Here is a 56,036-nt window from a genome sequence, read left to right on the forward strand (position 1 = left end):
CCGACCACAGCAATACGGGGAAGAAAAGCATGGGCGCGGGGAAAGGCCAGACGCGGCCGCTGCCGGTCATGCTGATCCACATGGCCAGCGCCACCAGCATGATCATGGCCAGTTCGATCAGACGTCGACGGTCAGGCCAGATGCCGGGCCGCGACAACGGCACCCAGCAGCACATGGCCAGTACGGTGCAGCCCCAGGCTTCGGCGGCCCAGCGCAGCACATCCGGCAAGGCTTCGCGGAACAACATCAGGCTGCCCAGCAAAAACACCGGCGGCGCCGCCAGATACACCGAGGTTTCCAGCAAGCGCCACAGTAGATAGGCAATGGAGGCGGGGTCGCCCTCCTCTCCCGCCAGCCGCATCAGCCGGACACCGGGCGCAACGGCGTACAAGGACAACACCAGACTGGCCAGCCAGGGCCAGGGCATCAGTTGAAAGGCGAGCGGAATAGCGGCAATCGGCCACCATGGCGCGAAACCGTCAAAGCCCCGGCGCAGCAGCCACCAGGCATAAACAGCGTGCGGGAGGAATCCCGCCAGCGGCATGTCGCCCGGCGCAAGCCTGGGCCACAACAAAAGACTACTGGCAAAGCAGGCAAACGCCAGCCAGGCCTCCAGCTTCCCCTTCTGTTTCACTCTCCCAGTTCCTTGTATGACCGCGACTTCCCCGGCTCCTTCTGGCGGGAGCATGGCGTGACGTAAATGGGGGAATTGCCGGGATGAAAGGCGTCGGACCCTGCGGGCCTCTTGTAAATGCAAGGCCCTGCCACCATTACGGTGCAAGGCCCGCTGGTATAATACCCGCAGAACCACGAATGTGAAAAAAATGTTGGAAAATCTCCCACGGATCGCCCCGGCCGGTCAAAAGACCCGCTGCGCCTACCTTCCCGACGGCCTGGATGCCGCCGTGCTCGCCCGTCTCGCCGGGCAGGACAGACCCCTGCTGATCGTCACGGCGGACGCGCAATCCGCCCAACGACTGAAGGCCGAGCTGCCGTGGTTCGCGCCAGGGCTGAAAGTCGCCCTGCTGCCGGACTGGGAAACCCTGCCCTATGACCACTTCTCACCGCACGGCGAACTGGTGAGCGAACGGCTGGCCACGCTATGGCAAATCCATCGCGGCGAATGCGATGTGATCATCGCCCCGGTCAGCACCGCCATGACGCGACTGGCGCCGGTGGGTTATTTGCTGGGGCGCACGTTCTTCCTCAAGGCCGGCCAGCGGCTGGATGTGGACCAGCTGCGCAGCGACATGGTTACCGCCGGCTACCAGCATGTGACGCAAGTCATGGGTCCGGGCGAATTCAGCATTCGTGGTGGCCTGGTGGACCTCTTCCCCATGGGCTCGGCGCTGCCCTACCGCATCGACCTGTTCGACGACGAAATCGAAACCCTGCGCACCTTCGACCCGGACACCCAGCGTACGCTGTATCCGGTGCCGGAAATCCGCCTGCTACCGGCGCGCGAATACCCGGCGGATGAAAGCGGCGTCACCGCTTTCCGCCAGCACTATCGCGAGCGCATGGAGGGCGATCCTTCCAAGAGCCGCATCTACAAGGATGTGTCGGCCAACCTCTTCCCCGCCGGCATCGAGTACTACCTGCCGCTGTTTTTCGACGACACCGCCACCCTGTTCGACTACCTGGGCGACAACACGCTGGTGGCGCTGCATCGCGATGTGCCCGGCGCGGTGGACACCTTCTGGAAAGACGTGCAATCGCGCTACGAGATGGCGCGCGGCGACAGCGAGCGCCCCGCCCTGCCGCCGGCCGATCTCTTCCTGCGTCCGGACGAGTTCATGGGCGGCGTCAAGCCGTTCTCGCGACTGGAGTTCAGCCACAACCCGGCCGAAGCCGAAGGCGCGCACACCCTGCCCGACCTGGCGGTGGAACGCCGCGCCGACAATCCGCTGTTCAAGCTGGCGGCCTATCTCAAGGGCGGCGGCCGGCGCGTGCTGATCACGGCGGAAAGCCTGGGCCGGCGCGAAACCATGTACCAGTTCCTCGCCGAAAACGGTATCAAGCCCAAACCGATCGACCACTGGAGCGAGTTTGCCGAAGGCGACGCACCGCTGGCGCTGACCGTGGCCCCGCTGTACAGCGGTTTTGCGCTGGAGCAGCCCGCCGTCAGCGTCATCACCGAATCAGAGCTTTACCAGCACGTGGCGCGCAGCCATGCCCGTCGCCGTCACGTGCGCGCCAGCTCGGACTCCATGCTGCGCGATCTGGCCGAGGTGAAGGCCGGCGACCCGGTGGTGCACGAACAGCACGGTATCGGCCGCTACGTGGGCCTGGTGTCGATGGATCTGGGAGAAGGCCAGACCGAGCTGATGCAACTGGAGTACGCCGACAACGCCACACTGTACGTGCCGGTCAGCCAGCTGCACCTGATTTCCCGCTACGCCGGCGGCGCCGCCGATCAGGCCCCGCTGCACAAGCTCGGCAATCCCGCTTGGGAGAAAGCCAAGAAACGCGCGGCGGAAAAAGCGCGCGACACCGCCGCGGAGCTGCTCAATCTCTACGCCCAGCGCGCTGCGCGCGAGGGGCACAGCTTCACCCTGTCGCATCATGATTACGCCGCCTTCGCCGCCGGTTTCGGCTTCGAAGAAACGCCGGACCAGGCCAGCGCCATCGAGGCGGTGATCCACGACATGTGTTCGGGCAAACCGATGGACCGCCTGGTGTGCGGCGACGTGGGTTTCGGCAAAACCGAAGTCGCGCTGCGCGCCGCCTTCGTCGCCGTCATGGGCGGCAAGCAAGTAGCCTTGCTGGTGCCCACCACGCTGTTGGCCGAGCAGCATTACCAGAACTTCGCCGACCGCTTCAGCGACTGGCCCATCCGCATCGCCGAGCTATCGCGCTTTCGCAGCGGCAAGGAAACCAAGGCCGCGCTGGCCGGGTTGGCCGAAGGCACGGTGGACATCGTCATCGGCACCCACAAGCTGGTGCAGCCTGATATCAGTTTCAAGAATCTGGGGCTGGTGATCATCGACGAAGAGCACCGCTTCGGCGTGCGTCAGAAAGAGCAGCTCAAGCGGCTGCGCGCCAATGTGGACGTGCTGACGCTGACCGCCACGCCGATTCCACGCACGCTGTCGATGGCGCTGGAAGGCCTGCGCGACTTCTCCGTCATCGCCACCGCGCCCAGCCGCCGGCTGGCGGTAAAAACCTTCATCAGCCCATTCAGCAACGGCGTGATCCGCGAAGCGGTGCTGCGCGAACTCAAGCGCGGCGGCCAGGTGTTCTTCCTGCACAACGAGGTGGACACCATCGAAAACATGCGCGAAAAGCTGACCGAGCTGCTGCCCGAAGCCCGCATCGGCGTGGCGCACGGTCAGTTGCGCGAGCGCGAGCTGGAACAGGTGATGCGCGACTTCATGCAGCAACGCTTCAACATCCTGCTGTGCTCCACCATCATCGAAACCGGCATCGACATCCCCAACGCCAACACCATTCTCATCAACCGCGCCGACAAGTTCGGTCTGGCACAATTGCACCAGCTGCGCGGCCGCGTGGGCCGCAGCCACCATCAGGCCTATGCCTATCTGCTGACGCCTGAAGGCATGACCAAGGACGCCGTCAAACGGCTGGAAGCCATCCAGATGTCGGAAGAACTGGGCTCGGGCTTCTACCTCGCCATGCACGATCTGGAAATCCGCGGCGCGGGCGAAGTGCTGGGCGAAGGGCAGTCGGGTGAGATGCAGGAAGTGGGCTTTACGCTGTTTACCGAAATGCTCAAGCAGGCGGTGCGCGATCTCAAGAAGGGCCGCCAGCCTGATCTGGACGCGCCGCTGGGCGTCACCACCGAAATCAATCTGCACAGCCCCGCCCTGCTGCCGGACGGCTACTGTCCGGACGTGCATGAACGGCTGGTGCTGTACAAGCGGCTGGCCACCTGCGAAAGCGAACAGGACATCGACGCCATTCACGAGGAGCTGATCGACCGCTTCGGCCTACCGCCGCAAAGCGTGAAAACGCTGATCGAAAGCCATCGTCTGCGTCTGATGGCCAAGCCTCTGGGCGTGCAGAAGCTGGACGCCAGCGAAGTGGCCATCCAGCTGCAGTTTGTGCCCAACCCGCCCATCGACCCGATGAAAATCATCCAGTTGATCCAGAGCAAGCGGCAGTACAAACTGGCCGGACAGGACAAACTGCGGGTAGAAACTCATATCGAAGAGGTGGGCCTGCGCGTGGTGCGGGTGAAGGAGCTGCTGAAAGAACTGGCCTGAACCCGCTCTTCGGCCAACCTTGCCGGCCCTGATCGCCGGCATGGCGCTGCGCCCCTTTTCAGGACTAGCATCAGAGTGAATCGCTGTCGCGCCGTAACCCACACGGCGCCGGCGGCCAGCGAGAGAAGCGAAAACCACAACAAGGAGCAACGCTATGACCCAGCCGCGCCAACCCCGCCTTGCCATCACCGACCCGGAAGACGACGACGACACCGCGCGCCAGCCCGCCTTCCGCCGCTACGAGTCCCAGGGCGTCATCCGCCAGATTTCCTTCTACCTGTCCGGCGAGATCGGCGACCCCATCAAGTACACCGATCTGCTGTACACCCTGCGCACCGCCAGTGAAACCGATCTGGTGTTCCTGCACCTGAATACTCCGGGTGGCAATTTCGACACCGGCCTGCAGATCATCAACAACATCGCCGCCAGCCCGGCTCACGTCATCACCATTCTGGAGGCCCGCGCCTACTCCATGGGCGCGCTGATCTTCCTCGCCGGCGACGAGCTGATTGTGCACGACACCTGCCAGCTGATGTTCCACAACTACTCATCGGCGCTGATTGGCAAGGGCAATGAGCAGGCGGCGCAAGTGATGGCCAGCCGCAAGTGGTTCGACAAGGTGATGCGCAACGTCTGCCGCCCCTTCCTCAGCGATCATGAACTGGAACGCATCAGCAAGGGCGAGGACATCTGGCTGGACACCGACGACATCCGCCGTCGCCTGAGCCATATCCAGAAAGGCCAGCCCGCGGTGGCGGAAAAAAAGAAAACCGACAAGCCGGCCAAAGAAGCCAAACCGCGCGTCAGCAAGACCAAACCAGCGGGCGAAGCCTGACAACAACGCAGGCATTCGCAAACCTGCCCAGTGCATTGCCCGCAAAACTGCATGCACAAAGGGGCTTGCCCAGGCACTCCCCCTCTGGCTGCTGACAACGCAATGGCCTGAAAGGGTGCGGGGCCCGGCAAGGCCGGGCCCTCAGACTACCCTGTTGATGTCGCAGCCATCCCGTTGGCCCCCATCCCATCCTCCTGCGCTTGCCCGGCCAGGGCGCCTGGCGCTGTCGCCGAACGCGAGGGGGCGTTAGCCAGTCATCTGAGGCATGTTTCTGCGCGTGTCAGTGCCCGCGCTCAATACTCGGCAACACTTGCGCGCCATCGGGCAACACGCCGGCAACAGCCGGGCGGCATGCTGGATATCCGCGGCCGCCTGGATCCCACAGCGGAATCGGTGCGTTCCCCGACAACCTTACGCATGGATGACCGTCCCATGTTGCGCCTGATCGCCCTGCTGCTGTTTTCCTGCTTCATCCTGCTGCCCGTCGCCGAGGCCGACCCCTTGCGCGCCCATGAAGATACCGAAGCCCGCCCAAGCGACAGCCTGTCGCAAGAGGAGGACCAGAGCGCCAGTAGCAGCTGGTTCCGCTACCCCGCCGCCTCGCAAGGACAACATGCCGAAGCGGCCGTGCTTATCGCCCTGCCGCCCGGCTATCAGGACGTGTCCTCCCGCCGCTTTCCGGTGCTGTACTGGCTGGGCCAGGACGCCCCGGCCGCCATGCGTCGCATGACCGCGGCCATGCGCGCGGGCGATATGCCGCCCGTCATTCTGGCCATGCCACGCCTGGAACCCGCCGCCAGCGCCGAGCAGACCGCGCAAACCATCGCGCAGGATTTGCTGCCCTGGGTGGACCGGCACTTCCGCACGCTGACCACCGCCGGACATCGCGCCGTGGAGGGCGTGGCCGAGGGCGGCCTGCCCGCGCTGACGCTGGCCGTGCGCCAGCCGGAATTGTTCGGCGCGCTCTCCGCCATTGCGCCCAGGCTGCCGTCAGCCGGCGAGTCGGCGGCGCTGTGGCAACAAATCGACCATCAGGCGGATGCGCTGTGGCGCGCCGAATCGCACATCCGGCTGGTGGCGGACGCCGGCAACCCAAGCGAGGCCCGCGCCGTCGCAGTGCTGGCCGACCACCTGCAAGCACAAGGCATCGCCAATCAAGCCCAAGCGCTGAATCTGGGCGCTGTCGGCTTTGAGCGGGCGCTGGAAAGCATGGGAGCGGACTACTTCGGCTTCTGGCGCGAGGCGCTGCGCGTCTGAGCGTGCGCCCGGCTCAACTCAGTCCACAATGAACAGCCGAGCGCCGGTGCGGGTGGCAGAGCGATGCGGCTCGGCGCCGTCTGCCACCTGATAGCTGACACCCGGCGTCAGCACAAAGCGACGGCCATCCGCCAGCTCGGTTTCCAGCTCACCCTCCAGACACAGCAGGATGTGGCCTTTTTCGCACCAGTGATCGGCGAGATAGCCCGGACTGTACTCCACCATGCGCACGCGGATATCGCCGAACTGGCATGTGCGCCATAGCGCCGCGCCGCTGACGCCAGGATGGCTGGTGGGTTCGATGTCAGCCCAGTTCGTCAGCCCGAAAGGCAGGTTGCTGATCTTCATGCGGCTTCTCCTTCGCCAAGTGGGTAAATCCTGATTGATGCCGGATTACCGACTTGCCGGCAAGACAGCGCGGCTTCGGCCAACAGGTAAAAAACAGCCCGGCCGAAGCCGGGCTCAGGCTGCTCACAAGTGATTCGGATGAGATGATGCAGGACCCGGCAAAGCCGGGCCTGTCGACTGGCTTGGCAGTGCCGCAGCCTTCATGTTCATTCCCAATCCCCCCGCCCTTGCCCTGCAAGGGAGCCTCGCTTTCTGAGCAGAAAGCGAGAAGGGGCTTGTCAATAATCCGAGCCCGGCCGAAGCCGGGCTGTCTGTTGCGTCACGCTGGCGTCAGGCTGCTCACACTGCCTTGAGCTTGCCTTTGCTCTTTGCAGGCGCGGCCTGTTCGATACTGGCTTCGCTGTCGCGCTCCCAGGCTTCCTTGTAGGCGCGGCCATAGTAGCTATCCAGCAGCAGTTGCTTGAGTTCGCTGATCAGCGGGTAGCGCGGATTGGCGCCGGTGCACTGGTCGTCGAAAGCGTCTTCGGCCAACTGGTCTACCTTGGCGAGGAAGTCCGCCTCGCTCACGCCGGCGGCCTGGATGGACATCGGGATGTCCAGCGTCTTTTTCAGCGCATCCACCCAGTCGATCAGCTTTTGCACGCGATCGTGGTCGCGCGCGGCCTCCAGCCCCAGATGGCGCGCGATTTCGGCATAGCGGGCCACGCCCTTGGGCCGATCGTACTGGCTAAAAGCGGTCTGCTTGGTCGGGATGTCGGCGGCGTTGTAGCGGATCACGTTGCTGATCAGGAGCGCATTGGCCAAACCGTGGGCCAGGCCGAATTCCGCACCCAGCTTGTGCGCCATGGAGTGGCACACGCCGAGGAAGGCATTGGCGAAGGCGATGCCGGCGATGGTGGCAGCATTGTGCACTTGCTCGCGGGCTTTCGGATCGCGCGCGCCGTTGGCATAGGCCGAGGGCAGGTAGTCCTTCAGCAGCTTGAGCGCTTGCAAGGCCTGCGGATCGGAATACTCGTTGGCCATCACCGATACATAGGCTTCCAGCGCATGAGTCACCGCGTCGATGCCGCCGAAAGCGGTCAAGGACTTGGGCATGTCCATGATCAGATTGGCGTCGACGATGGCCATGTGCGGGGTAAGTTCGTAATCGGCAATCGGGTATTTCACGCCGCTTACTTCATCGGTCACCACGGCAAACGGCGTCACTTCCGAACCGGTGCCCGAGGTGGTGGGCACGGCCACCATCATGGCTTTGCGACCCAGCTTGGGGAATTGGTAGATACGCTTGCGGATGTCCATGAAGCGCAGCGCCAGATCGGCGAAATGCACTTCCGGATGCTCGTACATCACCCACATGATCTTGGCCGCGTCCATCGGCGAGCCGCCGCCCAGCGCCATGATCACATCCGGCTGGAAGGCATGGGCCAGTGCCGCGCCCTTGCGTACCACGGCCAGCGTGGGGTCGGCCGGCACTTCGAAGAACACTTCCACTTCCAGCCCCATTTTCTTCAGCAGGCGGATCGGTTCGTCGACAAAACCGTGCTCGAACAGATACTGGCCGGTCACAATCAGGCAACGCTTCTTATCGGCCAGGTCTTCCAGCGCTACCGGCAGGCAGCCGCGACGGAAGTAAATGGATTTCGGCAGTTTGTGCCACAGCATGTTCTCTGCCCTCTTGGCCACGGTCTTCTTGTTGATCAAGTGTTTGGGGCCAACGTTTTCCGAGATGGAATTGCCGCCCCAGGAGCCACAACCCAGCGTCAGCGACGGGGCCAGGCTGAAGTTGTACAAGTCGCCGATGCCGCCATGCGAAGACGGGGTGTTGATCAGGATACGGGCGGTTTTCATGCGGTCGCCGAAGTAACGGATGCGATCGGCCTGCAGATCCTGATCGGTATACAGCGCCGAGGTGTGGCCGATGCCGCCCAGCGCCACCAGCGCTGCCGCCTTGTCGCAGGCGTCGACAAAATCAGCGGCGCGGTACATGGCCAGCGTCGGCGACAGCTTTTCGTGGGCGAAGGCTTCATCGTTGCTCAGATCGCTCACTTCGGCGATCAGCACCTTGGTGTCCGGCGGTACGGTCAGGCCGGCCATGGCGGCGATCTTCACCGCGCTCTGCCCCACGATGGCGGCATTGAGGTTGCCGTTGTTGAGGATCACCTGGCGCACGGCTTCGGCCTCCTTGGCATTGAGCATATAGCCGCCATGACGGGAGAAACGCTCGCGCATGGCGTCGTACACGCTGTCCACCACGATGACGGACTGCTCGGAAGCGCACACCACGCCGTTGTCGAAGGTCTTAGACATCAGGATGGAAGCCACCGCGCGCTTGATGTCGGCGGTTTCATCCACCACGGCGGGCGTGTTGCCGGCGCCCACGCCAATGGCGGGTTTGCCGGAAGAATAGGCAGCGCGCACCATGCCCGGGCCGCCGGTGGCCAGGATCAGGTTGACGTCCGGATGGTGCATCAAGGCATTGGACAGCTCAACGCTGGGCTCGTCGATCCAGCCGATGATGTCTTTGGGCGCACCGGCCGCCACAGCGGCGTCCAGCACCAGCCGGGCTGCTTCGCAGGTGGAGCGGCGCGCGCGCGGGTGCGGCGAAAAAATGACGGCGTTGCGGGTTTTCAGCGCGATAAGCGCCTTGAAGATGGCGGTGGAAGTAGGATTGGTGGTGGGCACGATGCCGCACAGGATACCTACCGGTTCGGCAATGGTGATGGTGCCAAAGCTGTCATCTTCGGACAGCACGCCGCAGGTCTTTTCATCTTTGTACTTGTTGTAGATGTATTCAGAGGCAAAGTGATTCTTGATCACCTTGTCTTCCATCACGCCCATGCCGGTTTCCTCCACCGCCATGCGGGCCAGCGGAATGCGGGCGTCGGCGGCGGCCAGCGCGGCATGGCGGAAGATGACGTCCACCTGCTCCTGGGTGAAAGTGGCGAATGCCGCTTGCGCTTTTTTGACGCGCGCCACCAGCTCGTTCAATTCAAGGATATTGGTAACCGACATGATGATTCTCCAAATGGGATGAAATCTTTTGATTCCAGCGCCGGCAAATCAATATTCAGGCCATTTGAATAAATCGCTTATTCAACTAAGCCAAACCGGCGATGAAAAGCCGTTTTTGTAATTAACCCGCTACAAAACCGGCTGCAACATTTAGGCAATGCACGACGAAAAGCCTTTGTTTTCCGTCTTTTTTTCATTTCCAGCCCAGATTACTCCAATATTCGATCCGTTGTTTTGCGCCATGCCAAGAGAGTGGCATTGATTCAAATAAAAAAGGCAGCAGCGCTGCCAGACCCTCCTCGCCCCCTGTAATGGCCTGCTTACACGCAGGCATGAAAAAGGCCGCCGGGGTTGCCCGCGGCGGCCAGGTCTATCGCACAGAACGATTGTCAGCGCATGAAAGCGTAATGGAAGTAATCGCCCTTCTGCATGATGCGTTTTATCGCCGCAGGTTGCGTCTCGCCATTGATGTTGGTCACCACCAGCTTGCCCTTGCCCCGCTTGAGATCGTTGTTTACATCGTAGTAAGCGCCGATCACCGCCAGACGCCCGGCTTCCACTTCGCCGGCGAAAGTGAGAATGGCGCCCTCTACCTGATTGTTGACGTTCAACAAGGCGCCATTGGCCTCGCCGATACCCTTCGGCAAACCCATGTTGGCCGAAGCGGCACTGCCGCTTTCATCCACCATGGCGTCCAGCACGGTACGGCAACCCGGCGCGCCGACAATCATCAGCACCGGCGTACGCAGCTTGCGCACACCATACTCGATGGTGCCCTCGGCCGGCTCGATCTGATTGCCGGCGGTGCGCACCCTGTAGAGTCCGTTCTTGAAATCCTTGAAGCCGCCTTCGGCATGCGGGCTGTCTGCGCAACTCACCACCGTAGCGCGCGCGGCGCCAGCTTCCTTGAGATCGCCGAAATAACCAGCGCCATGCGTGGCGAGATAACGCTGGCTGGCCTTGAGAATCACCGCCACCTGGGATTGCAGCTGAACCGTCTGGGCCGAGGCGGATTCGGCTGGCTTCTTATGCGCGCCGGCCGGCGCATGCGGTTTGGCATGCACCGCGCGCGGCTTGGCGGGGGCATTGTGCGCGACAACCTCGTGCGTCGGTTCGACGCGGGCCTTGGGCGGACGCAAACCATCGGGCGCGCGCACCTCGGGACTCAGCCCCACCGGCATCTTGATTTCCGGCGGCTTGCCTTGCTTCACCTCCGGCGCCATCGCCTCTGGCGGCTTAGGCTTTTGCTGGGCGGCCATGCTGGCTGCCAGCTTGCCGGGCAATTTGATGGCGGGCCCAGCCTTCTCGCCCGATGCCGCCGCCGGCTTGGCGGCGGGCGCTTCGGTAGCCGGCTTGGCCGCTGCCGGTTTATTGAGCGTGGCCTCCGCGGGGTGCTCCTCAGCCAGCGCCGCGCCCGCGAGCACGCTCATGCCTGCCAGCCACCCTAGTTTGCCGAACGCTTGCCTCATGCCCCCTCCTTGCCTCTTTACTGTTCTCGCGCCGCCATCCCGGCCATCCCTACGTCTTTTGCAGCTTGCAGCGACGTGGTGTCCTGTTGTCCGCGACGCATCTTCACGGTTTTGTCGGCGGCCCTCATCGGCCCGCCACTGATCCATATCGGCCAAAACGGCCAAAGCTGTAGGCCGGCTCAGGTTTTTCCACTGCGCCACTGCCCGGCCAGCACGCCGCCGAACACCAGTGCGCAAGCCAGCCATTGGCCCCCGTTTAGCCGTTCTCCCAGAAACAAACTGGCCAGCGCCACGGTAAACACGGGAATGAGATTGATATAGGCCGAAGCGCGCGCCACGGGAACCTTGCTTACCCCCCAGGTGTACAGACCATAAGCACCCAGCGTGATGCAGGCGCCCAGATACAGCACCCACAGGCTTGGCCCCAGCGGGTAATGCACCGGCCAGGCTGCCCAGGGCGTGGCCAGCGCCGCGCCAAACCACACACTGCCCAGTACGGTTTGCACACCGGTGAGCGCCAGCGCGGAATAGCGTGAGGAGAGACGCTTGGCGATCAGTACATAGCCGCTGGCGCACAGCATGGCGATGAATTCCAGCAGATTGCCCAGCAGCGGGTCCGGCGCGGATGCGTCGGCCGTGCCGGTGGCCGTCAGCCACACCACGCCGGCAAAAGACAACAACAAGCCGCCCCAGGCGCGCAAGCTCATGGTTTCTTTCAGAAACAACATGGCGCCCAGCGAACACAGCAGCGGCAAAGTGGCGGTGATGACGGAGGCTTGCGACGCGCTGGTCTTGAGCAGCGCTTGCGCCTCAAAGAGGAAATACAGACAGGGTTCGGCCAGACCCATCGCCAACAGCCAGCGCCAGTCGCCGCGCCGGTATTTCCAGTGGCCGCGCGCGCGCAGCAAGGGCAAGAGGCAGCAGGTGGCGATCACCATGCGGGCAAATAGCACCGCAATAGGGTCGTAAATGGCAAAAACCAGCTTGAGGGCGATGAAGGAACTGGCCCACAGCAGCATGGCCGCCGTGAGCGCGACATAAGGCAGCATGCGGCGCGATCGGAATATTCTTGATGCGTCATTCTCCCAGAGCGCCGCCGTCCTGCCTACCCGCGCCCGGCAGCGCGGGAGGACTCAAGGATCAGAGCGAGACTTCGGGGAACACTTCCATCACTTTGCCGGACACCGGCTGCTCCAGCGCGCGCTGGTAGGTAGCGGCCACGTCCTCGCGGGAGACGCGACGGAAGCCGGGGAAGTAATCCGCGTAACGTTCATCCTCAGCCACCGGGCCCGGGCTCACCAGATTGACGCGCGCCTTGCCCCACAACTCCGTACCGGCAGCGCGCACAAAGGCAGCCAGCGCACCGTTGACCATGCCGGCGCAAATCGCGCCGCCGATGAATTCCTTTTCCAGAATGCCAGAAGTCAACACAAACACCGCGCCCGACTTGAGCAGGCGAGCGCCCAGCTGTACCAGCCGCACCTGCCCCATCAACTTGTTGTTGAGACCACCGGCCCAGTCACTCTCGGTCAATTGATCCAGCGGCTTGAACGGCACGTGGCCCGCGGTGACGATCACCGCATCCAGATCCGGGTGCGCGCGATAGGCGGCTTCGATGCTGGCTGGCGATTCGATGTCGATCTTCACGTCGCCGCGCTGACGCCCCCCCACCAGCACTTCATGTTTTTGCGACAGGCGCTCCACAACAGCTTTCCCGATATGACCTGCGCCGCCGATAACCAGTACTTTCATGATTTAGTCTCCGATAGTTCAATAAATTGCACAAAACCATCATAGACGCAGAGTCATCATGCGATAAATCGCTAATAACCAAAACATTGTTCAAAAATAAGAACAACAGCGCTATTGAAACCACAACTCCCCCTTCTGCTTGTTCAGGGAATCGTACCAAATCAATACAGGATTGTTCCGAATACGATGACAACGCCGTGCTAAGATCAAACACGGTTCAGCACCAAGCCCGAGCGCGTCGGCAGTGCCGCCGCCCCGCAAAAACAAGCCGGTCAAACCGGCCTCCCAATCACGGGGCCAGGCAGCCGCCGGCCAGACTATCGCCTGTTGTCAGTCCTTGCCCTTACGCACAAAACGCCATGAAACCCGCTTCGCCCCCCTCGCCCGACGCCCTGCTCGCCTTTGACGCGCTGGCGCGCATGGGCAGCTTCACAGCCGCAGCCGATGCGATCGGCTGCGCCAAAAGCCGCATCAGCCAGTTGGTCAAAGAACTGGAACGCGAGCTGGGCACCGTGCTGGTGCTGCGCAATACCCGTCGCGTGGCGCTGACCGAAAGCGGGCGACGGCTGGCCGAACACGCCCGCCGCATGCGCGAGGTGCTGGAAAAAGTGCGCCCGGACATCGAAGAAGCCCAGGGCCGTATCGAAGGACCGCTGCGCATCAGCGCCACCGCCTCGCTGGCGCAATACCTGCTGGCGCCGATGTTGGCCGAACTGGCTGAGCAGCATCCCGAGCTGGAGCTGGAACTGTTGGCGGAAAACCGCCTGCAGGACCCCATCAACGACGGACTGGATTTCTGCCTGCGTTCGCGCAATGTGCACGACGACCGGCTGGTGGCCAAGCCACTGGGCTTTGTCTGGGAAGCGCCCTACGCCGCGCCGGCCTATCTGGAACGCGCACCGCGACTGGAAACCCCCGAAGATCTGGCTCATCACCGCATTCTGCTCAACAGCCACCATGTCTACGGCCGCGAATGGCGGCTGGAAAAAGACGGCGAGCTGCGCAGCATCACTACCCGCCCCATGCTGGTTTGCGACCAGTACGCGTCGCTCATTTCCGGTCTTATCGCCGGCCATGGCGTGGCGCTGTTGCCGCACTATGTCGCGCGCCTGTTCGTTGAAAGCGGCCATCTTCGCCGTGTGCTGCCCGGCTGGCACGGCGGCTGCTGGCCGGTGTATCTGGTATTTCCCTACCGCCAGCCCCTGCCGCGCAAATACGAAGCCCTTATCCAGTTCCTCACCCCGCGCTTGCGCGAGGTGCTGGAAGAAACCCCGCTTTACCCTGGAGACCCCGCATGAAACGCCTCCTCTTAGCCGCGCTGCTGAGCACCGCCCTGCCCTCGCTGGCCGCCGTCACCCCGGCGTCCTCCTATCTGTCCATGCACAGCGAGCTTTACCACGCCGTACCGCCGGCCCGCCAAGATGCCCGGGCGGCGGAGAATACCCCGCAGGCGGCCCTGGCGCCGGCCGCCAGCACCACTCTTGATCCAGGCCAAGGTTCGCACGCCTGAGCGCTGCCACAATCGCGCGTCATCTTATAAACGCGAATCAGCCTCAAATAGGCTGCTTTGCGTCCAACGCGGAGTGATCTGGGCATGGAACACGTGGACGTACTGATTGTGGGCGGCGGCATGGTGGGCACAGCGCTGGCTTGCTCGCTGAGCGGTAAGGGCTTGAGCATCGCGGTGCTGGAACAGACCGCGCCGCCCGCCTTCGCCCCGGAGCAAGAACCCGATCTGCGCGTGTCCGCCATCAGCCCCGCCTCCGCCCGTTTACTGGACGGCATCGGCGCCTGGGAGCGCATTCGCTCCATGCGCGCCGCCCCCTATCTGCGCATGCAGGTATGGGAAGACGACGAAGCTCACGGCACCCTGTTCACAGCCGAAGAAGCCGGCAACGATGTACTGGGCCATATCGTAGAGAACCGCATCATCCAGCTGGCCACCACCGAGTGTGTGCGCGAACGCGAAGACATTCGTTATCTTTGCCCGGCGCGCATCGCCCGCATCGACTACCAGCCCAAGGCCTCCCGCGTGACGCTGGAAGACGGCACGGTGTTCGTTGCCCGCCTGCTGGTGGCCGCCGACGGCGCCAGATCGGCCGTGCGCGACGCCGCCGGCATCGGCATCACCAGTTGGGACTACCCCATGCACGCCTTGGTCGCCAGCTGCGAAACGGCTTATGACCAACAGGACATCACCTGGCAGCGCTTCACCGCCACCGGCCCACAAGCCTTTCTGCCGCTGACGGGCGCGCACGCCTCTCTGGTCTGGTACAACACGCCCACCGAGGTCAAACGTCTGCTTGCGCTGAGCGACGAAGAGCTGACCGCGGCCTTCAGCGCCGCCTTCCCGCAAAAACTGGGCGGCATCCGCCGCCTGATCAGCCGCGGCAGCTTCGGCCTCACCCGCCGCCATGCCGCCAGCTACGCCAAAGACGGCGTGGTACTGGCCGGCGATGCCGCGCACACCATCCATCCGCTGGCCGGGCAAGGCGTCAATCTAGGTTACCAAGACGTGGCCGCGCTGGCAGACACCGTGCTGCAAGCGCATGCCGAGGGCAAGGATTTTGCCGACATCAGCGTGCTGCGCCGCTACGAGCGTCTGCGCAAGCCCGCCAACCTGGCCATGCAAACCGGCATGGATGCTTTTTGCTACGGCTTCGCCAATACCCTGCCGCCGTTGCGGGCTGCCCGCAAGCTGGGCATGAAACTGGCCGACAAGGCCGGCCCGTTCAAGCGAGGTGTGATTCGCTACGCGCTGGGTCTGCCCTTTCGCGGCTGACGCCCGGTCGCAAGGTTGGCCGAAGGTCTGCGCCTGAGTGCAGGCGTAAAAAAACCGCCCCGAGGGGCGGTTTTTCATGGCATGGAACTTTGGCCTTATCAGGCGTTCAGTTCGCGCGCCAGGTAGAGCCAGGTTTCCACCACGGTGTCCGGGTTGAGGGACACGGTTTCGATGCCCTCTTCCACCAGCCACTTGGCAAAGTCCGGATGGTCGGACGGACCCTGACCACAGATGCCCACATACTTGTCCGCCTTGCGGCAAGCCTGGATGGCCATGTGCAGCATGGCTTTCACGGCTTCGTTGCGCTCGTCGAAAGTAGAGGCGATCGGGCCGCCGGAATCGCGGTCCACGCCCAGCGTCAGCTGGGTCATGTCGTTGGAACCGATGGAGAAGCCGTCAAAATGCTGCAGGAACTTGTCGGCCAGTACGGCGTTGGTCGGCAGTTCGCACATCATGATCAGGCGCAGGCCGTTTTCACCGCGCTTCAGACCGTTGGCGCCGAGGATCTCGACGACCTTTTCCGCTTCAGCCAGGGTACGCACGAACGGAATCATCACTTCCACATTGGTCAGACCCATCACGTCGCGCACCTTCTTGATGGCGCGGCATTCCAGATCAAAACAATCGCGGAAGGACTCAGCCACGTAGCGGGCGGCGCCGCGGAAGCCGATCATCGGGTTTTCTTCATGCGGTTCGTACAACTGACCGCCGATCAGGTTGGCGTACTCGTTCGACTTGAAGTCGGACATGCGCACGATCACCTTCTTCGGGTAGAAAGCGGCGGCCAGCGTGGCCACGCCTTCAGCGATCTTGTCGACGTAGAAATCCACCGGGCTGGCGTAACCGGAGATACGGTCGCTGATGGTGGCTTTCAGGTCGGCTGGCAGGCTGTCGAATTCCAGCAAAGCCTTCGGGTGAATGCCGATCTGACGGTTGATCACGAATTCCATGCGGGCCAGACCAACGCCCTCGTTCGGCAGCTGCGCGAAGTCGAAAGCCAGTTCCGGATTGCCCACGTTCATCATGATCTTCACAGGCGCGGCCGGCATCTTGTCCAGCTCGAGGTCGATCACTTCAACGTCCAGCAGGCCGTCATAGATATTACCGGTATCGCCTTCGGCGCAGGACACAGTTACCTGCATGCCCTCGGACAGCACGTCGGTAGCGTCGCCGCAACCCACCACCGCCGGGATGCCCAGCTCACGCGCGATAATGGCCGCGTGGCAGGTACGGCCGCCACGGTTGGTCACGATGGCGGCGGCGCGCTTCATCACCGGTTCCCAATCCGGGTCGGTCATGTCGGTTACCAGCACATCGCCAGCCTTGACGCGATCCATCTCGGAAGCGTCCTTGATGGTGCGCACGGTGCCCTGGCCAATCTTCTGACCAATGGCGCGGCCTTCGCACAGCACAGCGGACTTGTTGTTCAGGCGATAGCGACGCAGGGTGTCCTTGCGGTCTTCTTGCGACTTAACGGTTTCCGGACGGGCTTGCAGGATGTACAGCTTGCCGTCGAGACCGTCGCGGCCCCACTCGATGTCCATCGGGCGACCGTAGTGCTTCTCGATGATCAGCGCGTATTCGGCCAACTCGGCGACTTCGGCGTCGCTAATGGAGAATTGCTTGCGCAGCGCCGGTTCCACATCGATGGTGCGCACGGAGCGGCCAGCCTGGGACGCGTCGGTGAACTCCATCTTGATCAGCTTGGAACCCATGTTCTTGCGCAGCACGGCCGGGCGGCCCGCCTTCAGGGTCGGCTTGTGCACGTAGAACTCGTCAGGGTTCACGGCACCTTGCACCACGGTTTCGCCCAGACCATAGGAAGCAGTGATGAACACCACGTCTTCAAAGCCGGATTCGGTGTCGATGGTGAACATCACACCGGCGGCGCCACAGTCCGAACGCACCATGCGCTGCACACCGGCGGACAAGGCCACCACATCGTGGGCAAAGCCTTTGTGCACGCGGTAGGAGATGGCGCGGTCGTTATAGAGGGAGGCGAAAACGTGTTTCATGGCGTCTTTGACGTTGTCAAGGCCACGAATATTCAGGAAGGTTTCTTGCTGGCCTGCGAACGAGGCGTCGGGGAGGTCTTCGGCGGTAGCGGAGGAACGAACGGCAACGGAAATGTCTGCCCCCCCCGCGTCGGCCACCATCTTGTCCCAAGCTTCCTTGATGTCGGCGTCAAGCTTGGCCGGGAAGGGGGTGTCGATGATCCATTGCCGGATTTCCTTGCCGATGCGAGCCAGTTCGGTCACATCATCGACATCCAGCTTGGCTAGCGCCGCGCTGATCTTGTCGGCAAGGCCGTTGTGCTGGAGGAAATCTCGGTAAGCTTGCGCCGTGGTTGCGAAACCGCCGGGAACCCGGACGCCGGAGCCTGCAAGTTGGCTGATCATTTCGCCGAGAGAGGCATTCTTGCCGCCTACTTCTTCAACGTCAGTCATGCGCAGCTTTTCGAACCAGATGACGTAGTTCTCTGCCATCACTTCACTTCCTGTGTTGGATTGGACGATAGAAAAGCCGCATTCTAGCCCATTCCAAGCGGTTTTGCGTAGCGTATTCTGCGCCGCACAACGCGAGGGTTTGCCCCATATCAAGGCGCTCCAGCCCTGTTCCTGCTCAGTATGAGGCGATTTTGTTGCCGGAACATGACCGTCATGTAGTGTCTCCACTACAACAAAAGCCGCTGCGCGACAGCTTCCGCCCCGTTTCAGGACAGCGTCCTGCCGGCAGCCCGCCGCGCCCCGGCTGGGGTTATACTGTCAGGCATTCCGCAGCCATCCAAATACGCAACAGGTGACGACATGCCACATCATCGCTCCGCCTTTTTCATCTCCGACCGCACCGGCATCACCGCCGAATCGCTGGGCCACACCCTGCTGACCCAGTTCGACACGCAGGAATTCAAGCGCGAAACCATTCCCTTCATCGATACGGTGGAAAAAGCGCAAGTGGTGGTGGAGCACATCCGCGCCATCGCAGAGAAAGATCATCTCAAGCCGCTGGTTTTCACCAGCATCGTCAACCCGGAAGTGCGCGCCACCGTGCGCATCCAGGAAGCCGTAGTGCTGGACTTCTTTGAAACCTTCATCGGCCAGTTGGAAGAAGAAATCGGCGAGAAAGCTTCGCTGACCCTGGGCAAGGCGCATGGCGTGGTCAGCGAAGAGAAGTACGATCACCGCATTGAGGCGGTGAATTTCTCGCTCAACCACGACGACGGTGTGAAACTGAAAGATCTGGCCGACGCCGACGTCATCCTGGTGGGCGTGTCGCGTTCGGGCAAAACGCCTACCTGTCTGTATCTGGCGCTGCAATACGGCATCAAGGCCGCCAACTACCCACTGACGCCGGAAGACCTGGACAGCCCCACCTTGCCCAAGATGCTGATTCCCTACCGCAACAAGATGTTCGGCCTCACCATTGATCCGGCCCGCCTGCACCATATCCGCTCCGAGCGCCGCCCGGACTCCAAATACGCCAGCCTGGACAACTGCCACTTTGAAGTGGGCGAAGCCGAGTCCATGTTCCGCTTCCACGGCGTGCCCTACATCAGCACCACCCACAAGTCGATCGAAGAGATTGCCACCACCATCATGCACAAGGCGGCGCTGTCCCGCCGCTTCTGAGCATCCGCCCCCAGACGCGCGCCGTCATCAAAAGCCTCCTGCGGGAGGCTTTTTTTGCGACCAACACATTGCGTTCCTCCGGCAAGCGCCAAAATCTGCACAGCCCGATCGCATATCATCCTCATGATTTGAAACACAAATTCACAATTGAGGAAGAAACAAAATGGTAGAAGATGCTCTCTATCAGCGTATGAATATTCTTCCCATCTCCTACATTTACTCCTACGCGTCAGCAGGAATACGGACAAGCCTTAGCGTGGAGGGCATCTCCGGCAAACCGGATGCCCGCGGCATGAACGGTGAACTCCGCCGCGAAATGGACGAAACCACACAATGGCACGAGGCGGTAACCCGCCGCGCGGGAGAAGGCGCTTTTGATCTGGGCAGCGGCGGAGCCGCTCCGCAGGATCGCCGCGCCCGCGCTTATCTTGCCGTGGCCGCCGCCCCGCGCGCTCCACTCATCGACGTGGCGGCTTGACGGCCCGCCCGCCGCTGTGGTTTTATGAAACGATGAATTCCGCAAACGCAACCGCATCCTTCTTTTGGTGGTGGCGCCTCTTCTGAGGTAGCCCCGGCGATTGCACGCGCAAACAACCCGGACGCTGCCCACAGGCGGATCCGGGTTTCGTTTTTCCAGCACTCCACCTGACGGCAGCGTTCTCCCGCACTTGATACGGAGAACGACATGAGCCTGAACAGCATCCAATCCACCGACATCATCCTCACCGGCGACCGCACCACCGGCCCCTTGCACTTGGGCCACTATGTGGGATCGCTGCGCAACCGCGTCATCCTGCAGGAGCACTGCCGCCAGTTTCTGCTGCTGGCCGACGCCCAGGCCCTGACCGACAACATGGGCAATTACCTCAAGGTGCGCGACAACGTGCTGCAAGTCGCGCTGGACTATCTGGCGGTGGGCATTGATCCGGCGAAAAGCACTATCTTCATTCAGAGCCTGGTGCCGGAACTGACCGAGCTGGCGTCCTACTATCTCAACCTGGTCACCGTAGCGCGATTGGAACGCAATCCCACCATCAAGGACGAAATCAAACAGCGCGGTTACGAGCGCGACATTCCCGCCGGTTTCCTCACCTACCCCGCCGCCCAAGCCGCCGACATCACCGCGTTCAAAGCCACCATCGTGCCGGTGGGCGAAGACCAGATCCCCATGATCGAGCAGACCAATGAAATCGTGCGCCGTTTCAATGCCAGCGTCAGCGAGCCGGTGCTGGTGGAAGCCCGCGCCGTGGTGCCGGAAGTGGGTTCGCGCCTGCCTGGCATCGACGGCAAGGCCAAGATGTCCAAGTCGCTGGGCAACACCATCACGCTGGGCGCGGACGCCGACCAGATCCGCCAGGCGGTAAAGATGATGTACACCGACCCCAATCATCTGCGCGTGAGCGACCCGGGCCAGGTGGAAGGCAATGTGGTGTTCAGCTATCTGGACGTGTTCCACCCGGATACCGCGCTGGTAGCCGAGCTGAAAGATCATTACCGTCGCGGTGGCTTGGGCGACACCATCATCAAACAGCATCTGGAAGACTGCCTGCAAAGCCTGCTCACCCCGATTCGCCAACGCCGCGAAGCCTATGCCCGCGATCCGGGCGCGGTGCTGGAGACGCTCAAACAGGGTACGCTGCGCGCGCGCGAAGTGGCCGCCGGCACTTTGGCTGAAGTGAAATCCGCCATGGGCCTCAATTACTATTGATTTTTTTGGTACAAATGTTGTGAAATTATATATTTTGTAATTTTCAATACAAAGGAACAATCATGCCGCGTATCGCACTGGTTGGCGACTACGACCCCGCAGTCCCCGCGCATCAGGCCATCCCGCTTGCCCTGCAACTAGCCGCCAAGGCCGAAAGCATGCAGGTGGAGATGGCATGGCTGGCTACCGACGCCATCAAGGATGCCGCCACGCTGCAGGGCTTTGACGCCATCTGGTGCGTGCCGGCCAGTCCATATCGCAGCATGAACGGCGCGCTGCTTGCCATCCGCCACGCGCGCGAACACGGCCTGCCCTTTCTAGGCACCTGCGGCGGTTTCCAGCATGCGGTGCTGGAGTACGCGCGCAACGCGCTGGGCTGGACGGACGCCGAACATGCGGAAACCGCGCCGGATGCTGCGCGAGCAGTGATTGCCCCGCTGGCCTGCGCCCTAGTGGAAACCGAAGGCGAAGTACGTTTCAGCGCTGGCAGCAGGCTGGCCGCCGCCTATGCGCAAGCCGGCGCGCAGGAAGGCTACCGCTGCCGCTACGGACTGAACCCGGCTTTTGCCGAGGCGCTAACCCGTGGCCCCTTGCGCGCCACCGCCTTTGATGAAGAAGGCGAAGTACGCGGCGTCGAGCTGGACCATCATCCCTTTTTCGTCGCTACCCTCTTCCAGCCGGAACGCGCCGCCCTGCGCGGCATCTGTCCCCCGCTGGCGCGTGCGCTGCTCTGCGCCGCTTCGGCCAACCTTGCCTGAAACCAACCCGCAACCGACAGCAGGAGCCACACCATGGATTTCATCTACCAATGCCAAAGTCTGGATGAAGTGCGAGCGCAGATTGATCGCATCGACCAGCAACTGGTGGCGCTAATCGCCGAGCGCGGGCTGTATGTGGAGCAAGCCGCCGGCTTCAAACGCAACGACGCCGAAGTAGAAGGCGGCAAGCGGGTGGATCAGGTCATCCGCCGCGTCACCCGGCTGGCCGGCGAGCTGGGCGCGGACCCGCAGCTGACCGCCGAGGTGTATCGCACCATGATCGGCCATTTCATCCGCAAAGAGATGGCGGTGTTTCACCAGCGGCAATCGTCCTGAACCACAACAGCCGCTACACTGGCGGTTGTTCCTGTCGCCGAGACCCGCATCATGATCCGATCGTTTGCCGCCGCGCTGCTGCTGTTTGCCGCCACCGCCCATGCCGAGGAAATCGGCAAGGTATCCACCACCTTCCATCTGCTCAGTCCCAACGACAAAGTGCTGGTGGAAGCCTTTGACGACCCCTCGGTGCAAGGCGTGGCATGCTATGTGTCGCGCGCCCAGACCGGCGGCTACGGAGGTGCGCTGGGCCTGGTGAAAGACCCGTCCCGCTTCTCGGTGGCCTGCCGGCAGGTGGGCGATCTCGCGTTCGGCAAACCGCTGCCCAGAGAGGAGGAGGTGTTCAAGGAAAGCGCCTCTTTCATCTTCAAACACGTTCGCGTAGTGCGGTTGGTGGACCCCAAACGCAACACACTGGTTTACCTCACCTATTCCGACAAACTGGTGGACGGCAGTCCTGACAATGCCGTCACCGCCGTGCCGGTCAGCGGCCAGCGTATCCCGCTCAAATGAGCGCCGGCGCCTGCCCTCCCCTGACGCCCACGCTGCAGCGCGCCGCGCTGCTGTGGGACTATCTGTCCTCCGGCCGCAGCCGCGCGCCCTGCGATGTGATGGTGCTGTGCGGCTCCTACGACCTGCGCGTGGTGGACTACGCTTGCGGCCTGTTGGCCGAAGCTTATGCGCCGAAGCTGCTGATCAGCGGCGATCGTGGCCGCTGGACGCGCGAGCTGTGGACGCGACCGGAAGCGGAAATCTTCGCCGAGCGGGCTCTGGCGCTGGGCGTGCCGGCAGAAAATATCCTGCTGGAACCCAGAGCCGCCAATTTCGCCGAAAACCTGCGTTTCGCCCGCGAACTCTGCCCTGACGCCCGCAGCGTGCTGCTGGTCACCAAGCCGCAATCGCTGCGTCGCGTGCTGCATACCCAGCCCCTGTGCTGGCCGGAGATTGTTTGTCATGTGGATGCGCCGGACTGGCGTTTTCCGGAGGATGCTTCGCCGGTGGTGGGAATATTCGGCTGGATAGAAGAGATGGTGGGCGATCTGCATCGCATGCTGCGCTATCCGCGACTGGGCCTGCAAACACCGGCCAAAGTACCGCCAGCGGTGCTGGAGGCCTGGCAAGGGCTGGTCGCCCAAGGCTACAACCGGCAGCTGCTGCCAGGCAGCGCGCTGGATGATCTGCCGCGCCCTGACTGATACGGCGCGACCAAGCGGCGCTCAGAACGTCACTTGCAGACCGTCATGCGCCACTTCCACGCCAGCCGGGCACAGGCGGCTCAGTTCACCATACTCAAGCCGGTGAATCATGTGGATCAGAACCGTACGGCGCGCGCCGATACGGGCCGCCCATGCCAGCGACTGGTGAAAACCCAGATGCGAGGGGTAACCGTCCATGTTCAGGCAATCCAGAAACAAGGTATCCACCCCGGCCAGCAGGGCCAGGCTTTCGTCCGGAATATGGGACAGATCCGTCAGCCAGGCCACCTTGCCCAGGCGCCAGCCTAGGCAAGGCCAGCTGCCGTGTTGCAGGGGGATGGGGGTGATGCGCAAACCGTCGTAATCGAAAGCGCCGCCCACCTCCTCCGTCAGCAATACCGGCTTGTCCCATACCGCCGAGGGCGCTTGCATCGCATAGCCGAAACGACTGCGGATGTTGTCCAGGGTGAAAGCGTTGCCGTACAGAGTGATCGGCCCCTTTTTCACATAGCAGAAAGCGCGCAGATCATCGATGCCGTTGAGGTGATCGGCATGCGGATGGGTGTAAAGCACCGCATCCACATGGCGGATGCCTTCGCGCAGCGCCTGCTGGCGCAGGTCCGGCGAGGTATCGATCAACAAGCCGCCCTGCGGCGTCTTCAACCACGCACTGCAGCGGGTGCGGCGATTGCGCGGGTTGTCGGACGTGCAAGTGGGGCAATCGCAACCGATGGCCGGCGTTCCGGAGCTGGAACCGCAGCCGAGCACGGTCAGTTGGTACTGGCTCAACGCTCTCTCCTCGCGGGGCCGTCAATGCGGCGCCCTGTTAGCTTGCCGGCGCGACCTGTTTACGATCTGCTGCGCAGTGACGATGCAGCGTTGAAACCGGCTTGATCATGCTCGCGCGCCTTGCGCGCATCCGGCGGCGCCATCGCCCCGCCCGGGCTAGCCCGATCGGCTGCGCGCCGTCAGGGCCGGACAATCTTGCCGAACAGCCGATAGAAATTGTCCGTAGTGGCACGCGCCACTTCGTCGAAACTGATGCCGCGCAGTTCGGCGATATGCTCGGCCACATGCTTGACGTAGGCCGGCTCGTTAAGCTTGCCGCGGTACGGCACCGGGGCCAGATAGGGGGAGTCGGTTTCCACCAGCATGCGTTCCAGCGGCATTTTCTGCGCCACTTCCTTGATCTGCGCCGCGCTCTTGAAGGTGACGATGCCGGAGAAGGAAATATAGAAGCCCATCTCCATCGCCGCCTGGGCAACGTCCCAGTTTTCCGTGAAGCAATGCATGACGCCGCCGCACTCGCCGGCGTTTTCCTCGCGCATGATGCGCAAGGTGTCTTCGGCCGACTCGCGGGTATGGATCACCAGCGGCAGCCCCGTGCGGCGCGCGGCGCGGATGTGAGTGCGGAAACGCTCATGCTGCCAGGCTAGATCGCCCTTGCACCAGTGATAGTCCAGCCCGGTTTCGCCGATGCCCACCACGCGCGGATGAGCGGCTTGCGCCACCAGCTCGTCCTCGCTGTACTCTTCCGCCTCCGGATCGTCCGGATGCACGCCCACCGTGGCGTAAAGGTGCGGATGCCCCTCAGCCAAGTCCAGCACCTCGGGAAAGCGCGGTCGGGAGACACCGATCACCAAGGCTGTTTCCACCTGGTTGGCCTGCATATTGGCCAGCACTTCCGGCAGACGGCTGGCGAGGTCGGGAAAATTGATGTGGCAGTGAGAATCGACAAGCATGGGGCAATCGCTGAAAGCACAGGCCGCGCGCGGCGGCCCGTCAAGTTGCTGAAAACTGCGCAGCCCGGCGGCGGGGCTGACAACCGGTATTACATGGTGTGCGTGGGCCGGCTGGAGTTCAGTACGCCGCCCAACAGGGTCTCGATCTTGGTCTTGGCCTGATAGCCCGCCTCGCCGGCGACGAACTCCACGCCGATGCCCTGCACCCGGCTGTTGTTGGCGCCGGCCGGAGTGATCCACACCACTTTGGCTTGCACGGCAATTTTCTGCGGGTCGTCCATCAGGGTAAGCAGCAAAAACACCTCCTCACCCAGCTTCATGTCCTTGTTGGTGGGAATGAAGATGCCGCCATTCTTGACGAAAGGCATGAAGGCGGCGAACAGGGCGCTGCGCTCCTTGATATGCAGGGAGAGAACGCCTGGGCGGGCCAGATCGGGACGGGGCGGATTATCCATTGACGCACATTCCTGTTGCGATACTTAAGGTAATAGCAGAACGGCAGCGCCGCGTTCAGCCCTGCCGGGCCGAGGCGGCGAAAATCTTGAGATAGTCCATCAGCAGCGCTTCCAGCTGCAAGCGGGTGTTGAGCGTGTGCTGCCCATAGGGCGACAAACGGTACAGGCTGTCCATGCATTGCATCAACGCTGTGTTATCGGCACGGGCGGCCAACTCCTGCAGAGCCTGACGCTTGTCGGGATGATAACGGACAAGCCCGGTCAAGCTCAAACCGGCAAGATCGTGCAGCCACTTCATCAGCCAGGACAAGGGTACGGCCAGCGGCAGCTTCTGTTTATCCACCATCTCGGCTAGGCTCAACACGCTGGCGAAACCGGGCCGCGCCAGCCCTTCGGCAAACTGCCGGCGCAAGGCCGACAAGGCCGGGTCGTGATCGAACAGCGGCGCGCCGCCGTGCCAGGCCAGCTCGGTGGCTGCATCGGCCACGCCTTGGCCGGCCAGCCAGGCCAGCGCCTCGTCATGGCTGGGTGCGGACAGGGGAAACTGCCGGCAGCGGCTGCGGATGGTGGGCAGCAAGCGTTGCGCGGCCTGCGCCACCAGCAAGAACAACACGTCCGCCGGCGGCTCTTCCAGAATCTTGAGCAAGGCATTGGCGGCCGCCGGATTAAGGTTCTCCGCCGGCTCCACCACGATGACGCGACGACCGGCGCGGTGGGCGGTGAGGTGGGCGAAATCGATCACTTCGCGCACAGCCTCGATCTTGATCAGCGGCAGCTTGCGGGTAGTCTTGGCGCCTTCCTTGCCTTCTTCGTCGTCATCGGTCAGCGGTGAGAGGCGGCGGAAGTCCGGGTGCGTGCCGTGCAGAAACCAACGACAAGCCTCGCACTGGCCGCAGGGCTCGTGGTCGGCAGCCGGGGCTTCGCACAGCAGCGACTGCGCCAGATGCAGGGCGAACTCCAGCTTGCCGGTGCCGGCAGGGCCGATGAACAGCCAGGCGTTCGGCAAACGTTCCCGCTCGCCGTTCAGCCGGCGCCAGTCGTTCTGTTGCCAGGGAAACAGCATCAGCCTCGCTCCGCCAGCTGCGCCAGGTGCGCGGCGATGTCCAGTTGCAATTGGGCGATGCTGCGGGTGGCGTCCAGCACCACAAAACGCGGATCAGCGGCGGCGCGGCGCAGATAGGCGTCGCGCACGCGCTGATGAAAATCGGCCTTCTCCTGCTCGAAACGGTCCAGCTGGCGATTACCCGCCATGCGCTGCTTGGCCACGTCCAGCGGCACATCGAACAGCAAGGTGAGATCCGGCTGCAAGCCTTGTTGCACCCAGCGCTCCAGCTCGGCGATGCGCGCTTCCGGCACGCCGCGCCCACCGCCCTGAAAGGCGAAGGTGGAATCGGTAAAGCGGTCGGACACCACCCAGCGGCCGGCATCCAGCGCCGGGCGGATCAGGCTGCTTACCAGCTCCTGACGGGAAGCGAACATCAACAGCGTTTCCGCCTCCAGCGAGGCTTTGGTATCCACCGACAACATCAGCTCGCGGATGCGCTCGCCCAGCGGAGTGCCGCCAGGTTCGCGAGTGAATTCAGCAGCAATGTCGCGGCTGGCCAGCCAGTCACGGATAAAACCCAGATGGGTGCTCTTGCCCGCGCCGTCTATGCCTTCCAGCGTGATGAAACGGCCTGTCATTAGCCGCCTTTCTTCAGTATGTATTTGCGAACCGCCTGGTTGTGTTCATCCAGCGTTTCGGAGAAATAAGATGTGCCGTCGCCGCGCGCCACAAAATACAGGGCGCGCGAATCGGCCGGATTGGCCGCTGCCAGCAGCGAGGCCTTGCCCGGCAGAGCGATCGGCGTTGGCGGCATGCCGCCTCGGGTATAAGTGTTGTACGGCGTATCGCGGCGCAAATCCGCCTTGCTGATATTACCCTTGTAGGCCGCGCCCATGCCGTAGATGACCGATGGGTCTGTCTGCAGGCGCATGCCGGTTTTCAGGCGGTTGACGAACACTGCCGCCACCAGTGGCCGGTCGGCGTCCAGCGAGGTTTCCTTCTCGATCAGGCTGGCCATGATCAACAGCTCATAGGGCGTGCGATAGGGCAGATCCGCCTTGCGGGCGGCCCAAGCCGCGTCAAGCTGCTGTTTCATGGTGTCGAAGGCGCGGCGATACAGCTCCATGTCGCTGGAGCCCGGCGTAAACAGATAGGTGCTTGGGAAGAACAGGCCCTCGGCCGAGGCACCCTCCAGCCCCAGCTGCTGCAGGATCTGCGCATCGCTCATTTCACGGGCGCCGTGCTCAATGTCCTGGCTCTTGTCCACCGCCTGGCGGAACTGGCGGAAGGTCCAACCTTCGATAGCGGTGAGGCTGGCCTCGTCCGGCCGGCCTTCGGCCAACCTTTGCAGAATATTCCACATCGAGACGGATTCATTGAACTGGTAGAGGCCGGCCTTGATGCGGCGGTCTATGCCCTGCGCGCGCGCCAGCAGGATCATTACCTGCCGGTTGCGGATGACGCCCTCCTCGGACAGGTTGCGCGCCACCTGCCCCAGCGTACGGTTGGGGCCCACCGTCAGCTTGTAGGGCGTTTGCGGCGGCGTCACGGGCAACAGCACCACCCAGCACAACCACGCGGCGGCGGCCAGCACAGCCAGCAGCAGAATGCGCGGCCAGAGGGCGGGGGATTTTCGTCTGGGTTTGGCGGGCACGGCGGGTATCGGCGACAGGGTGATTGACCAAGGGTGAGATGATACCAGCAAGCACCGCGCCTGACATGCCGCAAGGGCGGGATTGAGGCCCGCCAAGCCGTCGCCGGCAGACTTGCGTCGCGACAAAACATCACTACGTCATAAGGGCTATAGTAAGCTCTGTCTTATGCGGCCCATAGAAAGGGGGAACTCTTGACCAAGAGTCTTCTCCCACGCTGCGCACCCCATACCGGAGACATCTGCAATGAAACCGTTTTTCCGCCTTGCTTGCGCCGTCATCGCCATGAGCGCGCTCAGCCACGCCGCGATGGCCGAAGAAAATCAGGAGCACTTGTTCAACCTGCCGCCGGAAGCTTTCCAGCCCAATCCCAAAGTGCCGGGGCAGATGATCTACCTCAAGCCGGGCGTGGACCTCAAACAGTACCACGCCGTGATTCTGGAACCGCTGTCCTTTCTGGAACGCCAGACCGACGGCAACTGGCAGCTGCTGGTTTCCGGGGAGAAGAACAAGATCGACAGCTACTACCGCATGAGCATGGAAACCGCGCTGCGCAAGGAAAAGATCAAGGTGGTCACCGAGCCGGGCCCGGGCGTGGCCCGTCTGCGCGTGGCGGTTACCGGATTCCAGCAAGACAAGCCGGGCTTGTCAGTCACCGACATTTTGCCGATCAAGGCCGCCTTTAATCTGGCGCGCTTCGCCACCGGCACCGACCCCTATCTGCTGAAGGTGTCCACCATGGGTCAGCTGGACGATTCGCAGGACGGCACCTTGCTGGCCGGCGGCGTCAATATGGTTGAAAGCCCGAACAGCAAAACCAAGGACGAACCCATTACCGCGGAGTTGCTGAAAAAGATGATCAATGACTGGAGCGCCAAAAACGCCCGTCAGCTGGCTCGGGCACTGTCGCCGGCCAAGTGATCGTTTAGAGAACAAACTTTGACAAGCGCTGTAACAATCCGTAATGGATAATTTTTGTCATGTGTTTTATGGTAGTTTGCACAAAGCCGGTTTTTCACACTCGCACCGGCCTGATAGCCGGGAATGTCTCCCGGTCATTGAGATAAAGGATAACCCCATGCGCAAATACGTGATGATGGCCCTCCTGAGCCTGGCCGCCGCCAATGTTGCTTTCGCCGACGCCACTTGCGACGCCAAGGCCGCCGAGAAGAAACTGGCCGGCGCCGCCAAGTCCAGCTTCCTGAAGAAGTGTGAAAAAGACGCCTCCGCCAAAACGGCGCAGACCACTTGCGAAGGCAAGGCCGCCGACAAGAAACTGGCCGGCGCCGCCAAGAACAGCTTCGTCAAGAAGTGCGTGAAGGACTCGGCCGCTTCCGCCGCCAAGTAATACCGTTGCGCACAAGGGCGGGCTCTGGCCCGCCCTTGTTGTTTTTCCGCTTGCCGTCGCCCGTATCCGGCTGCCGCCCCTCCCCTCGCTCAGCACCTTCCCCTTCCTGCATGACTGCCCATGAAAACAGCGCTTTTCCTTGCGAGGCCAAGCCTGCTACAATCATCGGATGATTGGATGAATTTAGGAGGCATCATGATCGCACCGTTACCCGCCAAGCGTTCGTTGGTGGACATCGCCGTTGAAGCCATCGGCGACAGGTTGGCCGAAGGCGTCTGGCCGGTGGGCAGCCGTATTCCCACCGAGCCCGAGCTGGCGGAACTGCTGGGCATCAGCCGCAACACGGTGCGCGAGGCGGTACGGGTATTGCTGTTTGCCGGCTTGCTGGAGGTGCGTCAGGGTGATGGCACTTATGTGCGCGCCCGAGTCAGCCCGGCCGACGCCATGCGTGCCATCAGCCGCGCCAGCTTGCGCGATCAGCTGGAGGTGCGCGCCATGCTGGAAGAAAACTGCGCCCGGCTGGCGGCGCGTCACGCCTCACCCGCCGATCTGGACGCCATCCGGCACACCTTGCGCGAGCGCGGCGACTGGCGGCCGGACGAGCCGCTGGAAGCTTTCGTCCTGCGCGACATGGCCTTCCATCTGGCAGTGGCCGATGCCAGCGGCAATGCCGCCCTGGCCGAGCTGTACCGTTATTTCTCCCGCTCGGTGGAGTGCAGCATCCATCACTCCATCCGCGACGACAGCCTGCCCGACCCTGATCTGGCGGCTCATGCCGCTATTGCCGACGCCATCGCCCGCGGCGACGAAGAGGCGGCGGGACGCGCAGCCGCCGCCATTGCCGGGCCGGTACTGGAGGCGCTGGAAGCGCAACACGGCACGGCCTGAGAACGGCTGCGCCAGAAAACAACATCAAGATGGAAAAAGCATGACACAACACACACGACCCGACCCCACGCTGGCCGACGAGCTACTGATCGACGCTGAAATCGACGACGCCGGCGTGCAGGCCACGCCCCCGCCGGCACGTTTCCGCTGGCTATTGCTGCTGGGGTTGGTGCTGATCGGCATCAATCTGCGCCCCGCGCTGTCCAGCCTGTCGCCGGTACTGGGCCAGATCAAGACTGAAACCGGCTTGAGCGGCGCGTTGGCCGGCCTGCTCACCACGCTGCCGGTACTGTGCCTGGGCGTCTTCGGCCCGCTTGCACCCCGTCTCGCTCTGCGCTTCGGCAGCGAGAAAGCCATTGCCGGCGTGCTGGTGCTGCTGGCGGCCGGCGTAGCGCTGCGCAGCCAGCTGGGCTGGCTAGGCCTGTTTGCCGGCAGCCTGATGGCCGGCGCCGGCATTGGCATCATCGGCGTGTTGCTGCCCGGCATCGTCAAGCGCGACTTCCCGCGTCAGGCCAGTCTGATGACCGGGGTGTACACCATGGCGCTGTGCCTGGGCGCTGCGCTGGCTGCCGGCGCTACCGTGCCGCTGGCCACCGCCTTCGGCGGGCACTGGCAGCCTGCTCTGGCGTTCTGGGCGCTGCCAGCGCTGCTGGCGCTGGCGGTATGGTGGCCGCAAATGAAACAGTCCGGCTCGGCGCACCAGGTCCGCTGGCAAGTAAGCGGGCTGTGGCGCGACAAGCTGGCCTGGCAGGTAACCGGCTTCATGGGCCTGCAATCGTCGCTGTCCTACATCGTATTCGGCTGGCTGCCGTCCATCCTGGCCGATCGCGGCCTGACGCCGCTGGCCGCCGGCCTGATGCTGTCGCTGTCCACCATGGTGCAAGTGGCCGCCGCGCTGGCTGTGCCGGTACTGGCGCAACGTTTTGCCGACCAGCGCATCCCCATCGCGGTGGTGGTGTCGATGACGCTGGCCGGCTTGCTGGGCATGCTGTACGCGCCGCTGGATCAGCTATGGCTGTGGGCGGTGGTTCTGGGCTTGGGACAAGGCGGCACGTTCAGCATGGCCTTGAGCCTGCTGGTGCTGCGCTCGCCGGATAGTCATGTCGCCGCGCACTTGTCCGGCATGGCGCAGGGGGTGGGTTACACGCTGGCCTCTTGCGGGCCTCTGGCGGCCGGCATCATCCATGATCGCACCGGCGGCTGGTCGGCGCTGGGCGTGCTGTTCACTCTGGTGGCTTTGTCCGCGCTGGCGCTGGGGTGGCAGGGCGGGCGCAATCAGCTGGTGAGTGCGCGCGCCGTACCGCTGAATTAAATGAAACGCCGCGCCGGGAGGCGCGGCTATGCGGCATTTCGCCTGCGAAATCCGTACAGCGGCAAAACGGACAGGGCGACAAGACGATGCTCAAGCCTCCGGCCCGGTAGCGGCATGTTTGGCCCGGTACATGTCGGCGTCCGCCTGCCGGATCAGCTCTTCCGGGCTGAGGTACTGCTTGGGGCCGGTATGGGCGATGCCGATGCTCAGCGTCAGCCCGTCGTGCCTTTCGGCCAACCTCTCCAGCAGCCGCTGCACATAGAGCTCCACCGCCTGGGCTTCTTCACAGTTGTGCAGGATGACGCAGAATTCATCTCCGCCATAGCGAAAGCACAAATCCTCCGCCCGCGACACCGAGCACAAGATCAGGCCGATATCGCGCAGCACACTGTCGCCGTAGATATGGCCGTGCTGATCGTTCAACTGCTTGAAACCGTTCACGTCCATGTACACCAGACACACGGTTTCATCGCGCCGTTCCGCGCGGCGCAGGCTGCGACTGAGTTCTTCGTCGAGAAAACGGCGGTTCAGCAAACCGGTAAGGGAGTCTATGCGGGTGAGGTATTCCAGTTGCTGGGTGCGTTCACGCACTTTTTCTTCCAGCGAGCGGGCGTAGCTGTCGGACTTTTCCTTGGCGATGCCGATCTCGCTCACCAGGCTGCGGATATAGGTTTCGAACACCAGCGTGATGTCGAACAGCATCAGCTTGTCCAGCGATTGCAGGGCCTGGCGCAACTGCACAGGGTCCACCAGTTGCTGCTCCAGTGTTTCCACCAGCAATTGCTTGAGGGTTTGCACGCCGGCCAGATACAACTTGGGTTCAACGCCGATGCGCTTGTGCACCAGGCCGATGCGCAGGCGGTTGTTGACGTAATCCATGTCGTAAACGCCGCCAAACAGATCCAGCACATAGCGGCGCTGCGCGGTGCGCAAGCGATGCAAGGTATCGGCGTCGCCGATCAGCAGCGCGATTTCGGCAATACTGGTTTGCTGCTGATAGAAACGGGACACCAGATCGTCAATGCCGGCTTCAATGGCCGGACGGCACTGCAACAAGACCTGGATATCGGCGCTGCCGAAAGACAGCATGCGCTGCCTTTGCTCCACATCCAGCTCGGTAATGCGCATTTGCTCCTGGAGGGTTTGCTCCGTTGTCCGCATACAGGCCCCGCCCTATTACTTTGTCATTGATTTGATGACTTGAGGATAGTTGGCGGCTTACAGCGGCGTCCAGTTTTAAATTGGCAAAGACGCGCGAGACGGCGCCTCGCCGCCTTCCGCCTTGGGCGTGGCGACCACGCCATATCGGCGTTGCAAGTCGGCCAGAGGCATCACGGTGAGCGGCAAGGCGTGATCAGACAAGGCCAGCGCCGGCGGCGGCAGGGCGAGATCGCCGTCCCATGCCGGTGCCCCCTCTTCCAGCACCGCTGCCAGATCCCGGTCATCCACCACGGCCAGTTCGCCGCCGATCTCGATCAGCAGCAGGCCTTCCGGTGTGAGAAAGGCGGCTCGCGCCGGCAGCCCCTCGTCGCACGGCAAGGTAGCCCAGCCGGCGGCCGTGCGTCTGGCCGCCAGCGGGGCCGCATCCAGCGTCACGTACACTTTTTGCGGACCGTTTTGCACATAGGCGCGGCCATGAGCGTCGCGGCTGTAATTGCGGGCAAAAAAGGCTGCCATGCCCTCATGCTGCAAGCGCTGCTCGCGAATCCACCACTGACCGCGCGCATCCAGTCTCAGCCAGCCGAATACGGCAGGCACATTCGGCCATTTGGCCAGCGCGGCAATCACCGCTGCATCCATGTGTATTTCCTCAATCCTGTCTCAGCGGCTGCCCAGCACCGCCATCGGCGGCGTGCGGGTGACCTTGCCCACCAGCGGCCAGCCGGCGACGGTCACGACCAGCACACCGGACAGCACGCCGATGGGCAGCAGCATGTAATTGATCTCGAACGGCAGATTGAACAGTCTGTTGGCCGCCAGCGCGCCTACCGCCATGGCGCCCACTGCGGCCAGCAAACCGGTGAACGCGCCCAGCCACACCAGCTCGGCCAGCACCACGGCGCGCACTTGCCGGTGCGACGCGCCCAAGGCGCGCATCAGGCTGGCGTCAAACAGGCGCTCATCGCGCGTGGCCGCCAGCGTGGCCCACAACACCAGCACACCGGCCGCCAGCGCCAGCACGAACATGGCCTCGATGGCGCGGGTGAGTTTGTCCACCACGGAGCGCACCTCGTTCAGAATAGCCCCGACATCAATCACGGTGATATTGGGAAAACGCGCTACCAGCGTATTGATGAAGGCCTCGTCCGTCGCTGGCAGGCGGAAGCTGGTGATATAGCTGCCCGGCTGTTTGCCCAACAGCGACTCCGGCGCAATGACGAAGAAATTCACGCGAAAACTGTCCCAGGCCACGGCGCGCAGGCTGGTGACCCTGGCGCGATAGGTGGAGCCGGCAATATCAAAGGCCAGTGTATCGCCCAGCCGGATACCCAGCGTCTCAGCCAGCCCGCGCTCTACCGAAAACTGCGGTTTGGCGCGGCTCTCCCACCACTTGCCGCTGACTACCTGATTGCCCTCGGGCAGGCTGTCGCGCCAGGAAAGGTTGAACTCTCTTTCGGCCAACCTGCGTGCGCGCTCGTCGCTCAGGGCAGACGGACGCAAAGGCTTGTCGTTGATGCTGAGCAGCCGCCCGCGGATCATCGGCGACAGTTCGGGCGGCTTCTCGCCCGCCATGGCGAAGGCGTTGCGCAGATCGTCGCGCTGACCGGGCTGGATATTGATGACGAAATGATTGGGCGCGTCGGCCGGCACACTCTGGCGCCAGGCGGCAATCAGGTCGTCGCGCACCACGGTCAGCGTCAGCAACGCCATGAGCCCGATGGACAGCGAGGCAATCTGGATTACCGCCAGCCAGGGCCGGCGGGCAGCGTTGGCGACGCCAAAGCGCCAGCCAAAGCCGGCGGACGGCAGCTTGCGTAAGGCCCACACCGCCGCGCCCGCCATCGCGCCCACCAGCAAAAGGAAACCGGCCAGACCGGCCAGCAGCCAGGCCGCCAGTGCGGGATCGCCCATTTGCCAGGCCGCCAGCGACAGCAGCACGCCGATGGCCAGCGCGGGCGCCGCCAGACTGCGACGCATCACCGGCATGTCGTCGCGCAATACGGCCAGCGGCGATACCTGCCGGATGGCCAGCAAGGGAGGCAGCGCCAGTCCCGCCAGCAACACCAGCGCGGCGAAGGGCCCGGCCAGCCAGGTGGCGATGCCCGGCTCGGGCAACAATTCGCCCACAAAGCCGGACGCCAGCCGCATCATGCCGGTTTGCACCCCATAGCCGGCCACGGTACCGATCAGCCCGCAAAACAGCCCCAACAGCGCAAACAGCGATACAAACAGCCAGCCCACCTCGCTAGAGGTCAGCCCCAGGCAACGCAGCACCGCCACCGGCTGCCAGTGGCGAGCCAGATAGCGACGCACCGCCAGCACCACGGCGGCGGCGGCCAGCGCTACAGTCAGCATGGCGGTCAGCCCCAGAAAGCGCCGCGCACGCTCCAGCGCGGTGCGGATTTCCGGCCGCGCCTCTTCCACGTTTTCCAGTCGCGCTCCCGCCGGCAGGCGTTGCGACAGCCACTGGCGGTAGTCGCTGACGGCGCGATCGTCCCCCGCCACCATCAAGCGCCAGCGCGCGCGGCTGCCTTCCTGCATCAGACCGGTGCCCGGCAGATCGGCGGCGTTGAACATCAAGCGGGGAATGAAGTTGTAGAGATCCATCGCGCCATCGGGCTCGCGCACGATTTCGCCGCCCAGTTTCAGCGAAAGATTGCCCACATTGAGCCTATCGCCGGCTTTCAGCCCCAGCTTGCGCGCCAGCCGCGCGTCCACCCAGGCCTCGCCGGGCGCAGGGCGCAGGGCGCCGCTCTGCTCGCCGCCGGCGCGTCGTACCGTTACCTCGCCGCGCAGCGGGTAGCGAGCGCCCACTGCCTTGTAGGTGGCCAACGCGGCCTGCCCGTTGGCAAACACCATGGAGGGGAAGCTGATATTGTCGGTGATGGCCAGCCCGCGGCGTTCGGCTTCTTGCCGCAAGGCGGGCGGTACCGGCGCATTGGCGTTGAGCACCAGATCGGCGGCCAGCAGCTGGGTGGCCTGCGTGGTCAGCGCCCGCTCTACCCGATCGGAAAAGAAACCCACGCTGGTCATGGCAACTACCGCCACCGCCAGCGCGAGGCCCAGAATGGTGAGTTCGCCGGACACCAGTTCGCGGCGCGCAAACCGCAGCGCCAGCATCAGTCTGCCAAAAAAGCTCATGCGCGCGCCCCGGTCAACTCCCCATCCATCAGCCGGTAGATGGCGTCGCAACGGCTGGCCAGTTCGTTGTCGTGCGTTACCAGTACCAGCGAGGTGTGTTGTTCGGCATTCAGGCGGAACAGCAGGTCGATGATCTGGCGGCCGGTGGCGGGATCGAGATTGCCGGTGGGCTCATCGGCGAACAGGATGCCCGGATGAATGACGAAAGCCCGTGCCAGCGCCACGCGTTGCTGCTCGCCTCCGGACAAATGCCGAGGGTAGTGCCCTACCCGGTGCCCCAAGCCGACATGTTCCAGCATGTCCAGCGCACTGTCGCGCGCATCCTTGCGGCCGGACAGTTCCAGCGGCAACATCACGTTTTCCAGCGCGGTCAGTTGTGGCATCAGCTGGAAATTCTGGAAGACGAACCCCACCTTGTCCCGGCGCAGGAGCGCGCGGCCGTCCTCGTCCAGTCCGGACAAAGGTTGGCCGAAGAGCGCCACCTCGCCCGACGACGGCCGATCCAGCCCCGCCAGCAAGGACAGCAAGGTAGACTTGCCGGAGCCGGAAGCGCCGACGATGGCCACGCTCTCTCCCGCCTGCAGCCGCAGGCTGGCCGAATGCAGGATGGAGAGCGGCTGGCCATGAAAAGACACCTGCTTGGCCACTTCGCTGGCAAGCAGCACGGTTTTGCTATCGATTGGAGTCATATGCGTTTTGTCAGTCTCAAAGTGCTGCTGTGCTTGCTGGCGCTATCCGCCCTGCCCGTGCAGGCCGCCACCATTCTGGTGATGGGCGACAGCCTGTCGGCCGGATACGGCCTCTCGCCCGGTCAGGGCTGGGTGTCGCTGCTCTCCCATGAGCTTGGGGCGAAGCACCGCGTCGTCAATGCCAGCGTGTCCGGTGAAACCACCGACGGCGGCCTGTCGCGCCTGCCCGACGCGCTGTCTCGCCACAAACCGGACATCGTGGTGCTGGAGCTGGGCGCCAACGACGGCCTGCGCGGTCTGCCGCTGGCAAACATGCAGGCCAACCTGCAAAAGATGGTGGATCTGTCGCGCAAGGCCGGCGCCAAGGTAACTCTGGTGGGCATGGCGCTGCCCAGCAACTATGGCCCGCGCTATACCTCGGAGTTCCGGGCCGCCTACGATACGATCGCGCAGCGCAACAAATTGCCCTATGTTCCCTTGCTGGTGGCGGGCTTCGCCACCGATTTGAGCAAGTTTCAGGCTGACGGCCTGCACCCGGTGGCATCCGTGCAACCCACCATGATGCGCACGGTACTGGCCAAGCTGCCGCTGCGTTAGCCAAAGAGCCGGCGTTTGCTGTTCCGCGCGGAACCGGGCAAGGCGCAGGCGGTTGGAAAAGGCATGCCCATGCCGAAACCGCATTCAAGCCACACGCGCAGATCGCAAACCGTCTCTCACTCCTTGGGCATCATGCCCAGCGTACTGGCCAGGCACACCCGGTTGCGGCCCAACCGCTTGGCCATGTAAAGCGCGTCGTCAGCCTGCTTCAAGCACTGCTTTACCGGATCGCCGGGCCGACAGGCGGTAACGCCGGCCGACAGCGTCACCGGGTAATCCGCCGGTACGCCCGGCCAGACATGCTGCGCCGCCGCCTGGCGGATTTCCGACATCTGCCCGGCCAGTTGTTGCTCGCTCAAGCCGGGGGCCAACACGACAAACTCCTCGCCGCCGTAACGGAACAAGCTGCATCCTGGCGGCAGCAATGAAGACAGGAACTCGACCAGCTCCCGCAGCACCTCGTCGCCCGCCTGATGGCCGAAGGCATCGTTTACTCGTTTGAAGTGGTCCAGGTCGAACATCGCCAGCGACCAGCGCGCGCCGGCGCTCAGACTGTGCGCGGCCGCCTCATCCAGCCGGCGGCGCAAAGCACGCTGGTTGTAGCAACCGGTGAGCGCGTCACACTCAAGCAAACGTTGCTGCCGCTCCAGCGCTGCAGTCAGCGCCACACGCATGGTTTCCAGCTCCTCGCGTTTGATGGCGGCCTGCACGTGCATGTCCACCAGCTCGTCCATCATGCCCTGATTGAGCTGCTTGAGCCGCACGGTATCGAACAGGATGCCCCGGTAACGCTCGACAAAGCGCCACTGCGACAGCACGAACAGCCCCAGCCCCAACAGCACCATCTGATCGAGCCGGTCCGGCGAGGTCATCAACGCCAGCAAGGGGTAGCTCCAGTAGGCGAGGAAAAACGGTCGGTGCAGTTCGCGACAGGGGGCCAGGATCAGGCAACTGAGCGAGAATGCTCCCGCCAGCCACGCCACCAGCAAGATCCGGTACGGATCGCTGGCCTGACTGGGGTACAGGAACCACATGGCGCCGCCCCAAGCGAGACCGCACGCCAGCATCAGGGTGCGCACGTCCGGGTAATGCTTGAACACGTCCAGCGGCGTGACGCATTCGCGCTGACTGCGCAGCACGCGGCGATACAGCAGGCACTCGATGACAAGAAACAGCGCCACCCAGCTCCAGACTCGCCAGCCCTCGGCGTGTCCCGTCATCATCAACGCCAGCAAGGGCAGAAACAGCACTGCCGGGGGAACAGACTGCTGCGCCACCGTCATGAAATGGCGCGCCAGATCCGCCTCTTCGCGCGGGAAGCGGCTATGCGCGGGCCACGGCAACCGCTCCGGGTTCATGCCGCCTCCCCCGCGCCGGCGCGCAGACTGCCGTACGCTACCTGATTGCGGCCATTGCGCTTGGCCTGATACAACAGCTCGTCGGCGCGACGCACCAGCGCCGGCCAGTCGCCACCGGGACAGGCAACCACCACGCCGATGGATACCGTTACCGGCCCGCCCTCCACCCAGTTGCTCCAGTCGTGGCCGGCAACGCACCGGCACAAGTCCTCCATGCGACGCGCGGCCTCGTCAAGCTCCAGGCCTTCGGCCAACCAGAGAAACTCCTCGCCGCCGTAGCGGCCGAACAGGTCGCCTTGTCGCAATTGCGCGCTAACCAGCCGGCAGAACTGCGTCAGCACCTCGTCGCCCACCAGATGGCCGCCGTTGTCATTGATGCGCTTGAAGTGGTCCAGATCCAGCATGGCCAGGGCCAGCGGCCGGCCCGACGCCTGGCTGACCAGCGCCTCGCCATGCTGCATCAGCGCGCGCCGGCTCAATACGCCGGTAAGCGGATCATGCGACACCATGTCTTCAATACTGGCCAAAGCGGTGTCCAGCTCCAGGTTTTGCTCTTCCAGCTGCCGGTTGTAGACATCCAGCCGCTGCTTTTGCTCGGTCAGGTCGCCAATCAGCCGGGCGTTTTCTTCACGAATGGAAAACCCGGCGCGGATATAGGCGTGCAAAGGGCGCGACATGTAGGCCAGCGCCAGAATGAACATGCCGATGGTGAGCAGCGCGCCCTGGATCAGCAAGGAAGGAATGAGCAGGAGCCGGACGGTGACTACCGTCCACAAGCCCAGAATGCAGCTGAACATCAGCAGCCGCACGCCTGCAAAATAGGCAGCAAAGGAGGACGACACCGCCGTCAACCACATCAACACCACCAGCAGATAGAGCAGGTCATTGTCGCCCACCAGCCACCACACCGCGCTGCCCCACATGATGTTGACCAATGTGGCGGCGCAGGCAAACAGACTAAAACGCACATTGGTCGGCTGGCCGCGCTCAACGAAGCGCGTAATGACGCGAAACAGCAATTGCGCCGAAGTCAGGCTGCCCCACCAAGCGGCAACCATGGGCAAGGGTCTGTGCGAGGCCATCAGCACGGCCAGCAGCAAAGCCCCCGCCATGGAGAAGGGCTGAACCTCCATGATGGTATGCATGACATGCCGTCGGATCGCGGCTTCGGTTCGCTGTGGCAGTTCAGTCCCCGGAAAATTCTGACGATGTCGTCTGATTGTGGAACAGGGCGACCGGCTTGTCATCGGTCATGAAACAACAAAGCCCCGCAGAGCGGGGCTTTGTGGGCGAAAAGAACCGGAATTACAGTTCTTTGGCGTTTTCGGCCAGGTAGGAAGCCACGCCTTCAGCGCTCGGCTTCATGCCCTTCTTGCCCTTGGACCAACCAGCCGGGCACACTTCGCCGTGCTCTTCGGTGAACTGCAGCGCGTCAACCATGCGCAGCATTTCGTCCACGTTGCGGCCCAGCGGCAGGTTGTTCACCACTTGGTGCTGCACCACGCCGGACTTGTCGATCAGGAAAGAACCGCGGAAAGCCACGCCGCCATCGGCTTCAACGTCGAAAGCCTTGCACAGGTCGTGCTGGATGTCGGCCACCAGGGTGTAACCCACTTCGCCGATACCGCCCTTGTCCACCGGCGTGTTGCGCCAGGCGGCGTGGGTGAACTGGCTGTCGATGGACACGCCGATCACTTCCACATTGCGCTTCTTGAACTCTTCCAGACGATGATCGAAAGCGATCAGTTCGGACGGGCACACGAAGGTGAAGTCCAGCGGGTAGAAGAACACCACGGCGTATTTGCCGGCGGCGGCTTCCTTGAAGGAGTAGTTGTCAACGATCTGACCATCGCCCAGAACAGCGGAGAAGGTCTTCTCACCAGCAAAGAACGGGGCTTGTTTACCAACGAGTACAGCCATGTGGATCTCCTTATAGGTCTTGACATGACAACGCTTCCTTTATCGGGCATAGGGAAACGTCGCGAAATGCGAGGCTTTATAAATCAGCCGGCCGGACTGGCGCAAATTGTAAATCCATATCATGACGATAAAGTTTTGCAATCATGGTCGCCCGACAGCCGTAGCGGCCATCAAGAACAGATGGCGCCCCAGTCCGCGATTTTCAAGCCCGCGCCAGCTTAGCGGTCGCGCAGGCGATGGCTGTGACTGGCGTCCAGATCCAGACCGTACACTTCCTTTAGCTGGCGAATGCGCGCCAGCGACTCTTCGCCAAACGGCGTCTTGCCGTCAAAGGCGTGCAACACAATGCCTTCCAGCAAATCGCCCAGCGAAATGTCATGGTATTCCGCCATGCCCTTGAGCACCTTGAGCAGACGCTTTTCAATTTTCACGCCGGTTTGCACGCGCTCCACCAACACCTCTTGCTTGTCGTTTTCTTGCGCCATCTCGCTCTCCCAATTCAATTTCAAAGTGAGATACTATTTTACATATGTACATAGATAAATATCAAGATGAAAAAACGGGCGCTGCTTGCGCCCGTTTTCTGTACTGCCGCTTCAGCTTCAGGCGGCCGGTTCGGCCTTCTGACGCAGGCGCAGGTTCAGCTCGCGCAGTTGCTTGTCGTCCACGGCGTTCGGCGCATTGGTCAGCAGGCACTGGGCGCGCTGGGTCTTCGGGAAGGCAATGACGTCGCGAATGGATTCGGCGCCGGCCATCAGGGTAACCAGACGGTCCAGACCAAAAGCCAGGCCGCCATGCGGAGGCGCGCCAAACTTCAAGTTGTCCAACAGGAAGCCGAACTTGTTCTGCTGCTCTTCCGGGGTGATCTTCAGCGCGGCGAATACCTTCTCTTGCACATCCGCACGGTGGATACGCACGGAACCACCGCCGATCTCCCAACCGTTCAGCACCATGTCGTAGGCGCGTGCCAGGCAAGCGCCCGGATCGGTGTCCATCAGGTCTTCATGGCCGGGCTTCGGGCTGGTGAACGGATGGTGGCAGGCAGTCCAGCGATCGGCCTCTTCGTCGTGTTCGAACATCGGGAAGTCCACCACCCACAGCGGACGCCATTCGCGCACGAAGTAGCCGTCCTTCTCGCCACGCTCGTGACCGATCTTGATACGCAGCGCGCCGATGGCTTCGTTAACCACCTTGGCCTTGTCGGCGCCGAAGAAGATGATGTCGCCGTTGTCGGCGCCGGTACGCGCCATGATTTCTTCCAGCGCGGCAACGGACAGGAACTTGACGATGGGCGACTGCAGGCCGCTGGTTTCGTCATTGGTGATCTTGCTCTTGTCGTTGACCTTGATGTAGGCCAGACCCTTGGCGCCGTAGATGCCGACAAATTGGGTGTACTCGTCGATTTCCTTGCGGGAAATGGCCGCGCCGCCGGGTACGCGCAGGGCCACGACACGGCCGTTGGCCATGTCGGCGGCACCGCGGAATACCTTGAATTCCTCGGTCTTCATCAGGTCGGTCAGTTCGGTGAACTTGAGCGACACGCGCAGGTCCGGCTTGTCCGAGCCGTAGTAGAACATGGCGTCGTTGTAAGTCATGCGCGGGAACTTGCCCAGCTCGACATTCATCACGTCGCGGAAGATTTCCTGCGCCATGTTTTCCGTGATGTCCATGATCTCGTCTTCGTTCAGGAACGAAGTCTCGATATCGATCTGGGTGAATTCGGGCTGACGGTCGGCGCGCAGGTCTTCGTCGCGGAAGCACTTGGTAATCTGGTAGTAGCGATCAAAGCCGGCCACCATCAACAGCTGCTTGAACAGCTGCGGCGATTGCGGCAGGGCGAAGAATTCACCCGGATGCACGCGGGAGGGCACCAGGTAGTCTCGGGCGCCTTCCGGGGTGGAGCGGGTCAGCATCGGGGTTTCGATGTCGATGAAGCCCTGCTTGTCCAGATGGTTGCGCACGCCCATGGCCACGCGGTAGCGCAGGCGCAGGTTCTTTTGCATCGGCGCGCGACGCAGGTCGATCACGCGATTCAGCAGACGCACGTTTTCCGAGATGTTTTCGTCGTCAATCTGGAAGGGCGGCGTAGCGGCGCTGTTGAGGATTTCGATTTCCTTGGCCAGGATTTCGATCTCGCCGGAAATCATCTTGCTATTGGCGGTGCCGGCCGGGCGTTCGCGCACGATGCCGGTGATGGCCAGCACGAATTCATTGCGGCTGCTGTCGGCCAGCTTGAAAGCTTCCGGGGTATCCGGGTCGATCACCACCTGCACCAGGCCTTCGCGGTCGCGCAGATCGATGAAGATCACGCCGCCGTGGTCGCGGCGACGGTGCGCCCAGCCTTTTACGGTCACGGTCTGACCGAGGTATTTCTTGTCAATAAGTCCGCAATAATCGGTACGCATCGGGTAACCCTTGTCTTTGTATGCTTGTATGTCTGGAAATCAGGAATCTGGAGAGTACGCCAAGCTTTGCCGGCTAGGCTGCACTCAGAGCCTGGCCTCGCTATTGTGCTCGTCGTTCAGACGTTGGCGCTGGGCTGCGGGCGGCGGATTAGGCACCACCACCCCCATGGAAATCACGTATTTCAGCGCATCGTCCACACTCATGGACAACTCGCGCGTGTCGCGGCGCGGCACGATGATGAAGTAGCCGGACGTCGGGTTCGGCGTGGTGGGCACATAGACGCTGACAAACTCTTCATCGTCCATCACAGCCTTCACTTGCGAGGCCGGCGCGCCGGTCTGGAACGCCACGGTCCAGGCATCCTGATGCGGCCAGCGCACCAGCAAGGCCTTTTTGAAGGCCTGGCCCGAGTCGGACAGCAACGTGTCGCTCACTTGCTTCACGCTGTTGTAGATGGACTTGACGAAGGGGGTGCGCGACAGCAAACCGTGCCAGAAATCCAGCAAGCGCTGGCCCAGCACATTGGCCGCCAGCATGCCGGTGCCCAGCAGCATCAGGAAGGCGAACAGCACCCCGAGGCCCGGGATGTTGAAGCCGAACAGATGCGAAGGCTGCCATTGGTCCGGCAGCAGATTCAGCGTCTGGTCCAGCGTGCCGACGATGAGGTTCAGCACCCAGGCGGTTACCGCCAGGGGTAGCCAGATCAGCAGACCGGCCACCAGGTAACCACGCAGGGTCATCTTGATTTGTTTCATGTCGGGGTCAGGCGCACCCGCCGCCGCAGGAACCATTGCCGCAGCTGTGACCGCCGCCGCTGCCGGAACCGCCGTTCTTGAAGTCGGTGGCGTACCAGCCGGAGCCCTTCAGCTGGAAGCCGGCGGCCGACAGCTGCTTGTGGTAATCGGCGCTGCCGCAATCGGGGCACTGCGCCACCGGCGCGTCGCTCAGTTTTTGCAGGTGTTCTTTGGCGGTGCCGCAGGCGGCACAGCGATATTCGTAAATCGGCATGACATCACTCCAACCATATTGACAATGGCATGTACAGACTGATTTTGCTACAGTGCAGCATGCGTTTTGCTACAGTGCACAATAAGCGCGCGGCAAGCCGCATGCAACAGGATGTGCGGCCGTTTCCCGTCGAAATCAAGTCTGCCGACCGCAAACGGCAGATTATATCCCACTGACGGGGCAATAGAAAAATCGCGTTTCTTCACGCAGCCGCAACATCGCAATGCAACGATGCAGACCCGGAGATCAACATGGTTTTTCAAGAGGCTGATATGGATAGCATTCGCAACATCATCGGTGGCAAAAAGGGCCTGATCGTCGGCATCGCCAACGAAAACAGCATCGCTTACGGCTGCGCCAGCGTGCTCAAGCAGCTGGGCGCAGAGTTCGCCGTCACCTACCTGAACGAAAAGGCGGAAAAATACGTGCGCCCGCTGGCCGACCAGCTGGAAGCTCCCATCGTCATGCCTCTGGACGTGGAAAAGCCGGGCCAGCTGCAAGCCGTGTTCGACGCCATCTCCCAGCAATGGGGCAAGCTGGACTTCGTCATCCACTCCATCGCCTTCTGCCCGATGGACGACCTGCACGGCCGGGTGGTGGATTGCTCGCTGGAAGGCTTTCAGCAAGCCATGCACGTTTCCTGCTTTTCTTTCGTGGAAATGGCGCGTCTGGCCGAACCGCTGATGAAAGACGGCGGCACCCTCATCACCATGAGCTACTACGGCGCGGACAAAGTGGTGGAAAACTACAACATCATGGGCCCGGTAAAGGCGGCGCTGGAAAGCGTTTCCCGTTACATGGCCAATGAACTTGGCCCCAAGGGCATTCGCGTGCACGCCGTGTCGCCCGGCCCGCTGCGCACCCGCGCCGCTTCCGGCATCGCCCACTTCGACGCGCTGATCAGCGACGCGATTGCCCGCGCCCCGCAAAACCGCTTGGTGGACATCGAAGACGTAGGCATGACCTGCGCCTTTCTGATCTCCGACGCCGCGCGCGGCCTGACCGGCCAGACCGTGTACGTTGACGGCGGCCATCACATCATGGCCTGAGCGGAGGACCCGACATGACCAAGGACGACAAGGCCTTCGACGACATTCTGCAACAAGCGCAGGCGTTGGGCCCGCTGCCGATGGCGGTGGCTCACCCCTGCAGCCGCGAGGCGCTGCTGGGCGCCACGGAGGCGGCCGAACACGGCATCGCCACCCCCATCCTGGTAGGGCCGCGCGCCAAGCTGGCCAAGTTAGCCGAAGAGCTGGACATCGATCTCGGCCGCTACGAGGTGGTGGACACGCCGCACAGCCACGCCTCGGCCGAGCAGGCCGTATCGCTGGTGCGCGACGGCTACGCCGACATCCTGATGAAGGGCAGCCTGCACACGGACGAATTCATGAGCGAAGTACTGGCGCGCGGCACGGGCATCCGCACCGACCGTCGCATCAGCCACGTCTTCATCATGAAAGTGGAAAGCTACCCGCGTTATCTCTTCATCACTGATGCCGCCATCAGCATCGCGCCCGATCTGATGACCAAGAAGGACATCTGCCAGAACGCCATCGACCTCACCCACGCGCTGGGCATAAGCCGGCCCAAGGTAGCCATTCTGGCGGCGGTGGAAACCATCAATCCGGCCATGACCGCCACGCTGGATGCTGCCGCGCTGTGCAAGATGGCCGATCGCGGCCAGATCACCGGCGCCATCCTCGACGGGCCGCTGGCCTTCGACAACGCCATCTCGCACGAGGCCGCGGACACCAAGGGCATCGTGTCGCAGGTGGCAGGCGATCCCGACATCCTGCTGGTGCCGGATCTGGAATCGGGCAATATGCTGGCCAAGCAGCTCACCTATCTGGCTGCGGCCTCCTCCGCCGGCGTGGTGATGGGCGCGCGCGCGCCCATCGTGCTTACCAGCCGTGCCGAAGACGCGCACGGACGCCTTGCCAGCGCCGCCGTGGCCAACCTGCTGGCGCACAAGCGCCGGGCCGGGATGGCCGCATGATCCGCGCCCTGCTTGCCGTCAATGCCGGTTCGGCCACGCTCAAGTTTCGCGCTTACGCACTGGACGAGGCCGGCACGCCCCTCTTGATGCGCGGCATGATCGACCGCTTCGGTCAGGCCGGCGCTTTGCTGCAGCTGGCCGACGCCCAGGGCAAGCCGCTGGAAGACCGCAAGTTGGCCGAAGACGGACGCGAGGCCGCCATTGCCGCCATGATCAACACCCTGGCGGATCACGGCCTTGCCGCCGGCAAGGTGGTGCACCGCGTTGTGCACGGCGGCGGGCGCTTCACGGCTTGCACACCACTGAATGAGGCGGCCTGCGCCGAGCTGGCAGAGTTCATCCCGCTGGCGCCGCTGCATCAGCCGGTCAGCCTGCATGTGATTGAAGCCTTCCGCGCGGTGGACCCAGGCCTGCCCCAACTGGCCTGCTTCGATACCGCCTTTCACGCCGACCAGCCCGAAGTGGCCACCCGCTTCGGCATCGCCCGCCACTGGCACCAGGAAGGCGTGCGCCGCTACGGCTTTCACGGCCTGTCCTACGCCTCCATCAGCCGCAAGCTGCCGGCGCTGGGCCTTGCCGATGCGCGGGTAGTGGTTTGCCACCTGGGCAGCGGCGCTAGCGCCTGCGCCATCCAGCAAGGCCGCAGCGTGGCCTCCAGCATGGGTTTCTCCGCTGTGGACGGGCTGATGATGGGCACCCGCCCCGGCTACCTGGATCCTGAAGTGGTGCTGTACTGGATGGAACACGAAGGCATGGGCGTGGCGGACGTGCGCCGCGAGCTGTACAAGAATTCCGGGCTGCTGGGCGTTTCCGGCGGCATCAGTTCGGACATGCGGGACCTGCTGGCCAGCCCGCTGCCGGCCGCGCGCGAAGCGGTTGAACTGTTCTGCTATCGCACCACGCGGGAAATAGCCAGCCTGGCGGCGGCGATGAAAGGGCTGGATGCAGTGGTGTTCACCGCCGGCGTTGGCGAGCATTCAGCGGAAGTGCGCGGGAGAGTGTTGTCCCAACTGGGCTGGCTGGGATTCGAACTGGATCACGTGGCCAATCTGTCGCATTACAGGCAACTGACCACCGCCGCCAGCCAGCGCCACGCCTATGTGCTGGCCACCGATGAAGAAGGCGAAATGGCTCGCCAGGCATTGGCAGGCTAAGAGCGGCTAACAAAAATCAGTATCACGGCAGAGGCAAGGCGCGCCGACGCAGTCAGTACTTGAGTACGGCAAGGAGGAGCAACGCAGCATCAGGGATTTGTTAGTCGCTCTAAACACGCCGCGCCGGGAGGCTGCCGCTCCGAACCCATACGCCACAACACCAGCCCCGCAACGGGACAACACCGGCAGCGCCCACAGCGCTGCCGCCCCTTCCTGCCGACCAAGCAGCTCGGCCCCGCCTCAGTTGGCCAGCCAGTCGTTGAGCATCAGGCCCACCCCCACCGCCTGCGTGCGGTAGTTGTAGTCGATCAGGCTTTCGCCATAACCGTTGAAATACTGTACATAGCCGCGCAGCCTGTGAAACACCGGGAAGGTCCAGTCCAACTGCAGCGCGCCCTTGCCACTGCCGGCATTGAGCCGCCCCAGTGCGGCAAACGTGTGCGAACCCGTGCTGTACACCGCCTGCACATCGCCATAGCCCATGTATTTGCTGATGTCCGGATTGTCGTCATTGCCGGCGCTCTCCGAAAGTCGCCGCCACACGCGCGCATTGACCGTCCAGGGACCGCGCTCGGCGGAGGCCGTCAGATAAACGCGGTTCCAGCTGCGCGACAGCGGGTCGGACTGGCCATTGGACTGATGCACCAGCCCCGCGCCCAGCATGCGCACATCCCAGCCCAGCGCATGCCACGACACCGGCAGCGTGGCGACCAGCTCCGGCTCGTAGTCGGTTTCGCGGAACGGCGACGATTGTTCCTTGTTGTACAGCTGCCAGTGCGATTGCTGGGTATAGCCGAACCACAGGTCGGCCGGACTGCCTAGCAGGTTTTCCCACAGCTTGGTCTTGAAGGAAATCTGGAACTTGGCTTCGGTATGGTCCAGTACCCGGTCGAACAGGTCGGCGGAGCCGCGACTGGGCGTCTGCGGCGTGCGGTTGGGGTGCTGCAGATACCAGACCGGCATCATGTAAGTGGGTTTGTGGGCGCGCAAGACGAAGATGCCGCGCTTGTCGTCCTCGTCCAGATCCCACTGCCGCGCCAAGGGCGTATGCAGGGCTGGCGAGCCTTCCGCCAGCACGGCGGTCGGCGCAGGCGGCTCCGCTCCCTCTGCAGGTTGGGGCGCGACGGCAGCCACGGCCGGGCTGGCCGAAGCGGCAAGATCGAAACAGGCCAGTCGTTCCGTGGCCTGAGCCACGTTAGCGCAACGCCCCATGGCCTCGGCGGCCGTTTCGGCCAAGGCGGCGCCGGACAACCCCGCAAGGACAAGCGGCCACAGCCGCCGGACAGGCATGATGATGCTCATGTGCTCTCCTTCAACCAATGCGGGCCGACCGGCGCGCCGCAAAAAACAAAAGGCCCCGCAAGCGGGGCCTTTTCGTATCAGCACAGTGCTGGTCCGTTGAATCAGGCCATGGCCTTGATCTGAGCGGACAGACGGCTCTTGTGACGAGCAGCCTTGTTCTTGTGGAACACGCCCTTGTCAGCGATACGGTCGATGACTTTGGTGGAAGTCTGGAATACCAACTTGGCGGCGGCCTTGTCACCAGCTTCGATTGCCTTGATTACTTTCTTAACTGCAGTGCGGAATGCAGTACGCAGGCTGGCGTTATGCGCGCGCTGCTTCAGGGCGGTACGTGCGCGCTTGCGAGCTTGTGCGCTGTTAGCCATGAATCTTTCTCCTGATGAGCGGAATCTGAAACCCGCGATTCTAATCCGCATCCACAGGTTTTGCAACAATAAACCCTCCGGCGTAAACTAGCGGGCCTTCACTCATTGCCTCGACACAACAATATTCATGAACCTGCTCAAGGCGCTGGCGGCAGTCAGCAGCATGACCATGGTCTCGCGCGTGCTGGGTCTTGCCCGCGACACCATCATCGCCCGCACATTCGGCGCGGGCATGTCCGCCGACGCATTCAACGCGGCGTTCAAGATTCCCAACATGCTGCGCAGACTGTTTGCCGAAGGCGCTTTCTCGCAGGCTTTTGTACCGATTCTGGGCGAATACAAGAACCAGCGCAGCCATGAAGAAACGCGCCTGTTTGTCGCCAAGGTTACCGGCGTGCTGGGCTCGGTGCTGTTGCTGGTCACCGCGCTGGGCATGCTGGCCGCGCCGCTCATCATGTGGATTTCCGCGCCCGGCTTTTATCGCGAGCCGGCCAAGGCCCAGCTGTTCGCCGACATCCTGCGCGTTTCCTTTCCCTATATCTTCTTCATTTCGCTGTCGTCCATGACCGGCAGCGTGCTCAATAGCTGGGGCAGGTTCTCGGTGCCGGCTTTCACGCCCACCTTCCTCAATCTCAGCTTCATTGTCTTTGCGCTGTTCACCACGCATTACTTCCATCCGCCCATCATGGCGCTGGCCTGGGCGGTGTTTGTCGGCGGCCTGATCCAGCTGGTTTGGCAGTTGCCCTTCCTCAAGCAGATCGGCATGCTGGCGCGCCCCGTCTTCGACTTCAAGGACCCGGCGGTATGGCGCGTGATCCGCCAGATGGGTCCGGCCATTTTCGGCGTGTCGGTGGCGCAGATTTCCCTGCTGATCAACTCCACCTTCGCCTCCTTCCTGCCCACCGGCAGCGTGTCGTGGATGTATTACGCCGACCGGCTGATGGAATTCCCCTCCGGTGTGCTGGGCGTGGCGCTGGGCACCATCCTGCTGCCTTCGCTCTCCAAACACGCGGCCAGCAAGTCCGAAGGCGAGTTCAGCGTGCTGCTGGACTGGGGCATCCGCCTGTCGCTGTTGCTGGCGGTACCGGCCACCGTGGGCCTGGGCATCCTGTCCGGCCCGCTACTGTCCACGCTGTTCATGTACGGCCGTTTCACCGCCCACGATGCGCTGATGTCACAACAGGCGGTGATTGCCTACTCCTTCGGTTTGCTGGGCCTGATTCTGGTGAAAGTGCTGGCGCCGGGCTTTTATGCGCGCCAGGACATCAAGACGCCGGTACGCATCGCCCTGATGACGCTGCTGGCCACCCAGCTGATGAATCTGGCCTTTGTGTTCCCGCTCAAGCATGCCGGCCTCGCGCTTTCCATCGGCCTAGCCTCCTGCATCAATGCCTCACTGCTGCTGCGCACCTTGCTCAAGCGCGGCATTTACCGGCCGCAGCCGGGCTGGAAGCCCTTCCTTGCCCGCATGGCGCTGGCCATCGCGGCCATGTCGGCGGTGCTGGTGCTGCTGCAGTGGCTGCTGCCCATCCGCTGGGATGGGCATGCCTGGCAACGCGTGCTGTGGCTGGTGCTGCTGGTGACGGCCGGCGCGGTGGCGTATTTCGCCGCGCTGCTGGGCATGGGCTTCCGTCCGCGCGATTTCATGCGCAAGGAGGTCTGAGCCCTTGCGCGTCGCCGCCCTCCTGCCAAGGGCAGACCGGCAAGCCGCCGCCATCCTGTTGGTGTGCAGCCTGTGCCTGACTCTGCTCTATTACCCGACCAACCGTTATTGGATGCTGGGTTGGCTGCAGGAGGCCCTGCCCGCGCTGGCGCCGGCTTTTGAGCGCGCGGTGGTGCGCAACCCGGACACCCAGCTCTACCGCTCCCTGTTCTGGGCGCTGGCCAGCATCGTCAGCTACTGCCTGCTGCCGCTGCTGCACATCAAGTTGGCGCTGCGCCAGCCGCTGGCGGATTTTGGCCTGGGCCTGCCCGACCGGCGCACGCTGCTGACCGATCTCAAGCTGTTTCCGCTGTTTTACGCAGTAATGCTGCCGCTGGTCTGGTGGGCATCGGCGCAACCGGGCTTTCTCAAGGTGTATCCGTTTTTCCGCCTTGGCCCGCAAGAAACCCTGTGGCCCCACTGGGCCCTGTGGGAGCTGCTCTATTTCGCGCAATTCGCCGCGCTGGAGTTTTTCTTCCGCGGCTATATGGTGCACGGTCTCAAGCCGCGCTTCGGGGTGTCCGCCATCTTTGTGATGGTGCTGCCCTATTGCATGATTCACTTTGAAAAGCCGGTGCTGGAAAGCCTGGCGGCCATCATCGCCGGCGTGGCGCTGGGCGCGCTCAGCTACCGCTACCGCTCCATCTGGCTCGGCATCGCTCTACACTGCAGTGTGGCGCTGACCATGGACCTGATGGCCCTGTGGCGCAAAGGCCTGCTTTTCTGAGTCGGGTGGCATCCCCGGCTCGCCTCTTTCACGGAACGCATCACATGACCATTCCTCACCAAACGCCCGAGCTGTCGCCGCTGGGCAAAACCGTCAGCTATCAGGACCACTACGACCCCAGCCTGCTATTTCCCATCGCCCGTCAGCAAAAACGCGATGAAATCGGCGTGGACGGTCGGGCCCTGCCGTTTCACGGCGTGGATATCTGGACCGGCTTCGAACTGTCCTGGCTCAACCCGCGCGGCAAACCGCAAGTGGGCATCGCCACCTTCCGCATTCCGGCGGACAGCCCCTGCCTGATCGAATCCAAATCGTTCAAGCTCTATCTCAACAGCTTCAACCAGACTCGCGTCGACAGCCTTGCCGCGCTGGAAGCCATGCTGGCGGCCGACCTTTCCCAGGCCGCCGGCGGCGCGGTAGCCGTGAGCGTGGCGCTGCCGCAGGCCTTCGCCGCCGAAGCCATCCGCGAACTGGACGGCGACTATATCGACGACCTGGATATCGATGTCAGCCAGTACGCGCCCTGCCCGGAAGCCCTGCGCGCCGACACCGGCGACATCGTCAGCGAAACGCTGTGCAGCAATCTGCTGAAATCCAACTGCCTGGTCACCGGCCAGCCGGATTGGGGCAGCGTACAAATCCGCTACACCGGTCCGCGCATCGACCGCGAAAGCCTGCTGCGCTACCTCATCGGTTTCCGCCAGCACAATGAATTCCATGAGCAATGCGTGGAGCGCATCTTCAGCGATCTGAGCCGCCGCTGCGCGCCGCTGCGCCTTACCGTCTACGCGCGCTACACCCGCCGCGGCGGGCTGGACATCAACCCCTGGCGCAGCAACGCCGACGACGCGCCGCAAGACAATATCCGCACCGCGCGGCAGTAAACGCCGCTTTCTGCAGGCACAAAAAGGTTGGCCGAAGCAGCGTCGCTTCGGCCAACCTTTTGTTTTCTGTACGACGCCGCCATCAAAACGGCACGGGGGCCTCGAACTCCATCTCTTCAAACGTCACCGGATGGCGCAACACCAGCCGCGAAGCGTGCAGCAGCAAGCGATCGGCCTTGGCCAGCACTTCCGGCGGCGCATAAATGTCGTCGCCCAGAATCGGGTGGCCGCCATCCAGATGCAGCATATGCATGCGCAACTGGTGGGCGCGCCCGGTCTGCGGGTCCAGCTCCATCCGCGTCACCTGCCGCGCGCCGTCGCGCAACAGTACCCGGTAGTGGGTGATGGCTTCCTTGCCCTCCTGATAGTCCACCTTCTGCCGCGGCCGGTTCGGCCAGTCGATGATCAGCGGCAGGTCCACCGTGCCGCTATTGTTCTCCACAATACCGTCCACCACCGCCACGTAGCGCTTCTTCACCTTGCGATCCATGAAGGCGATGGACAAGGCGCGCTGCATGGCCGCGCCGCGACCAAACACCACCAGCCCGGAAGTGGCCATGTCCAGCCGGTGCACGGTCAGCGCATCCGGATACACCTTCTGCACCCGGCTTACCAGGCAGTCGTCCTTGCCTTCGCCGCGACCCGGCACGGACAGCAGGCCCGAGGGCTTGTCCACTACCAGCAGGCATTCGTCGGCAAAGATCACCGATAGGCCGGTATCCGGCGGCGGATTGTAGATTTCCAGATTATGGCTTTGACTCATGGCGACACGCTTCGGCCAACCCTGCGATTGGCGAGGAAAACAGAAAGACGGGCGATTATCGTCCCCCGCGCGCGCGGCCACAAGCTGTCACCCCGTATTTGCCGGGTTGCTGCTACTTGAAATGCCGCGCCGACGCCATCACCCTGTCATGATTCACCCCTGATGCAAGGAGCTGTCATGCCGGAGCGTTTTTATCTCGACCCCTACCAAACCACACTGGATACCCGCGTCCTGCGGCATGACGAGGCCGGACTCGTGCTGGAAGACACGCTGTGCTATCCGCTGGGCGGCGGCCAGCCGGGCGACACCGCCACGCTAACGCTGGCCGACGGCACGGCGCTGGCCATTGCCGATACCCGCCGCCAGCGGGAAACCCGCGAGATCCTGCACCTCGTCGCCGCCGACACCCCCCGCCTTGCGCCCGGCACGGCGGTCACGCTGACGCTGGACTGGCAGCGCCGCCACCGCCACATGCGCGTGCACACCGGCCTGCATCTTTTGTCCGTCGTCATCAAGGCCGGTGTCACCGGCGGCAACCTCACCGCCGAATCCGGTCGACTGGATTTCGACCTGCCGGAAGGTATGGAGCTGGACAAGGACGAGATCGAGCGCGGCCTCAACGCGCTGGTGGCGCAAGATTTGCCGGTAAGCATACAAATGACCAGCGGCGAAGCGCTGCGGGCCCGCCCCGAGCTGATCAAGACCATGTCGGTAACGCCGCCGCTGGATCTGCCGGAAATCCGCCTGATCGAGATCGCCGGGGTGGACCTGCAACCCTGTGGCGGCACGCATGTGCGCAGCACCGGCGAAATCGGTCGCATGGTAGTGAAGAAAATTGAAAGCAAGGGCGCGCGCAACAAGCGCGTGGTGGTGGCGCTGGCCGACTGAACCCGTCATACGCAGAGGCCTCCCGCCAACCGGGCATTATTGCCATTGTCATCAAGCAGTGCTAGCGTGGCCCCATTGCGGGCGCGCTGCGCCTTGTTTTCATTGTTTACGGGAGTCTCGTCATGTCTCTGGAACCCTCTTACGCCGGCGTCGGACCAAGCCAGCTGGCGGACCGCGCCACTTTCATCCGCCGCACCTATCTGCATCTGGCCGCCGCGCTGGGCGCCTTCATCGTGCTGTGCGGCGGCTTTGTCGTGTCCGGCCTCGGCGCGGCCATGATCCAGGTACTGGCCAAAACCTCCTACAGCTGGCTGGTGGTGCTAGGCGCCTTCATGCTGGTGGCGCGCATGGCCACCCACCTGTCGGAAAACAGCGAATCCAACCGTACCCAGCAAGCCGGGCTGGCGCTGTACGTGCTGGCCGAGGCGCTGATCTTCGCGCCGCTGCTGACCATCGCCACGATAATTGATCCGGTGATCGTCCCCACCGCCGGTCTGCTGACCCTGCTGCTGGTGGGCGGCCTCACTTACACCGCCTTCAGCACCAAGGCCGACTTTTCCTTCCTCGGCCCCATCCTCGCCATCGCCAGCCTGGTGGCGCTGGGTGTGATCATCTGCAGCGTGCTGTTCGGCTTCACGCTGGGCATCGTCTTCTCCGGACTCATGGTGCTGCTGGCCGGCGGCATGATCCTGTTCGATACCTCGCGCATCATCAACGACTACCCCACCGATCGTCCGGCTGGCGCGGCGCTGCATCTGTTCGCCTCCATCGCCCTGCTGTTCTGGTATGTGGTGCGCATCCTCATGGCGCTGCGTCGCTGAACCGGACGCTCTGGCTGCAGGCTTCGACCAGCACTGGCATCGCCAACAAAAACGGGACCCGAAGGTCCCGTTTTTCATGCCGACAAGGTTTGCCGAAGGCGTCAGATATCCGCTTCCACCTCGTTGCCGCGCGCTTCCATCCAGCTGCGGCGGCTGGAGGCTTCGCCCTTGCCCATCAGCATCACGAAAGTGGACAGCGTGTGCGTCAGCTCGCCCGGACGCACGCGCACGCGCGACAGCCGGCGGGTATCCGGATTCATGGTGGTGTCCTTCAACTGCTCGGGGTTCATCTCGCCCAAGCCCTTGAAGCGGGAAATGCTCCAGGCGTTCTCGCGCACGCCTTCGCTGCGCAGACGGTCGAGAATGGCGTTCATCTCCGCCTCGTCCAGTGCGTACAGCTTGCGCGGCGGGCGGTTCTTGCCCTGCCCCGGCACATCCACGCGGAACAGCGGCGGCTGGGCGATGTAGATGTTGCCGTTTTCGATCAGCCGCGGGAAATGGCGGAAGAACAAGGTCAGCAGCAACACCTGAATGTGCGAGCCGTCCACGTCGGCGTCGGACAGGATGGCAATCTTGCCGTAGCGCTGACCGGACAGATCGGGCTGATCGTCCGGGCCGTGCGGGTCCACCCCGATGGCCACCGAGATGTCGTGGATTTCAGCATTGGAAAACAGCTGGTCCTTGTCGGTTTCCCAGCTGTTCAGCACCTTGCCGCGCAGCGGCAGGATGGCCTGGTATTCCTTGTCGCGCGCCAGTTTGGCCGAACCGCCGGCGGAGTCGCCCTCCACCAGGAACAGCTCGTTGCGATCAATGTCCTCGCTCTCGCAGTCGGTCAGCTTGCCGGGCAATACGGCCACGCCGGAGCCTTTTTTCTTTTCGACCTTCTTCACCGACTTCAACCGCGACTGGGCCTGACGAATAGCCAGCTCGGCAATCTTCTTGCCGGCTTCCACGTTCTGGTTCAACCACAGCTCCACCGGGTCGCGCGTCAGGCCCGACACCAGTTTCAGCGCATCGCGGCTGGTGAGCTTGTCTTTGGTCTGGCCCTGAAATTGCGGGTCCAGCACCCGGGCGGACAAAACGAAGCGCACCTTGCCCCAGACATCTTCCGCCATCAGCTTGACGCCGCGCGGCAGCAGATTGTGGTGATCGATAAAACTCTTCACCGCCTCGAATACGCCGGCGCGCAAGCCCGCCTCGTGCGTGCCGCCTGACGGGGTGGGAATCAGGTTGACATAGCTTTCGCCGCTGGCGCCGTCCTCAAACCAGGACATGGCCCACTGCGCGCCCTCGCCGCGCGCAAACTGCTCATGGTCGTCGCCAATGTAAGCCTCGGCGGCGAACAAGGGCGCTACCGGCTCGTCGCCGTTGCACAGCTCGGCCAGATAGCTCTTCAGCCCCTCG

General features: G+C 63.1%; 54 protein-coding genes (1 of these 54 running past the window's edge). 26 read left to right on the forward strand and 28 right to left on the reverse strand.

All coding sequences use genetic code 11. The features are described from left to right. On the reverse strand, positions 1–634 hold a 634-nt coding region (locus Q0P52_RS17090), incomplete at its 3' end, for a hypothetical protein (protein ID WP_293813780.1). 190 nt (positions 635–824) lie between these two features. Here Q0P52_RS17090 and mfd point away from each other — a divergent pair. The 3 genes from mfd to Q0P52_RS17105 all read left to right on the forward strand — a co-directional run bounded on the left by mfd (position 825) and on the right by Q0P52_RS17105 (position 6,318). Beyond that, complete coding sequence (gene mfd, locus Q0P52_RS17095; RefSeq protein WP_293763909.1) at positions 825–4,226, forward strand: transcription-repair coupling factor; 3,402 nt, start codon at positions 825–827, stop codon at positions 4,224–4,226. 154 nt (positions 4,227–4,380) lie between these two features. Continuing rightward, a complete protein-coding gene (locus Q0P52_RS17100) occupies positions 4,381–5,061 on the forward strand; it encodes a Clp protease ClpP (RefSeq protein ID WP_293763906.1) in 681 nt (226 codons plus the stop codon). Positions 5,062–5,478: 417 nt separating this feature from the next. Beyond that, the gene (locus Q0P52_RS17105) at positions 5,479–6,318 is read left to right on the forward strand and encodes an alpha/beta hydrolase-fold protein (protein WP_293763904.1); all 840 of its coding nucleotides are present in this window, start codon (positions 5,479–5,481) and stop codon (positions 6,316–6,318) included. 18 nt (positions 6,319–6,336) lie between these two features. On the opposite strand, the gene Q0P52_RS17110 is transcribed toward Q0P52_RS17105, so the two are convergent. From Q0P52_RS17110 to Q0P52_RS17130, 5 genes are all read right to left on the reverse strand, one after another. After that, positions 6,337–6,666: a DHCW motif cupin fold protein gene (locus Q0P52_RS17110; RefSeq protein WP_293763901.1), complete on the reverse strand. Its 330-nt coding sequence runs from the start codon at positions 6,664–6,666 to the stop codon at positions 6,337–6,339. A gap of 339 nt (positions 6,667–7,005) precedes the next feature. Next, positions 7,006–9,678 (reverse strand): bifunctional acetaldehyde-CoA/alcohol dehydrogenase, encoded by a 2,673-nt coding sequence (gene adhE / locus Q0P52_RS17115; RefSeq protein WP_293763898.1) that lies wholly within the window; start codon positions 9,676–9,678, stop codon positions 7,006–7,008. A 389-nt stretch (positions 9,679–10,067) separates the two neighbouring features. Continuing rightward, positions 10,068–11,147, reverse strand: coding sequence for a carbonic anhydrase (locus Q0P52_RS17120; protein WP_293763895.1), 1,080 nt, complete (start codon positions 11,145–11,147; stop codon positions 10,068–10,070). A 179-nt stretch (positions 11,148–11,326) separates the two neighbouring features. After that, complete coding sequence (locus Q0P52_RS17125) at positions 11,327–12,196, reverse strand: DMT family transporter (protein ID WP_293763892.1); 870 nt, start codon at positions 12,194–12,196, stop codon at positions 11,327–11,329. Between the two features lie 91 nt (positions 12,197–12,287). After that, positions 12,288–12,899, reverse strand: a complete 612-nt coding sequence (locus Q0P52_RS17130) for a short chain dehydrogenase (protein ID WP_293763889.1) — start codon at positions 12,897–12,899, stop codon at positions 12,288–12,290. A gap of 359 nt (positions 12,900–13,258) precedes the next feature. Here Q0P52_RS17130 and Q0P52_RS17135 point away from each other — a divergent pair, with 359 nt between their 5' ends. The 3 genes from Q0P52_RS17135 to Q0P52_RS17145 all read left to right on the forward strand — a co-directional run bounded on the left by Q0P52_RS17135 (position 13,259) and on the right by Q0P52_RS17145 (position 15,681). Next, entirely contained in the window at positions 13,259–14,197 is a 939-nt protein-coding gene (locus Q0P52_RS17135; protein WP_293763886.1) for a LysR family transcriptional regulator, read from the forward strand. Further along, on the forward strand, positions 14,194–14,409 hold the full coding sequence (locus tag Q0P52_RS17140; RefSeq protein ID WP_293763883.1) for a hypothetical protein: 216 nt from the start codon (positions 14,194–14,196) through the stop codon (positions 14,407–14,409). Before Q0P52_RS17135 ends, Q0P52_RS17140 begins: the two co-directional genes overlap by 4 nt. Before the next feature lie 84 nt (positions 14,410–14,493). After that, positions 14,494–15,681, forward strand: a complete 1,188-nt coding sequence (locus tag Q0P52_RS17145; RefSeq protein ID WP_293763881.1) for an FAD-dependent monooxygenase — start codon at positions 14,494–14,496, stop codon at positions 15,679–15,681. A 98-nt stretch (positions 15,682–15,779) separates the two neighbouring features. Here the strand turns inward: Q0P52_RS17145 and ppsA are convergent, their stop codons facing one another. Then, the gene (gene ppsA / locus Q0P52_RS17150; protein ID WP_293763878.1) at positions 15,780–18,167 is read right to left on the reverse strand and encodes a phosphoenolpyruvate synthase; all 2,388 of its coding nucleotides are present in this window, start codon (positions 18,165–18,167) and stop codon (positions 15,780–15,782) included. Between the two features lie 321 nt (positions 18,168–18,488). Between ppsA and Q0P52_RS17155 the strand changes: the two genes are divergently transcribed. The 7 genes from Q0P52_RS17155 (at position 18,489) to Q0P52_RS17185 (ending at position 23,308) form a co-directional block, all read left to right on the forward strand. Beyond that, on the forward strand, positions 18,489–19,310 hold the full coding sequence (locus Q0P52_RS17155; RefSeq protein WP_293763876.1) for a pyruvate, water dikinase regulatory protein: 822 nt from the start codon (positions 18,489–18,491) through the stop codon (positions 19,308–19,310). A 163-nt stretch (positions 19,311–19,473) separates the two neighbouring features. Continuing rightward, positions 19,474–19,788, forward strand: a complete 315-nt coding sequence (locus Q0P52_RS17160; protein ID WP_293763873.1) for a hypothetical protein — start codon at positions 19,474–19,476, stop codon at positions 19,786–19,788. Positions 19,789–20,001: 213 nt separating this feature from the next. Beyond that, positions 20,002–21,018: a tryptophan--tRNA ligase gene (gene trpS, locus Q0P52_RS17165; RefSeq protein ID WP_366062646.1), complete on the forward strand. Its 1,017-nt coding sequence runs from the start codon at positions 20,002–20,004 to the stop codon at positions 21,016–21,018. Positions 21,019–21,080: 62 nt separating this feature from the next. Continuing rightward, a complete protein-coding gene (locus Q0P52_RS17170) occupies positions 21,081–21,776 on the forward strand; it encodes a CTP synthase (RefSeq protein ID WP_293763867.1) in 696 nt (231 codons plus the stop codon). 33 nt (positions 21,777–21,809) lie between these two features. Further along, positions 21,810–22,112, forward strand: a complete 303-nt coding sequence (locus tag Q0P52_RS17175) for a chorismate mutase (RefSeq protein WP_293763864.1) — start codon at positions 21,810–21,812, stop codon at positions 22,110–22,112. A 51-nt stretch (positions 22,113–22,163) separates the two neighbouring features. Beyond that, positions 22,164–22,625: a CreA family protein gene (locus tag Q0P52_RS17180; protein WP_293763861.1), complete on the forward strand. Its 462-nt coding sequence runs from the start codon at positions 22,164–22,166 to the stop codon at positions 22,623–22,625. After that, complete coding sequence (locus Q0P52_RS17185; protein ID WP_293763859.1) at positions 22,622–23,308, forward strand: YdcF family protein; 687 nt, start codon at positions 22,622–22,624, stop codon at positions 23,306–23,308. The genes Q0P52_RS17180 and Q0P52_RS17185 overlap by 4 nt, the downstream gene beginning before the upstream one ends. A 21-nt stretch (positions 23,309–23,329) precedes the next feature. Here the strand turns inward: Q0P52_RS17185 and Q0P52_RS17190 are convergent, their stop codons facing one another. The 6 genes from Q0P52_RS17190 to mltG form a co-directional block, all read right to left on the reverse strand. Continuing rightward, positions 23,330–24,097, reverse strand: coding sequence for an MBL fold metallo-hydrolase (locus Q0P52_RS17190; protein ID WP_293763857.1), 768 nt, complete (start codon positions 24,095–24,097; stop codon positions 23,330–23,332). Positions 24,098–24,276: 179 nt separating this feature from the next. Further along, on the reverse strand, positions 24,277–25,050 hold the full coding sequence (locus Q0P52_RS17195; protein ID WP_293763854.1) for a TatD family hydrolase: 774 nt from the start codon (positions 25,048–25,050) through the stop codon (positions 24,277–24,279). A gap of 89 nt (positions 25,051–25,139) precedes the next feature. Next, the gene (locus Q0P52_RS17200; RefSeq protein ID WP_293763851.1) at positions 25,140–25,505 is read right to left on the reverse strand and encodes a PilZ domain-containing protein; all 366 of its coding nucleotides are present in this window, start codon (positions 25,503–25,505) and stop codon (positions 25,140–25,142) included. Positions 25,506–25,560: 55 nt separating this feature from the next. Continuing rightward, a complete protein-coding gene (locus Q0P52_RS17205) occupies positions 25,561–26,568 on the reverse strand; it encodes a DNA polymerase III subunit delta' (protein WP_293763848.1) in 1,008 nt (335 codons plus the stop codon). After that, positions 26,568–27,188: a dTMP kinase gene (tmk, locus tag Q0P52_RS17210; RefSeq protein ID WP_293763845.1), complete on the reverse strand. Its 621-nt coding sequence runs from the start codon at positions 27,186–27,188 to the stop codon at positions 26,568–26,570. The genes Q0P52_RS17205 and tmk overlap by 1 nt, the downstream gene beginning before the upstream one ends. After that, positions 27,188–28,255 (reverse strand): endolytic transglycosylase MltG, encoded by a 1,068-nt coding sequence (gene mltG, locus Q0P52_RS17215; protein WP_293763842.1) that lies wholly within the window; start codon positions 28,253–28,255, stop codon positions 27,188–27,190. The genes tmk and mltG overlap by 1 nt, the downstream gene beginning before the upstream one ends. Before the next feature lie 193 nt (positions 28,256–28,448). Here mltG and Q0P52_RS17220 point away from each other — a divergent pair, with 193 nt between their 5' ends. The 4 genes from Q0P52_RS17220 to Q0P52_RS17235 all read left to right on the forward strand — a co-directional run bounded on the left by Q0P52_RS17220 (position 28,449) and on the right by Q0P52_RS17235 (position 31,750). After that, positions 28,449–29,123, forward strand: coding sequence for a DUF3313 family protein (locus tag Q0P52_RS17220; protein ID WP_293763839.1), 675 nt, complete (start codon positions 28,449–28,451; stop codon positions 29,121–29,123). A 157-nt stretch (positions 29,124–29,280) separates the two neighbouring features. Next, positions 29,281–29,550 (forward strand): hypothetical protein, encoded by a 270-nt coding sequence (locus Q0P52_RS17225; RefSeq protein ID WP_293763836.1) that lies wholly within the window; start codon positions 29,281–29,283, stop codon positions 29,548–29,550. A gap of 195 nt (positions 29,551–29,745) precedes the next feature. After that, positions 29,746–30,438: an FCD domain-containing protein gene (locus Q0P52_RS17230; RefSeq protein WP_293763834.1), complete on the forward strand. Its 693-nt coding sequence runs from the start codon at positions 29,746–29,748 to the stop codon at positions 30,436–30,438. Positions 30,439–30,478: 40 nt separating this feature from the next. Further along, the gene (locus Q0P52_RS17235; RefSeq protein ID WP_293763831.1) at positions 30,479–31,750 is read left to right on the forward strand and encodes a CynX/NimT family MFS transporter; all 1,272 of its coding nucleotides are present in this window, start codon (positions 30,479–30,481) and stop codon (positions 31,748–31,750) included. Between the two features lie 90 nt (positions 31,751–31,840). Here Q0P52_RS17235 and Q0P52_RS17240 read toward each other — a convergent pair whose 3' ends face one another. The 4 genes from Q0P52_RS17240 to Q0P52_RS17255 all read right to left on the reverse strand — a co-directional run bounded on the left by Q0P52_RS17240 (position 31,841) and on the right by Q0P52_RS17255 (position 36,741). Then, the gene (locus Q0P52_RS17240) at positions 31,841–32,878 is read right to left on the reverse strand and encodes a GGDEF domain-containing protein (protein ID WP_293763829.1); all 1,038 of its coding nucleotides are present in this window, start codon (positions 32,876–32,878) and stop codon (positions 31,841–31,843) included. A gap of 108 nt (positions 32,879–32,986) precedes the next feature. Next, the gene (locus Q0P52_RS17245; RefSeq protein WP_293763827.1) at positions 32,987–33,550 is read right to left on the reverse strand and encodes a DUF2946 family protein; all 564 of its coding nucleotides are present in this window, start codon (positions 33,548–33,550) and stop codon (positions 32,987–32,989) included. Between the two features lie 21 nt (positions 33,551–33,571). Further along, on the reverse strand, positions 33,572–36,052 hold the full coding sequence (locus tag Q0P52_RS17250; protein ID WP_293763825.1) for an FtsX-like permease family protein: 2,481 nt from the start codon (positions 36,050–36,052) through the stop codon (positions 33,572–33,574). Next, positions 36,049–36,741: an ABC transporter ATP-binding protein gene (locus Q0P52_RS17255; RefSeq protein ID WP_293763823.1), complete on the reverse strand. Its 693-nt coding sequence runs from the start codon at positions 36,739–36,741 to the stop codon at positions 36,049–36,051. Before Q0P52_RS17255 ends, Q0P52_RS17250 begins: the two co-directional genes overlap by 4 nt. On the opposite strand from Q0P52_RS17255, the gene Q0P52_RS17260 reads away from it, so the two are divergent. Continuing rightward, positions 36,742–37,338, forward strand: coding sequence for an arylesterase (locus tag Q0P52_RS17260; protein WP_293763821.1), 597 nt, complete (start codon positions 36,742–36,744; stop codon positions 37,336–37,338). Between the two features lie 116 nt (positions 37,339–37,454). Here Q0P52_RS17260 and Q0P52_RS17265 read toward each other — a convergent pair whose 3' ends face one another. The 7 genes from Q0P52_RS17265 to Q0P52_RS17295 form a co-directional block, all read right to left on the reverse strand. Continuing rightward, complete coding sequence (locus Q0P52_RS17265; protein ID WP_293763818.1) at positions 37,455–38,696, reverse strand: GGDEF domain-containing protein; 1,242 nt, start codon at positions 38,694–38,696, stop codon at positions 37,455–37,457. Then, a complete protein-coding gene (locus tag Q0P52_RS17270) occupies positions 38,693–39,841 on the reverse strand; it encodes a GGDEF domain-containing protein (protein ID WP_293763817.1) in 1,149 nt (382 codons plus the stop codon). Before Q0P52_RS17270 ends, Q0P52_RS17265 begins: the two co-directional genes overlap by 4 nt. A gap of 160 nt (positions 39,842–40,001) precedes the next feature. After that, the gene (locus Q0P52_RS17275) at positions 40,002–40,616 is read right to left on the reverse strand and encodes a peroxiredoxin C (RefSeq protein ID WP_293763815.1); all 615 of its coding nucleotides are present in this window, start codon (positions 40,614–40,616) and stop codon (positions 40,002–40,004) included. Between the two features lie 218 nt (positions 40,617–40,834). Further along, a complete protein-coding gene (locus Q0P52_RS17280; protein ID WP_293763812.1) occupies positions 40,835–41,101 on the reverse strand; it encodes a hypothetical protein in 267 nt (88 codons plus the stop codon). Positions 41,102–41,218: 117 nt separating this feature from the next. Continuing rightward, a complete protein-coding gene (gene aspS, locus Q0P52_RS17285; protein WP_293763810.1) occupies positions 41,219–43,021 on the reverse strand; it encodes an aspartate--tRNA ligase in 1,803 nt (600 codons plus the stop codon). Positions 43,022–43,105: 84 nt separating this feature from the next. Then, positions 43,106–43,777: a DUF502 domain-containing protein gene (locus Q0P52_RS17290; RefSeq protein ID WP_293763807.1), complete on the reverse strand. Its 672-nt coding sequence runs from the start codon at positions 43,775–43,777 to the stop codon at positions 43,106–43,108. A 7-nt stretch (positions 43,778–43,784) separates the two neighbouring features. Further along, complete coding sequence (locus tag Q0P52_RS17295) at positions 43,785–44,030, reverse strand: zinc ribbon domain-containing protein (protein ID WP_293763804.1); 246 nt, start codon at positions 44,028–44,030, stop codon at positions 43,785–43,787. A gap of 272 nt (positions 44,031–44,302) precedes the next feature. Between Q0P52_RS17295 and fabI the strand changes: the two genes are divergently transcribed. The 3 genes from fabI to Q0P52_RS17310 are packed head-to-tail and all read left to right on the forward strand — an operon-like array spanning position 44,303 to position 47,180. Beyond that, positions 44,303–45,079: an enoyl-ACP reductase FabI gene (gene fabI, locus Q0P52_RS17300; protein ID WP_293763802.1), complete on the forward strand. Its 777-nt coding sequence runs from the start codon at positions 44,303–44,305 to the stop codon at positions 45,077–45,079. A 14-nt stretch (positions 45,080–45,093) separates the two neighbouring features. Next, positions 45,094–46,026: a phosphate acetyltransferase gene (locus tag Q0P52_RS17305; RefSeq protein WP_293813781.1), complete on the forward strand. Its 933-nt coding sequence runs from the start codon at positions 45,094–45,096 to the stop codon at positions 46,024–46,026. Next, positions 46,023–47,180: an acetate/propionate family kinase gene (locus Q0P52_RS17310; RefSeq protein ID WP_293766754.1), complete on the forward strand. Its 1,158-nt coding sequence runs from the start codon at positions 46,023–46,025 to the stop codon at positions 47,178–47,180. Before Q0P52_RS17305 ends, Q0P52_RS17310 begins: the two co-directional genes overlap by 4 nt. A 240-nt stretch (positions 47,181–47,420) precedes the next feature. Here the strand turns inward: Q0P52_RS17310 and Q0P52_RS17315 are convergent, their stop codons facing one another. Beyond that, positions 47,421–48,482 carry a phospholipase A gene (locus Q0P52_RS17315; RefSeq protein WP_293766751.1) on the reverse strand — a complete coding sequence of 354 codons (1,062 nt, stop codon included), beginning with the start codon at positions 48,480–48,482 and terminating at the stop codon, positions 47,421–47,423. Positions 48,483–48,583: 101 nt separating this feature from the next. Next, on the reverse strand, positions 48,584–48,847 hold the full coding sequence (gene rpsT, locus Q0P52_RS17320) for a 30S ribosomal protein S20 (protein ID WP_293766749.1): 264 nt from the start codon (positions 48,845–48,847) through the stop codon (positions 48,584–48,586). A gap of 127 nt (positions 48,848–48,974) precedes the next feature. On the opposite strand from rpsT, the gene murJ reads away from it, so the two are divergent. Genes murJ through queF form a run of 3 tightly spaced genes read left to right on the forward strand, consistent with a single transcriptional unit; the run spans position 48,975 to position 52,160 of the window. Continuing rightward, a complete protein-coding gene (gene murJ / locus Q0P52_RS17325) occupies positions 48,975–50,510 on the forward strand; it encodes a murein biosynthesis integral membrane protein MurJ (protein WP_293766747.1) in 1,536 nt (511 codons plus the stop codon). Positions 50,511–50,514: 4 nt separating this feature from the next. Beyond that, positions 50,515–51,276: a CPBP family intramembrane glutamic endopeptidase gene (locus tag Q0P52_RS17330; protein ID WP_293766745.1), complete on the forward strand. Its 762-nt coding sequence runs from the start codon at positions 50,515–50,517 to the stop codon at positions 51,274–51,276. A 44-nt stretch (positions 51,277–51,320) separates the two neighbouring features. Continuing rightward, a complete protein-coding gene (gene queF / locus Q0P52_RS17335; RefSeq protein ID WP_293766743.1) occupies positions 51,321–52,160 on the forward strand; it encodes an NADPH-dependent 7-cyano-7-deazaguanine reductase QueF in 840 nt (279 codons plus the stop codon). Positions 52,161–52,242: 82 nt separating this feature from the next. On the opposite strand, the gene Q0P52_RS17340 is transcribed toward queF, so the two are convergent. After that, complete coding sequence (locus Q0P52_RS17340; protein WP_293766740.1) at positions 52,243–52,923, reverse strand: pseudouridine synthase; 681 nt, start codon at positions 52,921–52,923, stop codon at positions 52,243–52,245. Between the two features lie 177 nt (positions 52,924–53,100). Between Q0P52_RS17340 and Q0P52_RS17345 the strand changes: the two genes are divergently transcribed. Further along, complete coding sequence (locus tag Q0P52_RS17345) at positions 53,101–53,811, forward strand: alanyl-tRNA editing protein (protein ID WP_293766738.1); 711 nt, start codon at positions 53,101–53,103, stop codon at positions 53,809–53,811. Positions 53,812–53,933: 122 nt separating this feature from the next. Continuing rightward, on the forward strand, positions 53,934–54,632 hold the full coding sequence (locus Q0P52_RS17350; protein WP_293766736.1) for a Bax inhibitor-1 family protein: 699 nt from the start codon (positions 53,934–53,936) through the stop codon (positions 54,630–54,632). A gap of 101 nt (positions 54,633–54,733) precedes the next feature. On the opposite strand, the gene parE is transcribed toward Q0P52_RS17350, so the two are convergent. Then, positions 54,734–56,036, reverse strand: the 3' portion of a protein-coding gene (parE, locus tag Q0P52_RS17355; RefSeq protein ID WP_293766735.1) for a DNA topoisomerase IV subunit B. The gene runs 662 nt beyond the window's last position; only the last 1,303 of its 1,965 coding nucleotides appear in the window; its start codon lies beyond the right edge, outside the window; the stop codon is at positions 54,734–54,736.

The sequence above is a fragment of the uncultured Aquitalea sp. genome (assembly GCF_945957525.1).
Lineage (GTDB): Bacteria > Pseudomonadota > Gammaproteobacteria > Burkholderiales > Chromobacteriaceae > Aquitalea.

Bases quoted from the DNA above. Each gene is read 5' to 3' on its own strand.
- mfd (WP_293763909.1), top strand. From the start codon at position 825: ATGTTGGAAAATCTCCCACGGATCGCCCCGGCCGGTCAAAAGACCCGC.
- Q0P52_RS17100 (WP_293763906.1), top strand. From the start codon at position 4,381: ATGACCCAGCCGCGCCAACCCCGCCTTGCCATCACCGACCCGGAAGAC.
- Q0P52_RS17105 (WP_293763904.1), top strand. From the start codon at position 5,479: ATGGATGACCGTCCCATGTTGCGCCTGATCGCCCTGCTGCTGTTTTCC.
- Q0P52_RS17110 (WP_293763901.1), bottom strand. From the start codon at position 6,666: ATGAAGATCAGCAACCTGCCTTTCGGGCTGACGAACTGGGCTGACATC.
- adhE (WP_293763898.1), bottom strand. From the start codon at position 9,678: ATGTCGGTTACCAATATCCTTGAATTGAACGAGCTGGTGGCGCGCGTC.
- Q0P52_RS17120 (WP_293763895.1), bottom strand. From the start codon at position 11,147: ATGAGGCAAGCGTTCGGCAAACTAGGGTGGCTGGCAGGCATGAGCGTG.
- Q0P52_RS17125 (WP_293763892.1), bottom strand. From the start codon at position 12,196: ATGCTGCCTTATGTCGCGCTCACGGCGGCCATGCTGCTGTGGGCCAGT.
- Q0P52_RS17130 (WP_293763889.1), bottom strand. From the start codon at position 12,899: ATGAAAGTACTGGTTATCGGCGGCGCAGGTCATATCGGGAAAGCTGTT.
- Q0P52_RS17135 (WP_293763886.1), top strand. From the start codon at position 13,259: ATGAAACCCGCTTCGCCCCCCTCGCCCGACGCCCTGCTCGCCTTTGAC.
- Q0P52_RS17140 (WP_293763883.1), top strand. From the start codon at position 14,194: ATGAAACGCCTCCTCTTAGCCGCGCTGCTGAGCACCGCCCTGCCCTCG.
- Q0P52_RS17145 (WP_293763881.1), top strand. From the start codon at position 14,494: ATGGAACACGTGGACGTACTGATTGTGGGCGGCGGCATGGTGGGCACA.
- ppsA (WP_293763878.1), bottom strand. From the start codon at position 18,167: ATGGCAGAGAACTACGTCATCTGGTTCGAAAAGCTGCGCATGACTGAC.
- Q0P52_RS17155 (WP_293763876.1), top strand. From the start codon at position 18,489: ATGCCACATCATCGCTCCGCCTTTTTCATCTCCGACCGCACCGGCATC.
- Q0P52_RS17160 (WP_293763873.1), top strand. From the start codon at position 19,474: ATGGTAGAAGATGCTCTCTATCAGCGTATGAATATTCTTCCCATCTCC.
- Q0P52_RS17170 (WP_293763867.1), top strand. From the start codon at position 21,081: ATGCCGCGTATCGCACTGGTTGGCGACTACGACCCCGCAGTCCCCGCG.
- Q0P52_RS17175 (WP_293763864.1), top strand. From the start codon at position 21,810: ATGGATTTCATCTACCAATGCCAAAGTCTGGATGAAGTGCGAGCGCAG.
- Q0P52_RS17180 (WP_293763861.1), top strand. From the start codon at position 22,164: ATGATCCGATCGTTTGCCGCCGCGCTGCTGCTGTTTGCCGCCACCGCC.
- Q0P52_RS17185 (WP_293763859.1), top strand. From the start codon at position 22,622: ATGAGCGCCGGCGCCTGCCCTCCCCTGACGCCCACGCTGCAGCGCGCC.
- Q0P52_RS17195 (WP_293763854.1), bottom strand. From the start codon at position 25,050: ATGCTTGTCGATTCTCACTGCCACATCAATTTTCCCGACCTCGCCAGC.
- Q0P52_RS17200 (WP_293763851.1), bottom strand. From the start codon at position 25,505: ATGGATAATCCGCCCCGTCCCGATCTGGCCCGCCCAGGCGTTCTCTCC.
- Q0P52_RS17205 (WP_293763848.1), bottom strand. From the start codon at position 26,568: ATGCTGTTTCCCTGGCAACAGAACGACTGGCGCCGGCTGAACGGCGAG.
- tmk (WP_293763845.1), bottom strand. From the start codon at position 27,188: ATGACAGGCCGTTTCATCACGCTGGAAGGCATAGACGGCGCGGGCAAG.
- Q0P52_RS17220 (WP_293763839.1), top strand. From the start codon at position 28,449: ATGAAACCGTTTTTCCGCCTTGCTTGCGCCGTCATCGCCATGAGCGCG.
- Q0P52_RS17225 (WP_293763836.1), top strand. From the start codon at position 29,281: ATGCGCAAATACGTGATGATGGCCCTCCTGAGCCTGGCCGCCGCCAAT.
- Q0P52_RS17230 (WP_293763834.1), top strand. From the start codon at position 29,746: ATGATCGCACCGTTACCCGCCAAGCGTTCGTTGGTGGACATCGCCGTT.
- Q0P52_RS17235 (WP_293763831.1), top strand. From the start codon at position 30,479: ATGACACAACACACACGACCCGACCCCACGCTGGCCGACGAGCTACTG.
- Q0P52_RS17240 (WP_293763829.1), bottom strand. From the start codon at position 32,878: ATGCGCATTACCGAGCTGGATGTGGAGCAAAGGCAGCGCATGCTGTCT.
- Q0P52_RS17245 (WP_293763827.1), bottom strand. From the start codon at position 33,550: ATGGATGCAGCGGTGATTGCCGCGCTGGCCAAATGGCCGAATGTGCCT.
- Q0P52_RS17250 (WP_293763825.1), bottom strand. From the start codon at position 36,052: ATGAGCTTTTTTGGCAGACTGATGCTGGCGCTGCGGTTTGCGCGCCGC.
- Q0P52_RS17255 (WP_293763823.1), bottom strand. From the start codon at position 36,741: ATGACTCCAATCGATAGCAAAACCGTGCTGCTTGCCAGCGAAGTGGCC.
- Q0P52_RS17260 (WP_293763821.1), top strand. From the start codon at position 36,742: ATGCGTTTTGTCAGTCTCAAAGTGCTGCTGTGCTTGCTGGCGCTATCC.
- Q0P52_RS17265 (WP_293763818.1), bottom strand. From the start codon at position 38,696: ATGAACCCGGAGCGGTTGCCGTGGCCCGCGCATAGCCGCTTCCCGCGC.
- Q0P52_RS17270 (WP_293763817.1), bottom strand. From the start codon at position 39,841: ATGCATACCATCATGGAGGTTCAGCCCTTCTCCATGGCGGGGGCTTTG.
- Q0P52_RS17275 (WP_293763815.1), bottom strand. From the start codon at position 40,616: ATGGCTGTACTCGTTGGTAAACAAGCCCCGTTCTTTGCTGGTGAGAAG.
- Q0P52_RS17280 (WP_293763812.1), bottom strand. From the start codon at position 41,101: ATGGCGCAAGAAAACGACAAGCAAGAGGTGTTGGTGGAGCGCGTGCAA.
- aspS (WP_293763810.1), bottom strand. From the start codon at position 43,021: ATGCGTACCGATTATTGCGGACTTATTGACAAGAAATACCTCGGTCAG.
- Q0P52_RS17290 (WP_293763807.1), bottom strand. From the start codon at position 43,777: ATGAAACAAATCAAGATGACCCTGCGTGGTTACCTGGTGGCCGGTCTG.
- Q0P52_RS17295 (WP_293763804.1), bottom strand. From the start codon at position 44,030: ATGCCGATTTACGAATATCGCTGTGCCGCCTGCGGCACCGCCAAAGAA.
- fabI (WP_293763802.1), top strand. From the start codon at position 44,303: ATGGATAGCATTCGCAACATCATCGGTGGCAAAAAGGGCCTGATCGTC.
- Q0P52_RS17305 (WP_293813781.1), top strand. From the start codon at position 45,094: ATGACCAAGGACGACAAGGCCTTCGACGACATTCTGCAACAAGCGCAG.
- Q0P52_RS17310 (WP_293766754.1), top strand. From the start codon at position 46,023: ATGATCCGCGCCCTGCTTGCCGTCAATGCCGGTTCGGCCACGCTCAAG.
- Q0P52_RS17315 (WP_293766751.1), bottom strand. From the start codon at position 48,482: ATGAGCATCATCATGCCTGTCCGGCGGCTGTGGCCGCTTGTCCTTGCG.
- rpsT (WP_293766749.1), bottom strand. From the start codon at position 48,847: ATGGCTAACAGCGCACAAGCTCGCAAGCGCGCACGTACCGCCCTGAAG.
- murJ (WP_293766747.1), top strand. From the start codon at position 48,975: ATGAACCTGCTCAAGGCGCTGGCGGCAGTCAGCAGCATGACCATGGTC.
- queF (WP_293766743.1), top strand. From the start codon at position 51,321: ATGACCATTCCTCACCAAACGCCCGAGCTGTCGCCGCTGGGCAAAACC.
- Q0P52_RS17340 (WP_293766740.1), bottom strand. From the start codon at position 52,923: ATGAGTCAAAGCCATAATCTGGAAATCTACAATCCGCCGCCGGATACC.
- Q0P52_RS17345 (WP_293766738.1), top strand. From the start codon at position 53,101: ATGCCGGAGCGTTTTTATCTCGACCCCTACCAAACCACACTGGATACC.
- Q0P52_RS17350 (WP_293766736.1), top strand. From the start codon at position 53,934: ATGTCTCTGGAACCCTCTTACGCCGGCGTCGGACCAAGCCAGCTGGCG.